Raw genomic sequence first — 56706 nt, forward strand, 5'->3', positions numbered from 1 at the left:
GACACCCTGCAGGACATGCTCCGGTGCTGGACCGGCACCTGCACCACCTGCGGCCAACCACTCACCAGAACCAGAACCTAACGAAGCACTACTAGTCCCGGGAGGCCGTCCACCCCTTCGCCTCGATGCGGGACGCGTCCGCCGGGCGCGCCTCGTCGAAGGCCACCTCGTCCCCGTCGAGGACGCGGATGCCGTCGACGTAGGCGCCCCGGCCGACGTACAGCTGGTCCGTCGCGTAGCGCCAGCGCAGCCGGAGCGGCGCCGCGGTGAAGGGGCCCAGGTCGGCGGTGAGGCGGTGCCAGGTGCGATCGGCCCAGCCGTCCACCGAGCCCGCCGGGTGGGTGTCGGCGCGGCCCGTCGTGAACGGCAGCGGTTTCCAGTTCGTGCCGCCGTCCGTCGACGTCTCCAGGAACAGGAAGTCGGAGTGCGGCTCCGTGTCCCACCACAGCTCGCAGGAGAGCCGCGCCTCGCCCGAGGCGAGCCGCAGGTCCGGCAGCGTGAGCGTCGCCGACGTGGCGCTCGCCATCCCCGAGAACCAGGCGGTGCGCCCGTGCTTGGGCCGCACGGCGACCGCGCGCGCCATGTTGTTGCCCGCGGCGACCCGGGGAGCGGAACCGGATCGCCAACTGCGCACCGGGTGCACCGAGTTGCCGAGGACAATGAGGAACGAGTCGGTCGTCGGGTCGAGCACCAGCGAGGTGCCGGTGAACCCGGTGTGTCCCGCCGTGCTCGGTGTCGCCATCGCGCCCATGTACCAGTGCTGGTAGAGCTCGAAGCCGAGGCCGTGCTCGTCGCCGGGGAAGTCCGTGTTGAAGTTGGTGAACATCAGGTCCACCGACTCCTGCGTCAGGATCCGGGCCTTGCCGTAGAGCCCGCCGTTCAGCAGTGTGCGGCCGAGCACGGCCATGTCCCAGGCGCAGGAGAACACGCCCGCGTGCCCGGCGACCCCGCCGAACGCGTACGCGTTCTCGTCGTGCACCTCGCCCCACACCAGACCCCGGTCGAGGCCCGACCACGGCGCGCGGGCGTCCTCGGTCGCCGCGACCTTGGGCCTCCAGGAGGCGGGCGGGTTGTAGCGGGTGCGGGTCATGCCGAGTGGCCCCGTGATCCGCTCGTGCAGCAGCACGTCCAGACGCTTGCCGGTGAGCTCCTCGACGACGAGCTGGAGCGTGATGAGGTTCAGGTCCGAGTACAGGTACGTGCTGCCCGCCGGATTGAGCAGCGCCTCCTTCCACAGGAGGGCGAGCTGCGCCTCGTGCCCGGACTCCTTGTAGAAGGCGAGGAAGGGCCTGAACCCCGAGGTGTGGGTGAGGAGCTGGCGGACCGTCACGTCCTGCTTGCCGCCGCCCGTGAACCGCGGGAGGTACGAGACGACCTTCGCCTCGAGGTCCAGCGTGCCGCGCTCCACCTCCTGCACGGCCAGGATCGACGTGAACAGCTTGGAAATTGAGGCGAGGTCGAAGACGGTGTCGTCGGCCATGTCGATCTGCTGGTCCGCCGGGAACTCGATGCCCGTGTCCGTCTTGTCGTCGTAGTGGGAGTAGCGCACCGCCTTGCCGATCGGCTGGTGCAGCGCGACCGTGCCGCCGCGGCCCGCGAGCAGCACCGCTCCCGCGTACCAGGGGTGCTTCGGCGAGGGGCCGAGGAACTTCTCGGCGTCGGCGACCAGTTGGCGCAGATGGCCCGCGAGCAGGCCCGCGCGCTCGGGGGAGCCGCGCCGCAGGACGGGCCGGGCCGCCGCGGCCCCGGTGGCGGCCGCGGCGGGGCCCGCGGGGAAGGGGGCGAGGGCCAGGGCGCCGCCCAGCGCGAGGCCGGCCGCGCCGAACTGCCGCCGGGTCGGGCCGGAGCCCTTGGCGCCTCTGTATGGTCTGTCCGCTGCTTCGGGTGCTCCGCTCATGGACCAGGCCCTTCTGAAAAATTCTTTCGGGATCTACCGAGTCGGGTGAAACTTCTCTGTCAGCGATGCCCCGTGTCAACACCCCCGCACCATGGCCGCCCCGTGAAGAATCTGACGCTGCATCAGAAAACCTCTTCCGTCGTCAGGCGCGCTGCGGCATCCTGCGCGCATGCAGACGGAGCTGAGCAAGAAACTGGGGATCGAGCACGCCGTCTTCGGCTTCACGCCGTTCCCTGCGGTGGCCGCGGCCATCAGCAGGGCCGGGGGCTTCGGCGTGCTCGGTGCGGTCCGCTACGCGGCACCCGACGAACTCAAACGCGACCTCGACTGGCTCGACGGCCATGTGGACGGCAGGCCCTACGGCCTCGACGTCGTCATGCCCGCCAAGAAGGTCGACGGCGTCACCGAGGCCGACATCGAGGCGATGATCCCGCCGGAGCACCGGAAGTTCGTCCAGGAGACCCTCGCCAAGTACGGCGTACCGGAACTCGCCGAGGGCGAGGCGTCCGGCTGGCGCATCACCGGCTGGATGGAACAGGTCGCCCGGAGCCAACTCGACGTCGCCTTCGACTACCCGATCAAACTCCTCGCCAACGCGCTCGGTTCACCGCCCGCCGACGTCATCGACCGCGCCCACCAGCACGACATCCTCGTCGCCGCCCTCGCGGGCAGCGCCCGGCACGCCCGCAAGCACGCCGACGCGGGCATCGACGTCGTCGTCGCGCAGGGCTACGAGGCCGGCGGCCACACCGGCGAGATCGCCTCCATGGTGCTCACCCCGGAGGCCGTGGAGGCCGTCGACCCGCTGCCGGTCCTGGCCGCGGGCGGCATCGGCAGCGGCCAGCAGGTCGCGGCGGCGCTCGCGCTCGGCGCGCAGGGTGTCTGGCTGGGCTCGGTATGGCTGACGACGACCGAGGCCGACATGCACTCGCCCGCCGTCACCCGCAAGCTGCTCGCCGCGGGCTCCGGCGACACCGTGCGCTCGCGCGCGCTGACCGGCAAGCCCGCGCGCCAGCTCCGTACGGAGTGGACGGACGCCTGGGACGACCCGGCCGGCCCCGGCCCGCTGCCGATGCCGCTGCAGGGCCTGCTCGTCGCCGAGGCCGTGTCCCGGATCCAGAAGTACGAGGTGGAGCCCCTGCTCGGGACGCCCGTCGGGCAGATCGTGGGGCGGATGAACGAGGAGCGCAGCGTCCAGGCCGTCTTCGACGATCTGACGCGCGGCTTCGAGAAGGCGATCGACCGCATCAACAAGATCGCAGGACGGTGAGTACGAGTATGAGCACACCCCCCAACAGCACACCCCCCAACGGCTTCTGGGCCCAGGCCGCCGCCGACCCCGACCGCACCGTCCTGATCGCCCCGGACGGCGAACCGTGGACGGCCGGCCGCCTGCACGCCGCCGCCAACCGGATGGTCCACGGCCTGCGTGCCGCAGGCCTGGAGCGCGGCGACGCCTTCGCCGTCGTGCTCCCCAACAGCGTCGAGTTCTTCACCGCCTACCTCGCCGCCTCCCAGGCCGGCTTCTACCTCGTGCCGGTCAACCACCACCTCGTAGGGCCGGAGATCGCGTGGATCGTCTCCGACTCCGGCGCCAAGGTGCTGATCGCGCACGAGCGGTTCGCCGACGCGGCCAGGTCCGCCGCCGACGAGGCGGGCCTGCCCGACAGCCACCGCTACGCGGTCGGGGACGTCGCGAGCTTCCGCCCGTACGCCGAACTCCTCGACGGGCAGAGCGAGTCGGCGCCCGAGGGCCGCACCCTCGGCTGGGTCATGAACTACACGTCCGGCACGACGGGCCGCCCCCGCGGCATCCGCCGACCGCTGTCCGGAAAGCTCCCCGAGGAGTCGTACCTCGGCGGGTTCCTCGGCATCTTCGGCGTCAAGCCGTACGACGACAACGTCCACCTGGTGTGCTCGCCGCTCTACCACACGGCCGTCCTCCAGTTCGCGGGTGCGTCCCTGCACATCGGGCATCCGCTCGTCCTGATGGACAAGTGGACGCCCGAGGAGATGCTCCGCCTCATCGACACCCACAAGTGCACGCACACCCACATGGTGCCGACCCAGTTCCACCGCCTGCTCGCGCTGCCGCAGGAGGTCAGGGACCGCTACGACGTGACGTCCATGCGGCACGCGATCCACGGCGCCGCGCCCTGCCCCGACCACGTCAAGCGGGCCATGATCGACTGGTGGGGGATGTGCGTCGAGGAGTACTACGCGGCCAGCGAGGGCGGCGGCGCGTTCGCGACGGCCGAGGACTGGCTGAAGAAGCCCGGGACGGTCGGAAAGCCGTGGCCCATCAGTGAGTTGGCGATCTACGACGACGACGGCAACAGGCTGCCCGCCGGTGAACTCGGCACCGTCTACCTCAAGATGAACACCGGCGGCTTCTCGTACCACAAGGACGAGGGCAAGACGAAGAAGAACCGCATCGGCGACTTCTTCACCGTCGGCGACCTCGGCGTGCTCGACGAGGACGGCTATCTCTTCCTGCGCGACCGCAAGATCGACATGATCATCTCGGGTGGTGTCAACATCTACCCCGCCGAGATCGAGTCCGCGCTCCTCACCCACCCCGCCGTCGCCGACGCCGCCGCGTTCGGCATCCCGCACGACGACTGGGGCGAGGAGGTCAAGGCGGTCGTCGAGGTCGCCGATGGCCGGGCGGCCGGTGACGCGCTCGCGGCCGAGATACTCGCCCACTGCGAGACCCAACTCGCGGGCTACAAGCGGCCCAAGAGCGTCGACTTCATCGAGACGATGCCCCGCGACCCCAACGGCAAGCTCTACAAGCGCCGCCTGCGCGACCCGTACTGGGAGGGGCGGACCCGGGCGGTCTGAGACCGCCCCGGCCCGCGTCCGTCAGTCGCGCACCCGCACCACCTTCAGGGCGGGCGACTTACGGATGTCCTTCTCGCAGAAGCGCTCCGTGACCCACTTCTTTTTCGCGAAGAGGTGGGTCTGGTCGCTGTAGTGCGGCGAGTTCGGGTTCGACGACTGGGAGTACGTGAGCAGGGTGCGCGCCACCGGGCACTGCCCGCCGTCCCAGCCGACGGCCTGGATGTAGCTCGACCCGGTCGTGACGTCGGTGTAGCCGCCGCCCGCGGCGTTCCACACCGGCTCGACCTTGTTCCACACACCGAGCGACTCCGTGCCTCCGTGCACCGGGACGCGCTCGCCGCCCCGCGTCACGAACTGGTGGTCGCCGAGCTTCGCGTCCAAGGGGATGTTCGCGGCCTTCAGCTCGGCCACCGCGTCGGCGAGCGCCGTCGCGAAACCGGGCGCCGCCGTGTTCAGTGTGTTCGGCGTGCGCACCGGGTCCGCGGCGGAGAACGGCACCTCCCACAGCTGGGCCGCCGGTACGGTCGCCGTCAGCTTCCGCCAGAACCGGTCGAAGAGCAGGGCGCCCCGGCTGTCGGTGTTCATGGCGCGGTCCCAGGCGCCGATCACGTCACAGGCCCGCGAGACGTCAACTAGCTTGCCGTCGCTGCCCGTTGCCGATCCGCCGGGCAGCGCCGCGCACGCCTTCGCGGTGTCGGCGGCCGTCAGATCGGCGGCGGGCACCCGGTCGGCGAACTGCTGCCGTTGCAGGTCCGCGACCGTCAGGCCGCCCTTGTCCGCCATCCCCGCGACGTCCTCGACGGCGCCGCGCGTCCGCATCGAGCGCTGCGTGCCGATGTTCCCGAAGACCCGCTCGTAGCCGGTGATCGGCTTGTCCGCGTTGGCGAGCCAGGCGCTGTCGTTGGAGTTCTCCGCGTACGGGGCGTCCTTCAGCGCCGGCATCTTCGACGGGCCGAAGATCCCCGCCTGCACGGCGTCCTTGTCCTTCCCGAGCCCACAGTCGCTCCTCGAACCGTCGAGGACGGCAACGCCCGAGGCCGGGTACGTCGCCTTGCCGAGCGGCGTCGAACAGCGTGCCGCCAGCTCGTCGGTGATCCTCGGCAGCACCTGCGACTGCGTGAACAGCGAATGACGGGAGGAGTCCGCCGCGATCGTGTTCACCCACGGCAGGCCCTGCGTGCGGCGCAGCGACGCGAGGACGCCGGCGGTCGAACGGGCCTTGCTGAAGCCGAGCGCGGTGTCGGAGGCGCGCAGATTGACCGCGTTGGGGTCGCCGAGGGCGTAGGCCGTCGTCGCGGTCCAGGGGAGCGGGAGCTGGGCGCCGAGGTTCGTGACGACCGGCCCGTAGCGGGTCCACCACTGGCTGCGGGTCACGTCGCCGCCGCCCTTCACGGGCACGGTCACGGACCGCTTCGTCATCCGCTCCTTCTTGCCGTCGACCACGTACGTCGTCGGGTCCGACGGGTCGAGGGTGAGCTGGTGGAGGTTGAGCGTGACGCCCGTCGCGACCGTGTGGCTCCACGCGACGTGCGCGTTGTGGCCGATGGAGATGCCGGTGGTGCCGAGCAACGAGCCGCCCATGACGTTGAGTTCGCCGGGGATCGTCTGCTGCGACTGCCAGAAGCGGCGTCCGCCCTGCCACGGGTAGTGCGGGTTGCCGAGCAGCAGGCCGCGCTTGTTGGCCGTGGTCGCGCCGCTGAACGCCACCGCGTTCGACCCCATGTCGGAGTCGTCCTGGGCGAACAGTTCGCGGGCCGCTTCGGCAGCATCGGCCGTGTCGGGCCGCGCCTGCGCGGCCCCGGCGGCGGGCGGCTGCGCGGCCGTGATGCCCTCGATGCCGCGCCCCTGCCCGCCGAGCACCGCGATCGCGAAACCGCGCGTGGCCACGTCGAGCGAGGTCACCGGCTGCACCCAGTCCGCGCCCTTGCACGCTGGGTCGGTGATCCGGTTCTGCTTCAGCCACGCGTTGTACCCGGCGGCCCAGCCGCGCATCGCGTCCTTGACGTCGCGGCTCGGACCCTCGGGCGCGGGGACGCCGAGCAGCTTCTCCACGGTGCGCGCCTCGCGAACACCCTTGAAATACAAGTCACTTGAGAGGTTCTTCGTCGCCGACGACAACGAGCCGTCGGGCGCCGCGTCGGGTCCGAAGACCCGCGAACGCTCGCCGCGCAGCGTCACGAACCCGTCGGCGAGCGTGCACACCTGATCCTGGGCCTGCGCCCACCCCGTACCGAAACCGAGGTTCGCGTAGTCCTTGGCGACGATGTGCGGGATCCCGTACTCGGTGTAGCGGATGGTGGCGGACAGGCCCCCGCCGTGCGGGCGGCTGTCACGGTCGGCCGCGGCGGACGGCACCGAGGCGGTGCCGCTGAGCGCGGTCAACAGGGCGACCCCGAGGGCCGCGAGGCGTCTGTGTCCCGGGCGTGTGCGCATCGTGCTCCCAACTGCGGTACCGGCAGAGGTGGTTGAGCTGGATGGGGCGCCGTTGAGCGTACCAATCGCCCTGGTGCGACCCTGCCGGAGCGCCATGGCGCACCGATGCCGGGCCGAGGCCCGCGCGGTGCAGACGGAGCCGCCCCGCCATGCGATGCTGACCTTCACAAAACATCCATAATGACTCCCTACGGTGAGGGTGTTTCGAGTGCGTCTGATGCGTCTGACAGGCCGGGCCCGAGAGCACGCACAACTCGATCGCCTTCTCGCCGAACTGCGCCGGGGACTGAGCGGCGTGGTGGTGCTGCGGGGCGACGCCGGTATCGGCAAGACCGCGCTGCTCGACCATGTGACCGGTGAGGCCGCCGATCTGCGAGTGCTGCGGGTGGCAGGCGTCGAGGCGGAGGCGGGCTTCGCGTTCGCGGCGCTGCACCGCCTGCTCGTGCCGTTCCTGGACGACCTCAAACAACCCGGCGTACTGCCGCAGGCCCAGCACCAGGCGCTGCGGGTGGCCTGCGGCCTGGCCGACGGGCCGCCCGCGGACCGGTTCCTCGTCGGGCTCGCGGTCCTCACCGTGCTCGCCGAGGCCGCGAAGCAACGCCCCCTGCTGGCCTGCGTCGACGACCTCCAATGGCTGGACCGGGACTCCTTCGACGTCCTCGCCTTCGTCGGGCGCCGACTGCACGCCGAGAGCGTCGGTCTCGTCCTCGCCGCCCGCACCGGGGCCGACACCCCCGCGGGCCTGCCGGTCACCGAGGTGACCGGCCTGGCGGAGCCCGAGGCACTGGAACTGCTGCGTTCGGTGGCCGTCGGCCCGCTGGACACCAGGGTCGGCCTGCGGATCGTGGCGGCGACCGGCGGCAACCCGCTGGCCCTGACCGATCTCGGCCGTGAACTGTCCGAAGGGCAGCTCTCCGGGGTGTGCGCGCTGCCCGAGCCGCTCCCCGCGGGCAGCGCCCTGGAGGAGCACTACCTGCGCCAGGTACGCGGACTGCCGGAGGCGACCCGCACCTGGCTGCTGCTCGCGGCGGCCGAACCGGCCGGCACCACGGAGTACATAGCGGCCGCCGCAGCGACGCTCGGGATCGGCCCGGACGCCTGCGGGCCGGCCGAGTCCGCGCGGCTCGTGGTGCTGCGCGCCGGCGTCGAGTTCCGGCACCCGCTGGTGCGTTCGGCGGTGTACGCGGGCGCCACCAGCGTCGACCGGCGCAGGGCGCACCATGCGCTCGCCGAGGCCACCGACCGCCCGGACGACAGCGACCGGCGTGCCTGGCACCGCGCCGCGGCCGCACCCGGACCCGACGCGGCCGTCGCCGACCAGGTGGAGCGGGCGGCCGACCTGGCCGGGGCGCGCGGCGGCCACGCGGCCCGGGCCACCTTCCTGACCCGGGCGGCCGAGCTGACCCCGCAGGACGCCGGACGCGCCGCGAGGCTGCTCGCGGCGGCCGAGGCCGCGTTCACGGCCGGTGCGCCGCTCCAGGCAAAGGTGCTGCTGGACACCGTCGACATCGGCCTGCTGGACGGTGTGGCGCAGGGCCGCGCCCTTCTGGTGCGCGCCGGAGCGCTCAACGGACTGGGCGAGCCCGATTCGCACGCCAGGGCGGCGGCCCTGTGCCTGTCCGCGTCGGCCGCTGTCGGAACCCGGGCCCCCGAGCTGACCCGCGAGGCGCTACTGCGCGCCGCCCAGTGGACGCTGACCGCGCGGCACAGGGCGCCGGCGACGACGGCCGCCGAGATCGCGAAGGCGGTACTGACACGGGCCCCTGCCCTCGGCCCCGCGGCGCCCCTGGACCACCTCCTGAACGGATTCGCCGTCCTGGCCACCGACGGCTACGTGCGGGCGGTTCCCCGTCTGCGCAAGGCCCTCGACGCGCTGTTGGCACCCGACACCCCGGACGAGGTGATCCTGCGCGGCTACCAGTTGGGCGTCTGGTACTCCACCCTCGTCTGGGACCACGAGGCCCGCGGCCGATTACTCCGGCGCGCCGATGCCGTCGCCCGCCGCAGCGGAGCCCTCTGGCACCTCGACGGCATCCTGTTGTGCGCCGCCATGGCCGAGACCACGCTCGGCCACCTCGCCGCGGCCGAGAGCCTGGTGGCCGAGAACCAGCAGATCCGTACGGCGATGGGCCTGAGCGCGGCGCAGGGCCAGATCTGCCGGAATCCGGAGCTGCTCGCCTGGCACGCGGTGGGCGACACGGTCGAGGACGAGCTCCGCCGCTCACTGACGACGGCGGGCGACCTCGGCAACGGTGCGATGGAGTCCCTCGCGCAGAGCGGAACGGTGGTCCTGGCGCTCGGCGGCGGCGACTACGCCAAGGCCCGGCCCGTCGCACGCGAACTGGTCCGTCACGATGTGCTCGGGCTGCACTCCCGGCTCCTGCCGTCCGTCATCGAAGTGGGTGTCCGCAGCGGTGACCGGGCCCTGGCCAGCAGCACCTTGAGCACGCTCACGGACCGCGCCACGGCGGCCGGCACCCCCTGGGCGCTGGGCGTGCTGGCGCGCTCCCGCGCCCTGCTCGCTCCGGCGGACGGCGCCGAGCCGTCCTACCGCCGCGCCGTCGAGCTGCTGTCCGGCGCGGACACGCACGCGGACCTGGCCGTCGCGCACCTGCTCTACGGCGAGTGGCTGCGCAGGTGCAAGCGCCGCAAGGACGCCCGGGTACAACTGCGGGCCGCCCTGGCCCTGTTCCGCGACATGCGGGCCGCGGCCTACGTGGACCGCGCCGCCCGCGAACTGGAGGCCACCGGAGAGCGCCCCGGCCCGGCCCGGACCGGCACCACGAACCCGCTGACCCCGCAGGAACGGGCCATCGCCAAGCTCGCCGGAGACGGTGCGACCAACGCCGAGATCGCCGCCCAGCTGTTCATCAGCGCCAACACGGTCGACTACCACCTGCGCAAGGTGTTCCGAAAGCTGGACGTGACATCACGGCGCCAGCTCGGCCGGACACGCCCCTGAGGGACCCCCTCAGGACTACGTGTCGCTCGTGGTTCGCGCGCCCCCGCCGCCGGTGAACGATCGGGCTCCCGCACATCCCCCGCGACCGGGAGGCCTCGCATGCCCTTCGTCACCGCAGCCGACGGAACCCGGATCCACTACAAGGACTGGGGCACCGGCCGCCCGGTCGTCCTCAGCCACGGCTGGCCGCTGCACGCCGACAGCTGGGAGGCCCAGCAACTCTTCCTGGCCACCCACGGATTCCGGGCCATCGCCCACGACCGGCGTGGCCACGGCCGCTCAGACCAGCCGTGGCACGGCAACGAAATGAACACGTACGCCGACGACCTCGCCACCCTCGTCGACACCCTCGACCTGCGGGACGTCACCCTCGTCGGCTTCTCCACCGGTGGCGGCGAGGTCGCACGCTACATCGCCCGGCACGGCACCGCCCGCCTCGCCCAACTCGTCCTGGTCTCCGCGGTGCCGCCCTTCATGCTCAAGACGGCCGACAACCCGGGCGGCGTCCCGGTCGAGGCGTTCGACGCGATCCGCGCCGGTTCCCTCGCCGACCGCTCGCAGCTGTACCGCGATCTGGCCGACGGCCCGTTCTTCGGCAACAACCGGCCCGGAGCGGACGTCTCCGCGGGCATCCGCGACGCGTTCTGGCGCCAGGGCCTGCAGGCCGGTCACCGGGGTGCCTACGAGTGCGTCGCCGCCTTCTCCGCCACCGACTTCCGCCCCGACCTGGACGCCGTCGACGTGCCGACACTCGTCATCCACGGCGACGACGACCAGGTCGTGCCGTTCGACGTCGGCGGCAAGGCATCCGCGGCCCGGATCAAGAACGCGACGCTGAAGGTCTACCCGGGCGCTCCGCACGGCATCACGGACACGCACAAGGAGCAACTGAACGCCGACCTCCTGGACTTCCTCAACTCCTGACCGTCACCGGTCCCGAAACCGAGAGGAACACCCATGAATCCCGGACACCACCCCCGCCGCCGCGTCCTCGGCGGGCTGCTCGCGACGGGCGGCGCGCTCACCCTCGGCGCCGCCGCCACCGCGCCGGCCACGGCCGGCACCGGCAAGGGAAACGGCGGCAGACCGACCGTCGTCCTCGTCCACGGAGTGTTCGCCGACGCCTCCGGCTGGAACGCCGTCACCTCCCGACTGCTGCGGGCCGGCTTCCCGGTCATCGCCCCCGCCAACCCGCTGCGGGACCTCGCGAGCGACGCGGCGTACGTCCGCAGCGTGATCGACACGATCCCCGGCCCGATGATCCTCGTCGGGCACTCCTACGGCGGCGAGGTCATCACCAACGCCGGACGCGGACACGACAGGGTCAAGGCACTCGTCTACGTCGCCGCCTTCGCGCCCGACGAGGGCGAGAACGCGCTGGGCCTGGCGAGCAAGTTCCCCGGCAGCCGCCTGGAGCCCGCACTCGTGCCCCGCCCCTACCCGATCCCGGGCGCGACGGAGCCCGGCCTGGACGGCTACATCGACCCCGCGAAGTTCCACGACGTCTTCGCCCAGGACCTGCCGCGCGCGCAGACCGACGTCATGGCGACGGCCCAACGCCCGGGCAGCATCGGCGGGTTGAGCGGCCTCAGCGGCGTACCGGCCTGGAAGTCCCTGCCGTCCTGGTACGTCGTCGCGACCGCCGACCGGGTCATCCCGGCCGCCGCGCAGCGCTTCATGGCCGAGCGGGCCAAGAGCACGGTCGTCGTGGCGGAGAAGGCCTCGCACGTCGTGATGATGTCCCGCCCCGACACCGTCGTCCGCCACATCGAGGCCGCATACCGCGCCACCCGCTGACCTGAGCAAGGAGGAGTCATGAGCGCCCCCGACACCATCGTCCTGATCCACGGCTTCTGGGTGACCCCGAGGAGCTGGGAGCACTGGATCACCCACTACGAGAAGCGCGGATTCCGCGTCCTCGCGCCCGCCTACCCGGGGTTCGAGGCCGAGGTCGAATCGCTCAACGCCGACACCGGGCCGATCGAGAAGGTCACCGTCCCGCAGATCGTCGAGAGCCTGGAGACCCTGGTCAGCGGCCTCGACAAGCCCCCCGTCCTCATCGGTCACTCCGCCGGCGGTGTGTTCGTGCAGCTGCTGCTCGACCGGGGCCACGGCGCCGCGGGCGTGGCCATCTGCTCCGCACCGACGGAGGGCGTCGCCGTGCTGCCGCTCAGCCAGCTCAAGTCCGCCTTCCCGGTGCTGAAGAACCCCGCCAACCGGCACCGCGCGGTCGGCCTGACCTTCGAGCAGTGGCACTACGCCTTCACCAACACGTTCCCGCAGGAGGAGTCCAGGGCGCTGTACGAGCGGTACGCGGTCCCCGCATCCGGCGGCATCTTCTGGGACAGCGCCCTGGCCACGCTGCGCCCCGGCCACCAGAGCACACACGTCGACTACCACAACGACACCCGCGCCCCGCTGCTGTTCATGTCCGCGGAGCACGACCACCTGATGCCGCCCAAGGTGCAGCAGTCCAACGCCCGCCACTACAAGTCGAGCGCGCTCACCGAGATCAGGGAGTACCCCGGCATGCCGCACCTGCTGCCCGCCGCACCCGGCTGGGAGGCCGTCGCCGACGACGCCCTCGACTGGGCCGTCTCGCACGCCCGGTAGCCCGTACGCCGGGGATCCCGCGGATCCCCGGCGAACACCTCCTTGACCCGGCCCCCGCCACCCCGCAGGATCACGCCATGACGAGGTCACCCGCAGCCCAGGCCGCCAGCAGCAGCGTCGACGGAGTCCTGCGCCGCAGCGCTCGCCGCACCCCGGCGCGCGTCGCCCTGCGCTACGGGCCGCGCGCATGGACGTACGAGCAACTGGACGACGCCGTGTCCCGCGCGGCCGGGGCCCTGCGCGCCGAAGGCCTCGCGGCGGGCGACCGGGTCGGCGCCTACGGGCACAACTCGGACGCGTACCTGATCGGGTTCCTGGCCTGCGCCCGCGCCGGGCTCGTGCACGTCCCCGTCAACCAGAACCTGACCGGCGACGACCTCGCGTACATCGTGGGCCAGTCCGGCGCCTCGCTCGTCCTCGCCGATCCCGACATCGCCGACCGGCTCCCCGGCGACGTACCGGTGCTGCCGCTGCGCGACGCCGACGACACGCTGCTCACGCGGCTCGCGGCGAGCGCGCCGTGGGACGGGGAGTCGCCGGGCGCCGACGACCTGGCGCAGCTGCTCTACACGTCGGGGACCACCGCACTCCCCAAGGGCGCCCGCATGACGCACCGCGCGCTCGTGCACGAGTACGTGAGCGCCATCCACGCGCTCGACCTCAAGGAGACGGACCGGCCGGTGCACGCGCTGCCGCTGTACCACTCGGCGCAGATGCACGTGTTCCTGCTGCCGTACCTGGCGGTGGGCGCCACGAACACGATCCTCGACGCGCCGGCCGCCGGTCCGGTCTTCGACCTGGTAGAGGCGGGGGAGGCGGACAGCCTGTTCGCGCCGCCGACGGTGTGGATCGGCCTCTCCCAGCACCCGGAGTTCGCCGACCGCGACCTGAGCGGCCTGCGCAAGGCGTACTACGGCGCCTCGATCATGCCGGTCCCGGTGCTGGAGCGGCTGCGGGCCCGGCTTCCCGGGCTCGCCTTCTACAACTGCTTCGGGCAGAGCGAGATCGGGCCGCTCGCCACCGTCCTCGGGCCCGACGAGCACGAGGGGCGGATGGACTCGTGCGGGCGGCCGGTGCTGTTCGTCGAGGCGAAGATCGTCGACGACGAGGGCAAGGACGTGCCCGACGGCACACCCGGCGAGGTCGTCTACCGCTCCCCGCAGCTGTGCGACGGCTACTGGGACAAGCCGGAGGAGACCGAACAGGCCTTCCGGGACGGCTGGTTCAGGTCCGGCGACCTCGCGGTGCGCGACAGCGAGGGCTACTTCACCGTCGTCGACCGGGTGAAGGACGTCATCAACTCCGGCGGCGTGCTCGTCGCCTCGCGCCAGGTCGAGGACGCCCTCTACACCCACCCGGCGGTCGCCGAGACGGCCGTCGTCGGGCTGCCCGACGAGCGGTGGATCGAGGCGGTCACGGCGGTCGTGGTGCGCGGCGACGCGGGCGTCACCGAGGAGGAGCTGATCGCCCACGCGCGCGACCAGCTCGCCCATTTCAAGGCACCCAAGAGGGTCGTCTTCGTGGACGAACTGCCGCGCAACGCCTCCGGCAAGATCCTCAAGCGGGAGCTGCGGGACCGGTTCACGGAAACTCCCTAGGCCGCCCGTGCAAGCGACCCCGTCGACTTTCGGGCAGGGGCGAAACAACTTCCTCCGCATGGGCACCACGCCGTTTTCTGGACCCACCTCAAGCAGGACACGAAACGAGGAGGGTTCGTATGAGCAGGATTCGTATGGGGCTTGTCGGCGCCGTCGCGCTCGGGACGGCGGCGTTCGCCCTTCCGGCAGGGGGCGCGCAGGCCGTGTCCGACGGTTCCCCGCAGAGCTCGACGACGGCGCCGGCGCGGTCGGCCGACGCGCAGCAGACCTGCTGGGACGATGTCATCAGGGTCGACGGCGGAGTCATGAAGTACGAGGAGTGCGACAAGGGCTCCCTGCGCAGGGTGACCGGTTCCGTGAACGACACCAAGAACAACAACAAGTGCGTGCGGGGCAAGATCCGCTTCGTGCCGTCCGGTCCCACGCACATCCACAAGGACTGCGGCGGCAAGGTGAAGAAGTTCAACACCAGGTGGCAGGAGGCGAGTAACGCGAAGGTGACGCTCGCCTGAGGGCCGCCAGGCTCCTGAGCCGTGGCGATGTGCCCCGGCCGGACGTCCGGCCGGGGCACACGCCTACGCCTGCCGCAGATCCACGATCCGCTTGATCTTCCCCACCGACCGCTCCAGGGACTCCGGCTCGACGATCTCCACGGACACCGTCACTCCCACCCCGTCCTTCATCCCGGCGGCGATGGCCCGCGCCGCCGCCTCCCGGTCCCCGGGTGTCGCGTCGGGGCGGGCCTCGGCGCGCACCGTGAGCGCGTCCATGCGGCCCTCGCGGGTGAGGCGAAGCTGGAAGTGCGGCGCGACGCCGGGCGTGCGCAGCACGATCTCCTCGACCTGCGTGGGGAACAGGTTCACGCCCCGCAGGATCACCATGTCGTCGCTGCGCCCGGTGATCTTCTCCATGCGCCGGAACGCGGGACGGGCCGTCCCCGGCAGCAGCCGGGTCAAATCCCGCGTCCGGTACCGGATCACCGGCATCGCCTGCTTGGTCAGCGAGGTGAAGACCAGCTCGCCGTGCTCGCCCTCCGGCAGCACCTCACCCGTGATCGGGTCGACGATCTCCGGATAGAACTGGTCCTCCCAGATGTGCAGCCCGTCCTTGGTCTCCACGGCTTCCTGAGCCACGCCGGGCCCCATGACCTCCGACAATCCGTAGATGTCGACCGCGTCGATCCCGGCCCGCTCCTCGATCTCGCGCCGCATCTCCTCGGTCCACGGCTCCGCGCCGAAGATGCCGACCTTCAGGGAGCTGGTGCGCGCGTCCACGCCCTGGCGCTCGAACTCGTCGAGGAGCGTGAGCATGTACGAGGGCGTCACCATGATGATCTCGGGCTTCAGGTCCTGGATCAGCCGCACCTGCCGCGACGTCATGCCACCGGACGCCGGGATCACCGTGCACCCGAGCCGCTCCGCCCCGTAGTGCGCGCCGAGCCCGCCGGTGAACAGGCCGTACCCGTACGCCACATGGACCTTGTGCCCCGGCCGGCCGCCCGCCGCGCGGATCGCCCGCGCCACCATGTCCGACCACATCGACAGGTCGGCCTCGGTGTACCCGACGACCGTGGGCAGCCCGGTCGTACCGCTCGACGCGTGCAGCCGCCGCACCTCGGACTGCTCCACCGCGAACATCCCGAAGGGATAGTTGTCCCGCAGATCCGCCTTCGTCGTGAACGGGAAGCGTCCCAGGTCCGCCAAGGTGCGGCAGTCCTCGGGCCGCACACCCGCCTTGTCGAACGCCTCGCGGTAGAACGGCACCCGCTCGTACACCCGCCGCAGCGTCCCGCGCAGCCGCTCCAGCTGCAGCGCGCGCAGCTCGTCCGCGCCGAGCAGCTCGCCCTCGTCCCGCCAGTCCGTCGCCATCGACGCCATCGCACGCTCTCCCGAAACTCCCGACCGATCATTCGGTTGCCCTGCTGTCGATCAGTAATTCAAGGAGTGACCGCGGTCGTCAAGAGATGCGACGCCCCGGTTCCGGTGTCAGCGACTGACAGGGGGCGCCCAGACGTACGGCGTAGTGGTCCCGAGCACCACGAACCCCAGGCGCTCCAGGATCGGCCGGCTGTACGAGGAGGCGTCCACCTGGACGTACGGGAATCCGCGCTCGGCGGCGACGCGGGCCCGGAAGGCGACGAGCGAGCGGTAGATCCCGCGGCCCCGCCACCCGGGGACCGTCCCGCCGCCCCACAGGCTCGCGAAGGCCGTCCCCGGGTGCAGCTCCAGACGGGCGGCGCTCACCGGCTCGTCGCCGTGCAGCGCCACGACCGCGGGCACGGTGGCCGGGTCCTGGGCGAGCTGGGCCCGCAGCTGGTGGCCGATGGCCGAGCGGCCGGAGTCAAAGGCAAGACCGTGCACCCGCCCCACCAGCTCGATCCCCGCCTCGTCGGTGACGGGGAGCAGCCGGATGCCCGCCGGGGGCGCGGCGCCGTGGGGGAGCGCGGCCGTCTCCGCCGCGAGCAGGGTCTCCGGCTCCTCCGGCACGAACCCGGCGGCCGTGAGCCGGTAGGGGAGGTCGGCCGGGCGGTCGTGCGCGTACGTCTTCCACTCGAAGGCCCGGCCGAGCCCGGCGAAGAAGCGCACCTGCCCGGCGATCGCCGCGTCGGCGGTCCGCTCGTCGAGGTCCGACCAGAGCACCCCGTTCCAGCCCGCCGCCGGGCCCACGTGGCGCACCACGTCCCCGGCCCGCTCGACCCGGGCCCCGGCCTCCTCGGGCCGCGCCCCGCGCCGCAGCTGCTCGTCGAACAGGTCCCGTACCGCCGCATGATCCATGCGGGAACTCCAGCACCGGGGGAGGGCGGCGGCAACCGAAAATTCCCGCCGCGCGGCAGAACACCCTTGCTATGGTGCGCCGATGACCACGATCAAGAAGGTCCAGATCACCTTCGACTGCGCCGAGCCCGTTCGCGTCGCCCGCTTCTGGTGCGAGGTGCTCGGCTACGTCATGCCGCCCGGGGCCGACGAGGACGAGGCCTGGTCCGCCGCCGCCGATCCCGAGGGGGAGGGACCGCGCCTGTTCTTCCAGCGCGTCCCCGAGGGGAAGGCCGTCAAGAACCGGGTGCACATCGACGTACGGGCCGGGACCGGGCTCGTCGGCGACGAGCGCCTCGCGGTGCTCGAAGCCGAGGCCGAGCGCCTCTACAAGCTCGGTGCCACGCACGTACTGACGCAGCGCGCCGACGACGAGAACGAGTCCTGCATCACGCTCCAGGACATCGAGGGAAACGAGTTCTGCCTCGACTGAGCCCGCCCGCGGAAGGCGGCCTACGCGTCCCCCTCCGCCGCCACCTGCCGCGCCCACCGGTAGTCCGCCTTCCCGCTCGGCGAGCGCTGGATGGTGTCCGTCACCACCAGCTGCCGGGGGATCTTGTATCCGGCGAGGTGGCTGCGGCAGTGTGTCTGGACGGTGTCCAGGGTCAGCTCGTCGGCGCCGTCCATGAGCTGGACGACGGCCGCCACATGGTTGCCCCACTTCTCGTCCGGCACACCGGCCACCAGCGCGTCGTAGATGTCGGGGTGGGACTTGAGGGCCTGCTCGACCTCCTCCGGGTACACCTTCTCGCCGCCCGTGTTGATGCACTGCGAGCCGCGTCCGAGGACCGTGACGATGCCCTGCTCGTCGACCGTCGCCATGTCACCGAGCAGCACCCAGCGCTCGTCGCCCTTCTGGAAGAACGTCTCGGCGGTCTTCACGGGGTCGTTGTAGTAGCCGAGCGGGACGTGTCCGCGCTGCGCGATCCGGCCCACCTCGCCGACCGCGACCGGCTCGTACGTCGCCGGATCCACCACCTGTGTACGGGAGTTGACCTGGACGTGGAAGCCGGAGCCCGCGCCCGAGTCGGCCGTCGCCGTGCCGTTGAAGCCGGACTCGGACGAGCCGAAGTTGTTGAGCAGCATGGTGTTCGGCACCAGCTCCTGGAACTGGGCGCGCACCGTGTCCGACATGATCGCGCCCGAGGACGAGACACTGAACATCGACGAGCAGTCCGTGCCCTTGAGCGGGCCCTTGAGCGCGTCGATGAGCGGTCGCAGCATCGCGTCGCCCACCAGGGACATGCTCGTCACCTTCTCCTTCTCGATGGTGCGCAGCACCTCCTCCGGCGCGAACTTGCGGTGGATGACCACGCGCTGGCCGAAGTTGAAGCCGATGAACGCGGTGAGCGTCGAGGTGCCGTGCATCAGCGGGGGAGTCGGGAAGAACGTGATGCCGTCGCCGCCCGCCGCCACCCGCTCGGCCAGCTCCTCGGGCCGTGACACGGGTTCGCCCGTGGGCGCGCCGCCGCCCAACCCCGCGAAGAACAGGTCCTCCTGACGCCACATCACGCCCTTCGGCATGCCCGTCGTGCCGCCGGTGTAGATGATGAACTGGTCGTCGGGGGAGCGCGGCGCGAAGCCCCGCTCTGCGGAGGACTGCCCGGTCGCCTCCTCGAACTCCACCGCCTTCAGCGGTGGCGCGTCCACCTCCGGAGCGCCCACCCGCACCAGATGCCGCAGCTTCTCGGCGCGCGGCAGCGCCGCCGCCACGCGCGGCGTGAACTCCGCGTCGAACACGAGAGCCGCGAGATCGGCGTCCTGGTAGAGGTAGGCCAACTCCTCCTCCACGTACCGGTAGTTCACGTTCACCGGGACGATCCGCGCCTTGAGGCAGCCGAGCGCCGTCTGCAGGTACTCGACGCTGTTGTAGAGGTGCAGGCCCAGGTGCTCGCCGGGGCGGATCCCCGCCGCGATCAGGTGGTGCGCGACCCGGTTGGCCGCCGCGTCCAGCTGGGCGTACGTGAGCCGGCGCTCCGCGCCCGTACCGGGATGATCCACGTAGACGAGCGCCTCGCGGTCCGGGACCACGTCGACGACCGACTCGAACAGGTCGGCAAGGTTGTACTCCACCGCGCTCCTCCTGATCCAGATGATCCAGGGCCGGATGTCTCCCGGGCGCCTCCTGGCCGTCATCAGAACAGAACGGGGAGTAAGGGGGAAGGGTCCCCGCACAAGAAAACTGACTGAGTGTCAGAAAACTCTTGAACTGGCACGTGCGCTACTGCAACCTGTTCCAGGTCCGAGGCTGCGGCTGACTGGAGGACCCCTCATGGGTGGGACCGAACATCTCGACGTCCGGCGCGAGGGCGCCACGCTCGTACTCACGCTCAACAGGCCCGAGGCCAAGAACGCGCTGTCCCTGCCGATGCTCGTCGGCCTCTACGACGGGTGGCTGGAGGCGGACGCGGACGACTCGATCCGCTCCGTCGTGCTCACCGGGGCGGGTGGTGTGTTCTGCGCCGGCATGGACCTCAAGGCACTCGCGGGCAAGGGGATGGAGGGCGAGCAGTACCGGGACCGGCTCCAGGCCGACCCCGATCTGCACTGGAAGGCGATGCTGCGCCACCACCGGCCGCGCAAACCCGTCATCGCCGCCGTCGAGGGGCACTGCGTCGCGGGCGGCACCGAGATCCTCCAGGGCACGGACATCCGGGTGGCGGGGGAGTCGGCGACGTTCGGCCTCTTCGAGGTCAAGCGCGGCCTGTTCCCCATCGGCGGCTCGACGGTCCGGCTGCCGCGCCAGGTCCCCCGCACCCACGCCCTGGAGATGCTGCTCACCGGGCGCCCCTACCCGGCGCCCGAGGCGGCGGCGATCGGGCTCGTCGGACGCGTGGTGCCCGACGGTACGGCGCTCGACACCGCCCTGGAGATCGCCGAACAGATCAACGCCTGCGGCCCGTTGGCCGTCGAGGCGGTCAAGGCCTCCGTCTACGAGACCGCCGAGATGACCGAAACGGACGGTCTGGCCTCGGAGTTGAAGCGCGGCTGGCCCATCTTCGACACCGCCGACGCGAAGGAGGGCGCCCGCGCGTTCGCGGAGAAGCGGCCCGCCGAGTTCCGGCGCGCATGAGGTCCGCGACCGTGCCGTTCCGTCCCGTACGCCCATACGTCAAGGAGGCCTCATGACATCCACCGCCCAACCCGAGGTGCTGCGCGCGCCGTTGGTCGTGGAGTTCCCGTTCACCCGCTCCCTCGGCCCCGTCCAGTCGGCCTTCCTCAGTGGTCTGCGCGACCGCACCGTCCTCGGCGTGCGGACCGGCGACGGGAGGGTCATGGTGCCGCCCGTCGAGTACGACCCCGTGACCGCCGAGGAGATCCGCGACCTCGTCGAGGTCGGCGCCACCGGCACCGTCACCACCTGGGCCTGGAACCCCGAGGCGCGGCGCGGCCAGCCCCTCGACACACCGTTCGCCTGGGTCCTGGTCAAGCTCGACGGCGCCGACACCGCCCTGCTGCACGCACTCGACGTCGCAGGCCCCGAAGCCGTGCACACGGGCATGCGCGTCCGCGTCCGCTGGGCCGAGGAGCGCGAGGGCGCCATCACGGACATCGCGTGCTTCGAACCCTACGAAGGCGATGACGCGCCCTCCCAACTCGTGGCGCACAGCGGCGAGTTCGAGGACGCCGTCACCGGCATCGTCGCCCCCGCACGCCTCGACTACACGTACAGCCCAGGCGGCGCCCAGACCCGGTACATCAACGCCCTCGCCGAGAACCGCACCGTCGGTGAACGCTGCCCCTCCTGCCACAAGGTCTACGTCCCGCCCCGCGGCGCCTGCCCCACCTGCGGCGTCGCCACCACGGACCAGGTCGAGGTCGGCCCCGGCGGCACCGTCACCACGTACTGCATCGTGAACATCAAGGCCAAGAACCTCGATATCAAAGTCCCTTACGTCTACGCGCACATCGCCCTCGACGGCGCCGACCTCGCCCTGCACGGCCGCATCGGCGGCATCCCGTACGACCAGGTGCGGATGGGCCTGCGCGTCGAGCCCGTGTGGACGGAGGGCGGGCGCTATCCGGACCACTACCGGCCCACCGGTGAACCCGACGCCGATTACGAGACCTACAGGGAGATGATCTGATGCGGCCGCCGATCCGGGACATCGCCGTCGTCGCCTTCGGGCAGACCGACCACACACGTACCTCCGACGAACAGTCGGAGGTCGAGATGCTGATGCCCGTCCTGCACCAGGTCCTCGCCAGTACCGGCCTGAAGACCAGTGACATCGGGTTCACCTGCTCGGGATCGAGCGACTACCTCGCCGGGCGCGCCTTCTCGTTCACCATGGCGCTCGACGGCGTCGGCGCCTGGCCGCCGATCTCCGAGTCGCACGTCGAGATGGACGGCGCGTGGGCCCTGTACGAGGCGTGGACCAAGCTCCTGACCGGCGAGGCCGACACCGCGCTCGTCTACTCCTACGGCAAGTCCTCACCGGGCTCCGTACGCGACGTCCTGACGCGGCAGCTCGACCCGTACTACGTCGCCCCGCTGTGGCCCGACTCCGTCGCGCTAGCCGCCCTCCAGGCACAGGCGCTGATCGACGAGGGACACACCGACGAGCCCGCGCTCGCCGGGGTCGCCGCCCGCAGCCGTGAGTCCGCCACCGGCAATCCGCACGCCCAGCTGCGCGGCAGCGTGCCGCACGGCGATTACGTCGTAAATCCGCTGCGGACCGGGGACTGCCCGCCGATCGGCGACGGCGCCGCCGCCGTCATCCTCGCCGCGGGCGACCGTGCCAGGGAACTGTGCGAGCGGCCCGCCTGGATCCGCGGCATCGACCACCGCATCGAGGCCCACAGCCTCGGCGTCCGTGATCTCACCGACTCGCCCTCCGCGCGCCTCGCCGCCGAGAACGCCGGGGCCTTCGAACGGCCCGTGGACACCGCCGAGTTGCACGCCCCGTTCACCTCGCAGGAGGTCGTGCTGCGCCGCGCCCTGCGGCTCGGCGACGACGTCGACATCAACCCCTCCGGGGGCGCGCTCGCCGCCAACCCGGTGATGGCCGCCGGACTCATCCGCATCGGCGAGGCCGCCGCCCGCATCCACGCGGGGGGCTCCGACCGGGCGCTCGCCCACGCTACCTCCGGGCCCTGCCTCCAGCAGAACCTGGTCGCCGTACTCGAAGGGGAGGACCAGCGATGAGCAAGGCCGTGAACAAGGAGCCGGTGGCGGTCGTCGGGATCGGCCAGACCAAGCACGTCGCCGCACGCCGGGACGTCTCCATCGCCGGACTCGTCCGCGAGGCGGCCCAACGCGCCCTCGAAGACGCCGAGTTGACCTGGGCCGACATCGACGCCGTCGTCATCGGCAAGGCGCCCGACTTCTTCGAGGGCGTCATGATGCCGGAGCTGTACCTCGCCGACGCGCTCGGCGCCGTCGGCAAGCCGATGCTCCGCGTGCACACCGCCGGATCCGTCGGCGGCTCCACGGCGCTCGTCGCCGCCAACCTCGTCGCGGCCCGCGTCCACGGCACCGTACTGACCCTCGCCTTCGAGAAGCAGTCGGAGTCGAACGCGATGTGGGGCCTGTCCCTCCCCATCCCGTTCCAGCAGCCCCTGCTCGCGGGTGCGGGCGGCTTCTTCGCCCCGCACGTGCGCGCCTACATGCGCCGCACCGGCGCCCCCGACACCGTGGGCTCCGTCGTCGCCTACAAGGACCGCCGCAACGCGCTGAAGAACCCCTACGCCCACCTCCACGAGCACGACATCACCCTGGAGAAGGTGCAGGCGGCGCCCATGCTCTGGGACCCCATCCGCTACTCCGAGACCTGCCCGTCCTCCGACGGCGCCTGCGCCATGATCCTCACCGACCGCGCGGGCGCGGAGCGCTCGACGAAGCCGCCCGCCTGGATGCACGGCGGCGCCATGCGCAGCGAACCGACCCTCTTCGCGGGCAAGGACTTCGTCTCCCCGCAGGCCGGCAAGGACTGCGCCGCCGACGTCTACCGGCAGGCCGGGATCGCCGACCCGCGCCGCGAGATCGACGCCGTCGAGATGTACGTGCCGTTCTCCTGGTACGAGCCGATGTGGCTGGAGAACCTCGGCTTCGCGGACGAGGGCGAGGGCTGGAAGCTCACCGAGTCCGGCGTCACGGAGCTCGACGGGGACCTCCCCGTCAACATGTCGGGCGGCGTCCTGTCCACCAACCCCATCGGCGCCTCCGGCATGATCCGCTTCGCCGAGGCGGCACTCCAGGTGCGCAGGCAGGCCGGGGAACACCAGGTCGACGGCGCGCGGAAGGTCCTCGGACACGCCTACGGGGGCGGCTCGCAGTTCTTCTCCATGTGGCTCGTCGGCGCCGAACCACCGACCCGATGAACGCGCGTTGACCTTCATCTCCTTCGCGGCCTGTGCGGGGCACGGACCGATCGCTAGGCTGGCGCACGGACGACGAACCGGGAGGAGCACGGACGTGGCCGAGAGCACCATCGACCAGCACCCGCTCATGGGGTGGGAGAAGCCGGACCTGGACCTGACCAAGGCGGACTGGCGGTCCAGCAGCGGGGGTCGGGGCGATGTCCAGATCGCCTTCGTCGAAGGCTTCATCGCGATGCGCAACGGCGGACACCCAGGGAGCCCGTCCCTGATCTTCACGCCGGCCGAGTGGGGAGCGTTCGTGAGCGGTGCCCGAGAGGGCGAGTTCGACCTCACGTAGTCGTTTCGCGGCTCTTTGTTCACGCAGTTCCGACACAGGACCAACGGCCCTGTCCTGTGGCCTCCGCATTTGCGAGCCTGGTCACAGGAACAGCCGGTCTATGAGGGCGCGGCGACGCGCCCTGTGTCGGAGGCGAAGAGATCATGCCCACCCCGCACCACCAGCCCGTCCTCGCCGCGGTCGACGGCTCCGAAGACAGCCTCCGCGCCCTGGAGTGGGCGCTCGCCGAGGCAGGGCGGCGCGGCGCCGAGCTGCGCGTCGTACATGTGCAGCAGTACGCGCCGTTCCTCCAGGCCGAGGTGCTCGTCGCGGACTTCGACGAGGAGCCCGAGAACGACACCGTGCTCGCGGAGCTGCGCAAGAGCCTGGAGGACCGCGAGGGGCTGCCGCCGCTGGAGTTCATCAGCCGGGTCGGGCTGCCGGCCGTGGTGCTGTCCGAGATGAGTACGGAGGCCCAGCTGCTGGTCGTCGGCTCGCGCGGGCGCGGCGGCTTCGCGGGCCTGGTCCTCGGCTCGAACAGCGTGTCGGCGGCGCGTGACGCCGTGTGCCCGGTCGTCGTGGTGCCGAGGCCGGGCCGCGAGGTGCCGGGCGACGCGGCGGCGGCGCCGGGGCCCCGCGTCGTGGTCGGTCTCAAGGCGGACGCGCCGGACCACGCGACCCTGGCCTTCGCGTTCGAGCACGCGGCCCGCACCGGTGCCCGGCTGCAGGTCGTCGTCGCGTACCCGTGGCCGGTCCTGGCCTGGACGGCGTACGGCGACTTCACGCCCACGACCGTGGACCAGGAGGCGACCGAGCACGACACGCTTCGAGTGGCCGATGAGACTCTCACGGAACTGCGCGAGTCTCACCCTAAAGTTGAGGTTGAGGTTGTGGTGGTGCCGGGGGACGCGGCGGGCCACCTCGTCGAGCACTCGCGGGACGCCGAGCTCGTCGTCGTCGGCCGCCACCGCCGCCGTCTGACCCGCCCCGCCCCGATGCTCGGCTCGGTCACGCACGCCGCCCTGCTGCACGCGGCGAGCCCCGTCGCGGTGGTCCCGCCGGAGCCGGACGCGGGCTGAGCCGCTCAGCGCAGCACGACACACCCCCGCCCGGCCAGCCCGTCGAGCAGGCCGGGCGCGAGGCACACGTCGTTCCAGCGCAGATCGAGCTTCTCCAGGCAGGGCAGCTTCACCACCCACTCCGGCACCTCGCGCAACTGATTGCCGCGCAGGTCGATCCGGCGCAGCCGCGGCAGACCGCGCAGCGCCTCGGGCACGGCGGTGAACGCGTTGTCCCGCAGCTCCACCTCCCGCAGCTCCGCCAGCGCGCCGACGGACTCGGGCAGCGCGGACAGCCGATTGCCCCGCAGCCACAGCTCCCGGAGCGCGGTCAGCCCGCCGATGCCGTCCGGCAGCGCGTCGAGCCGGTTGTGCTGGGCGCGCAGCTCGACCAGGCCGGTCATCGCGCCGAGCGTGGCGTGCAGCGCGGTGAGCCGGTTCTCGCCGACATTCAGATACGCGAGCCGGTGGAGGGAGCCGAGCGCGTCCGGCAGCGCGTCGAGCCGGTTGTCGTGCAGATACAGGAAACGGTCCAGACCGGTGAGGTCGCCCAGCTCCGCCGGGACCGAGGTGAGCCGGTTGTGCCCGAGGTCCAGGGTGTGCAGACGGGTCAGCGTGCCGATGCGTCCGGAAAGATGTGCGAGCCGATTGTCGGCGAGCAGCAGCACCCGCAGCTCCGGATGGCGCCACACCTCATCGGGTACGGCGTCCAGATCGCCCCGCCAGTAGTCGAGCACCGTCACGGTCATGGACGCGTACCTTAGCGGCACCCGGATCGCCCCCGATTTCGTACCGAGAATGGCGCATCACGCTCCGGCGGGGGCGCCCCGGCGTACGCTGAGGTCCCTGGAAACCGTGGTGCGCGACCGTGCCGCGGGTGGGGGTGCGCCATGGTGCGGAGCGATGGCAGGGGCCGGCGGAAGCTGTTCGAGCGGGACAGCGAACTCGCCGTCGTGGACACGGTGCTGGACGAGCTGGCCGGGATCCCGCGGGACGGCGGAGAACCCCCGGACCGGCCGCACGGCGCGCTGCTCGCCGTCGCCGCGACCGCGGGCCTCGGCAAGACCACCCTCCTCGCCGAAGTGCGCCGCAGGGCCGCCGCCAAAGGCTGCACCGTCCTGTACGCACGCGGCGGCGACCAGGAGCAGGGCGTCGCCTTCCACGTCGCCCGCCAGCTCCTCCAGCCCCGCCTCGCCGGTGCCTCCGCCGCAGACCTGCACGCCACACTCGGCAGCTGGTACGCGATCGTGGGCCCCGCCCTCGGCCTGTGCGCCCCCACCGAAGGCGCGCCACCCGACCCACAGGGCCTGCGTGACGGCCTCGACTGGGTGCTCACCCACCTCGCCGTGCAACAGGCCCCCATGGTCCTCGTCCTCGACGACGCCCACTGGGCCGACCCGGAATCGCTCAGCTGGCTCGCGGCGTTCGCCCCGCGCGCCGAGGAACTGCCGCTCCTGCTCGTCGTCGCCTACCGGCCCGAGGAACTCCCGGACCACGCGGAGGCCCTGCGCGGACTGCCCGGCCGCTCGGGCCGGCGCGCCCTCGGCCTCGAACCGCTCAGCGCCCCCGCCATCGCCGGACTGGTCCGCGAATCGCTCGGCGGCCACGCCGACGACGCGTTCTGCCGCGAATGCTGGGCCGTCACCGCCGGCAACCCCTTCGAGGCGGTCGAACTGACCGCGAAGGTCCGCGACCGCGGGCTCGTCCCCACCGAGAACGGCGCACACCTGCTGCGCGACCTCGCCGCCGCGGCGAAGGGCAGCGGCCTCGTCGCCCGCATCGAACGCCTCGGCACCGCCACCGTCCGCTTCGCCTGGGCCTGCGCCGTCCTCGGCACCGAGATCGCACCCGAACTCGCCGCGAACGTCGCGGGGTTGGGCTCGGAGGAGGCCGCCGACGCCACCGACCGGCTCAGGTCGGCGCGCGTGCTCCAGGGCGCGGACTCGCTCGAATTCGTCCACCCGCTGATCGCCACCGCCGTCTACCGCGCCATCCCCGGCGGCATCCGCGTCGCCCTGCACGGACAGGCCGCCTGGACCGTCCTCGACGCCGGCCTCGGCCCCATCGCCGCCGCCCGGCACCTCCTGGAGACCCACCCCGAAGGCGACCCCTGGGTGGTGCGGCAACTGCGCGCCGCCGCGGCCGAGACCATCCGCGCGGGCGCCCCCGACGCCGCCCGCCGCTACCTCGCCCGCGCCCTGCGCGAACCCCCGGCCTTCGACGACCGCGCCGCCGTCCTCTACGAACTCGGCAGCGCCTCCCTGCTCACCGAGCCCGCCACCACCGTCAACCACCTGCGCGCCGCCCTGGAAGAACCCATCACCGACCCGGCCCTGCGGCACGGCATCGTCTACCGCCTCTCCCAAGTCCTCGCCCACAGCGACCGCCTTGCCGAGGCCTCCGAACTCCTCGCCCGCGAGACCCGGGTCACCGACGACCACCGCGTCCGCCTGCGGATGCAGGCCGAACAGTTCATGTGGGACGCCTTCCGCGCCGACGAACCCGACTCCCCGGCCCGCTCCCGGCGCCTCGCGAAACTCGCCGACCGGCTCACCGGACGCGACCTCACCGAGCGCTACCTCATCGGCCTGCGCACCTGGGACGCCACCCTGCGCGGCGAGCCCGCCGACACGGTCATCCAGCACGCCGAGCGCGCCCTCGCCGGCGGTCTGCGCTGGGCCGCCGACGAGGACCGCGGCTTCGAGGTCCCCGTCCTCGTCGCCATGGCCTTCCTCTACGCCGACCGGCCCGGACGCACCGAGGAACTCTTCGTCGAGGGCATCGCCGACTTCGAGCAGGCCGGCTGGCGCGGTGCCCACCTCTCCTTCGCGTACACGCTCCTCGGCTACATCCGCTACCGGCGCGGGCGGCTCGCCGAGGCCGAGGACTTCGTCCGCGCGGGCCTGCGCCTCGCCCGCCGCGTAGGACCCGGCACGCCCGCCCACTGGTACGCCGTCGGCACCCTCGTCGAGGTGCTGCTCGCCCGCGGCCGGGCCCCGGAGGCCAAGGAGGTGGCGGACGAGCACGCCTTCGGACAGCCGTTCCCCGCCGCCGTCGTCTTCCCCGACGCACAGACGGTGTACGGCGAACTGCTCCTCGCGCTCGGCCGCACCGAGGAGGCCGCCGAGGAACTCGCCGCGGCGGGCCGCCGCCTCGACCCGCGCGGCATGCGCAACCCCGCCTGGTGCCCCTGGCAGCTGCACCTCGCCCGCGCCGAGGCCTCCGCCGCGCCCGAGCGGGCCCGGGCCCTCGCCGAGGACGCCGTCGAGCGGGCCCGGCACTACGGGGCGCCGTCCGCCGTCGGCCAGGCCCTGCGCGTACTCGCCGAGGTCTCCTCCGGCACCGACCGCGCCAAGCTCCTGGAGGAATCCGTCGCCCACCTGGAGCGCTCGCCCGCGGGCTACGAGCTGGCCTGCTCGCTCGTCGCCCTCGGCGCGGAACTGCGCCGCAAGGGCCGCGCCAAGGAGGCGGCCGACCACCTCTACCGGGGGCTCGACGCGGCGGTCGGCTGCGGAGCCGACGGCCTGGTACAGCAGGCCCGCGACGAGCTGGCCGCGGCCGGCCTGCGCCCGCGGCCCCTGCACGGCGCGGTCACGGACACGCTCACCGCGCGGGAGCGGGCGGCGGCCCGGTGCGCCGCCCGCGGCCTGGGCCCGGAGGAGGTCGCGCGGGACCTGCGGGTGGACGAGCCCACGGTCGTACGCCTCCTCTCGTCCGCCTACCGCAAACTGGGCACGGACGTGAAGGGGCTCGCGGCGGCGCTGGGGGAGTGACAGCCGCCCGCAGCTGCGCAAACCCCGGCGCCGGGCGACGCCGCGCGCGACGTACTATGGAGCGCATGTCCTTCCTCCGCCGCCGCGCAGCGACCCCCGCGGGTCCCGACTTCGACGTCCTGGCCATGGATCCGGGCGACTGGCCGGGCAACCTGGGTGCCGGTCTGCTGCCCGCCCCCGACGGAACCTGCCAGGGCGTGTTCCTGCGCTACGACCTGTTCGGCGGCCGCGGCCCCGCGATGGTCATCGGCAATCTGCCCGAGGGCTCCCCGGCGCGCGAGGTCGGCGAGGGCGAGATCCCCTTCGAGGTGGCCCAGCTCCTGGTGGCGCTCGAGAACGACGAGGAGGTCACCGTCACCGACGTGGAGGACGTCCCGGTGATGCAGGGCGACAACCTCCTCGTGGTGCGCCGCCTCAAGCTCTCCGAGACGCGGATCTCCTGCGTGCAGTTCGACCGCAGTGACAACGTCCTGGTGACCATCGCGTCCTGGGACCGCCCGATCACGGACGACCTGTACGCGCTGCTCAAGCCGCTGCCGGCGGAGCTCTTCCAGCAGGGCTGAGCAGCCCGTACGTCAGGCACTCAGGACACGGTCGACGGCAGCACCTGGACATCCGCCGCCCGCACCCACGCGACGCGGTGCCCGAACTGGATCTCGTAGTACACGTCCTTGCCCTTGACCACCTTGTGCGACGACGTGTCGAACGTGGGGGAGTAGAAGTACTCGCCCCTGGTCGTCCCGCCCGACGCATAGCGCTGGCCCGCGAGCAGCTTGTACGGCAGCGGTGAGACCGCCTGCGGCGTGATGCCCGACGGGTACGCCTCCTTCTCCGGATACGCCCGCCCGTACACCGGCACGTCGCTCGCGCCCGGCTTCGGCGTCACCACAAGTCCCTTGGCCGGTACGGCGGTCGGCTGCCCGGACGGGTTCTTGAACCAGGCCTTCTGGCCCAGGTACCAGATGGCCGTCCAGTCGCCCTCGCGGCCCGCGACCGCGTACTGCTGGCCCGCGGAGATCCGCGACGCCATGTCGTTGACGTCGATCGTCGACGGCTCGCCGCCCGGGCGCAGCCCGATGTCCTTGATCAGCGGGGCGTCCTCGCGGGGCTCCGAGTAGAGCCGCACCGCACTCGAACCGTGCGGGGCGCAGGCCACGTCCGCCTTCTCGCAGCCCGTGAACTCCGGCCGGTTCTCCTCGAATTCGGGGGCGACCGTCACCAGGCCGCCGTTCGGCCCCGCCGTCTGGTGGAACGGCTTGCCCATCAGCGCGAAGTAGTGCGACCAGTCCCAGTACGGGCCCGGGTCCGTGTGCATCTGCTTGATGTTCGCCGTCGTCGGGCCCGGCACCGTGTCGTGCCCGAGGATGTGCTGCCGGTCCAGCGGGATGTCGTACTTCTTGGACAGGTACTTCACCAGGCGCGCCGACGAGCGGTACATCTGCTCCGTGTACCAGGAGTCCGGCTGTGCGAGGAAGCCCTCGTGCTCCAGGCCGATCGACTTCGCGTTGACGTACCAGTTGCCCGCGTGCCAGCCGACGTCCTTGTTCTTGATGGACTGCGCGATGTGGCCGTCCGTCGAGCGCAGCGAATAGTGCCACGCCAGATACGTCTTGTCCTGGACCAGCTTGAGCGTCTGCTCCCACGTCGCCTCCGTGTCATGGATGACGATGTAGTCGATGCTCTGGTCCTTCGGGCGGTCCGCCAGGTCGTGATTGCCGTAGTCCCCGTCGCCGAACTCCTCGTACGGCGCCGGGATCCACTCGCACGACACCGTCTTCGGGCATTCGGCCCCGCCCGCGTCCGCCTGGCGCAGGCCCATTCGCTCGATCTGCGCGGCCTGCGGCTCGGCGTCGGGCCGGGCGCGCAGCGTGACCTGCTGGCCGGCGTCCGTGGTGCGCCGCTCGCCGTCGCGGATCACCGCGAAGACATCGTTCGCATACGTGCCCGCCGTCGCCGCGTCGTCCGCGCCGGAGAACGCCGCGACCGCCCCGTACCAGTCGGCGGGCCGGTCGCTGAGCGGCTTGCCGAGCTTCTTCTGGGCGGCCGCGAGGAGGGCGGCGCCGCCCCGCACGTTCGCCGCCGGGTCGGTGCGCAACTGCTTCGCCGACAGACCGGCGAGCTTCGCGGCGCGGGGCAACGTCCGCAGCCGCGCCGGGAGTTGACCGGCCTCCGGCCCAGCCTCCGAAGCCTTGAGCGGGGCCCGCGAATCGTCGCCGCGCGGATCGCCCGCCGCCTCACTGTGCCGCGGCGCGTTCGCGAGCGCCGCGCGCGCGTCGGTGAGGTGCATGGGGCCGTAGCCGCCCGTGACGCTGGGCGCCCCGTCGTGCGCGTCCCACCGCGACTGCAGATACGAGACACCGAGGAGCACGCTCTGTGGCACCCGGTACTCGGCAGCCGCCGAGGCGAACGCGTCCTGCAGCCGGGACGAAGAGCTCCCGGACGAGGACTCCGGCGGGGCCGCGCCGAGCAGCGGCACGAGCAGCGCCGCCACCGCGACCGTGCCGCCGGCCGCCCGCACGCCGAGCGCACGCCTGTTACGTCTGCCGATGAGGGAACGGGTCGACCAGTGCAAAGGTGCCTCCAGGGGAACGCTGAGGACGGATGGGAGCGCGGTACCTGCGGGCCGATGGTGGGTCAGTGCTATCGGCTCGCCGACGATCCGTCAATCATGCGTCGCGCAGGGTTGATTCCCCTGGATTTCCCAAGTCAACAGGCGTGTGCGGAGCTTTCGCCGCCGGTGGTGCGACCGCCTGCGGTGCGTCAGTGGTGTGAACCAATGAGAGCCCGTTGAGTGCCCGCACACGAAGATCCGCGGCGCGCCCCGCTTCTTGCGGGCGCCCCGCGGATCGTCGTCCCCGTCAGCGAGTGCCGACTGCCGCTCGCACCGCCTTGCGGGCCATATTGCAGTCGTCGTGCAGGCGGCGCAGCAACAGCCGCTGCTCCTCACCGGACGGCGCAGCACCGGGATGGGCCTGAACCGACGGTGCCGCCGGGGTCTGTTCGTGCAGGGAACGCTGCACGGCCGTCTCGTACGTGCGGATCTCCCGCGTCAGTACGAGCATCAGGTTGACCAGGAACGCGTCCCGGGAGGCCGGGCCGCCGGACTGCGCGAGCTGACTGATCTGACGCCGCGCCACCGGGGCGTCACCGAGCACGGACCAGAGCGTCGCCAGGTCGTAGCCCGGCAGGTACCAGCCCGCGTGCTCCCAGTCCACGAGCACCGGCCCGGTGGGAGCGAGCAGCACGTTCGACAACAGGGCGTCGCCGTGGCAGAACTGGCCCATCCCGCCGCGTCCCGCGGTGGCCGCGATCCCGTGCAGCAGCTTCTGCAGGTCGCCCATGTCCCGGTCGGTGAGCAGACCCAGGTCGTGGAAGCGGTTGATCCGCGCCGCGTAGTCCAGCGGCGCGTCGAAGGTGCCCGCCGGTGGCCGCCACTGGTTGATCCGGCAGATCGCGCCGAGCGCCGCGCGCACATCCGCCCTCGGCGGAGCCTCGGCCGGGTGGCGCTGCAGGGCCGCCACCCGGCCGGGCATCCGCTCGATCACCAGCGTGCCGTTGTCGGGGTCCGCGGCGATGAGCCGGGGCACCCGCACCGGGGGCCGGTGTCGGACGAACGAGCGGTATGCGGCTATCTCGTGCCGCATCCGCGCGGTGTAGGCGGGCGCGTGATCCAGTAAACACTTCGCGACGGCGGTGCTGCGCCCTGTCGTACCGACGAGGAGCACGGAGCGCGGGGAGCGGCGCAGCACCTGCACCGGATGGAACTCCGGGCAGATCCGGTGCACCGACGCGATCGCCGTGCGCAGCTGGGCGCCCTGAGGGCCGGACAAGTCGAGTCTCCCGCTGAGCGGTTGCGTGCCGATCCCCGGGGCGCGACGCGGCCGGGCGATGCCGTTCAGCGTCGGAGCCGCGGGCCGCGCGGGGTCGAGATACGGGCCGCTCCCGCCGACCGCCGGACGGGCGGGGCGCAGCGGCCGGGGCGGGGCGGACACGGAGGACGATGCTGCGTACATGGGCGAAACAGATCCCTTCGTGTGCCAGTGAGTTGCCGCGCCGTCCCGGCCCGGCCGATTCGGTACACCCTGGGGAATGCCCTGCGGCGACCGGGTCGGGGTGGCGCACTCCTACCTGACACCAGGCGTCCAAGAGCACAACAGCTGGCGCACCCTGGCGAACCCTGGCGAATAGTCGCCCTGCAACTGACAGGGGGCTACTGTCGATTTCAGCCGAGAACCTGGGGGCTTACGTGAACGGACAACCCAACACCCGCCTGAACGACCTGTTCGGCCTGGCCGGCTGGTCCAAGGGCGAACTCGCGAGAATGGTCAACCGGCAGGCCGCGGCCATGGGCCACGCGCAGCTGGCGACCGACACCTCGCGGGTGCGGCGGTGGATCGACATGGGAGAGATCCCGCGCGATCCGGTGCCCAGGGTGCTGGCGGCGCTGTTCACCGAGCGACTCGGCCGTGTCGTGACCATCGAGGACCTCGGTCTCGTCCGACACGGGCGCGTAGGGAAACGGCAAGGCGGCGGCCCGGAGCAACAGGGCCCCGACGGCGTGCCGTGGGCGCCCGAGCGGACAGCGGCGGTCCTCACCGAATTCACGGGAATGGACCTCATGCTCAACCGACGCGGCTTGGTGGGCGCGGGTGCCGCGCTCGCCGCAGGCTCCGCACTCAGCAGCGCCATGCACGACTGGCTGCACACCGATCCGGCCCTCGTGGCCGATGCCCCCAGGACCGACGATCCGCTGTCCTCTCCGGCCCACGCCGACGCGGCCGGGTTCGACCGATACGAGGCGGCCCCCATCGGGTCGCAGGAGATCGAGGAACTCGAGCGCTCCGTCGAGGTGTTCCGGGCCTGGGACGCCTCCCGCGGCGGCGGGTTGCAGCGCAAGGCGGTCGTGGGCCAGCTCAACGAGGTCGGCGGAATGCTCTCCTACCGCCACCCCGACCATCTGCAGCGGCGCCTGTGGGGCGTCGCCGCCAATCTCGCCGTCCTCGCGGGCTGGATGTCGCACGACGTCGGCCTGGAGCCCACGGCCCAGAAGTACTTCGTCATCGCCGCGCACGCCGCGCGCGAGGGCGGCGACCGGCCGCGGGCCGGCGAGGCCCTGTCACGGGCCGCCCGCCAGAAGATCCACTTGGGCGCGGCCGACGAGGCGCTCGACCTGATGAAGCTCGCCAAGTCCGGCTCCGGTGAACAGGTGTTGCCGCGTACGAAGGCGATGCTCTACACCATCGAGGCCTGGGCGCAGGCGTCCCTGGGCAAGGGCCAGGCGATGCGCCGCACGCTCGGCCAGGCGGAGGAGCTCTTCGTCTCCGACAAGGGCGACGTGCCGCCGCCGACCTGGATGCAGATGTTCGACGAGGCGGATCTGCACGGCATGCAGGCCCTGGCCTACCGGACGCTGGCCGAGCACGATCCGTCCGCGGCGGTCATCGCGCAGCGGCACGCCCAGGAGGCTCTCGCGCTGCGCGCGGGCGGCCGTGACCGCTCGAAGATCTTCGACCATCTGTCGATGGCCTCGGCCTGCTTCATCGCCGACGACCCCGAACAGGCGGACAGGTACGCGCGGTTGGCGCTCAACTCGATGGGTTCCAACTCCTCGCACCGCACCTGGGACCGGCTCCGCGAGATGTACCGGCTCACCGGTCACTACGCGGACTACCCGAAGATCGACGACCTGCGCCAGGAGATCAAGCTGGCACTGCCGAGGTCGTCGGGGAAGCGGATCCAGGCGTAACGGCCGGAGGCTCCGGCCGCACAGCGCACGCGTACGCCGTCAGGAACCGATCCTGGCGACGAGAACACAGGCGTCGTCCTCGCGCTCGCCCTGACCGAACTCCTCCTGAAGCACGCGCACGCACTCCTGCGCATCCCGGGCGGCGGTCAACGGCTCAGCCAGCGCGAGCAGCCGGCCCACGGACGCCGTCGAGCCACGCCGTGGCACGAGCCCGTCCGTGTGCAGGAGCAGCAGGTCGCCGGAGCGCAAGGGCTCTTCGGCCTGCCCGTAGACGGCGCCGGACGTGGCACCGAGGAGGACGCCGTCGGGTGGCGTGAGCGCACGCCCCGTCCCGTCGCGGAACAGCAGCGGAGCGGGGTGTCCCGCCTGCGCCCACGCCAGCGTGTGGGCCGCCGGGTCGTAGCGGCAGCACAGGGCGCTGCCGAGGGCGGGCTGTACGGATGAGTCGAGGAGGTGGTTCAGGGAGCCGAGCAGCTCGCCGGGCGGGGTGTCGCACATCGCCATGCCGCGCACCGCGCCGAGCAGCATCGCCATGCCGGAGGTGACGGCTACGCCGTGCCCGGTGAGGTCGCCGACCGTCAACAGGGTGCGGCCGCCAGGCAGTTCGAGCGCGTCGTACCAGTCGCCGCCGACGAGGTTGCCGACGGAGGCGGGGAAGTAGCGGGCGGCCAGATCGAGGCCGCCGGGACCGCTGTGCGGGAGCCGCAGGGAGCCACGCCACGGCGGTAGCACGGCTTCCTGCAGCTCGACCGCGAGCCGGTGCTCGGTCTGCGCGATGTGCCGCTGGCGCTGGAGCGAGTCACGGGTCTCGCTCACCGCGCGTTGGCTGCGGCGCAGTTCACTGACGTCGCGTACGACCGCCCACATCGAGGCGGTCGCACCATCGGCGTCGAGCACGGGCTCGCCCATCATGTGCACCGTGCGCGCGGAGCCGTCCGGGCGCACGACGCGGAACTCCCCGTCGATCGGCTTGCCGTCGATCAGGCAGTCGGTGACCATCGCGGTGAGCTTGGGCTGGTCGTCGGCGTGCACCAGGGCGGGCAGCTCGTCGAGTGTCAGCGGGGGTGCGGCGGGGTCCCTGCCGAGGATCTGGTAGAGCTCGCCGGACCAGGTGGCCTCGTCGGTCAGCAGATTCCATTCGGCGCTGCCCACCCGGCTCAGCAGCGAGCCGGGCGGCGGCGTCGCGGTGACGCGCTGGGACGGCAGGGCGGCCAGGGGGTCGGGGCCCTCCCGCAGCTGTGCCAAGTGCCGGTCGAGATCGCTGAGTTGGTGCACCGCCAGCTCGTACAGGGCGCGCTGCCAGCGGGACTCGGGGTCGGTCTCGTCCGTCATCACCGATTCGCGGCGCACCGCGTCGACATCGCCCAGGAGGCGACGCGTCTGCGAGATCAGCGCGTCGACGGCGCCACGCTCCGGCGGTTGGCCGGCGGGGCGGTCCGCGAAGGCATGGGGCGGCATGAGGAAACTCCGATGCGGGCACAGGTGGCGCCAGGGCTGACGGAAGGACCGCTAAAGACTTTGGCACAGGCCGCGTTGCCCCGTAAGGGATTTGGCCATACACGATGCGGTGGTGCCTACAGCATATGCCCATGTCCTCCAGGTGGCCTCTTTGGCGGACCTCGTTCGAACGTCAGCGCGGGAGTGGCGTATGCCGCGTTCATACGTCCGGTCGTTCCTGCCCGGTCGATCGGCGTAGTCAAACCTACGTACGGAGCCAGGCCGCCGTGTCCCGCGGCAGCCGCCCGTCGCCGTCCAGCGGGTCGCTGGTCAGCAGCACCTGATGGTGGGGCGGCAGGCGGGCCGGTTCCGCGTCGAGGTTGACCACGCACACGAGGCCCTGGCCGCGGGCGAACGCGAGTACCCCTCGCGGCGCGCTCAACCAGGTCAACTCACGGCCGGGAAAGCCTGGTTGGCATGCCCGCAGGTGCAGTGCGCTCCGGTACAGGGAGAGCATGGAGCGCGGGTCGTCGTTCTGGCTCTCGGCGGCGTACGTCCCCCAGTCGGGCGGCTGCGGCAGCCAGGTTTCGCGCGCGTCCGGGTCCCCGAAACCGTATGTCGCTCCGTGGGCCGTCCACGGCAGCGGTACGCGGCAGCCGTCGCGGCCGGGGTCGACGCCGCCCGAGCGGGCGTGCATCGGGTCCTGGATGTGCGCCCGGTCCACCTCCACCTCCGGCAGCCCCAACTCCTCGCCCTGGTACAGGTACACGGAGCCGGGCAGGGCGAGCGAGAGCAGCGCCGCCGCGCGGGCCCGGCGCAGGCCGAGGCCGGGATCGGTCGGGGTGCCGAACCGTTTGGCGGCGAAGTCGAAGCGGGTGTCGGCGCGGCCGTAGCGGGTGACCGTGCGCGTCACGTCGTGGTTGCACAGCACCCAGGTCGCGGGCGCGCCCACCGGGGCGTGGTGGGCGAGGGTGCGGTCGATGGACGCGCGCAGCTCAGAGGCGTCCCAGGGGCAGGTCAGGAAGTCGAAGTTGAACGCGGTGTGCAGCTCGTCGGGGCGCAGATAGCGAGCGAAGCGCTCCGGGTCGGGGACCCACAGCTCGCCGATGAGGACACCGTCGTACTCGTCCGCGACGGCGCGCCAGGAGCGGTAGACGGCGTGCAGTTCGTCGCGGTCGACGTAGCCGCTCGTGTCGTCGGCGCCGCTCGCGTCGGCGAGGGCGGGGTCCTTGGCGAGCAGCGCCGCCGAGTCCACGCGGACGCCGGCCGCGCCCCGCTCGAACCAGAAGCGCAGCACGTCCTCGTGCTCCTGGCGGACCGCCGGATGCGCCCAGTTGAGGTCGGGCTGCTCGGGCGTGAAGAGGTGGAGGTACCACTCGCCGTCCGGGACCCGGGTCCAGGTGCCGCCCGCGAACTGGGAGGGCCAGTTGTTCGGTGGCAGCTCGCCGTGGGCGCCGCGGCCCGGCCTGAAGTGGAACAGCTCGCGCTCGGGGCTGCCCGGGCCTGCCGCCAACGCGGCCCGAAACCACGGGTGTTGGTCGGACACATGGTTCGGCACGATGTCCACGATCACGCGGATGCCGAGGTCCCGGGCCTCCGCGATCAGCTTCTCGGCCTCGGCCAGGGTGCCGAACGCGGGGTCGATCGCCCGGTAGTCCGCCACGTCGTAGCCGCCGTCCGCGAGCGGCGAGCGGTACCAGGGCGTGAACCAGATGGCGTCCACGCCGAGCCGGGCCAGATACGGCAGGCGGGCCCGGACGCCGGTGAGGTCGCCGGTGCCGTCGCCGTCGCCGTCGGCGAAGCTGCGGACGTACACCTGGTAGATGGCAGCGCTGTGCCACCAGTGGTCGGCCACCACGAGGGGATCCTTTCGCGCAAGGGTCACATAAAGAAGAGGGGGCGGGACGGGCTCAGCCCTTGAGGCCGCCGGCGGTCAGACCGCTCATGATGTTCCGCTGGAAGAGCAGGAAGATGATCAGCGTCGGCACGGACGCGATGGTGAGCGCGGCGATCAGCTGATTCTGCGGGACGCCGTTGGACAGCGAGTAGATCCCGACGTTCAGCGTCTGTTTCGCCGGGTCGGGCAGCGTCAGCATCGGCCAGAGGAAGTCCTTCCACACGCCGACCACCGCGAAGATGGAGACGACGCCGAGGATCGGCCGGGAGATCGGCAGCACGATCGAGCGCAGGGTGCGCAGGGACGAGGCGCCGTCGATGGACGCCGCGTCGAGCAGCTCCTGCGGGATCGAGTCGAAGAACCGCTTGAGCAGGAAGATGTTGAAGGCGTTGGTGACGGACGGCAGCCAGATCGCCCACGGGCTGTTCAGCAGGTTCCGCTCGAAGATCGGCACGTCGAGGACCGTCAGATACTGCGGCACGACGAGCACGGTCGCCGGGATCATCAGCGTCGCCAGCATCATGCCGAGGATGACGTTGCCGAACAGCGGGCGGAGCTTGGACAGCGAGTAGGCGGCGGCGACGTCGAGGACGAGCTGGAAGGCGAGCGCGCCGAACGCGTAGTACAGGGTGTTGAACAGGAGTCGCGCCAGGTCCATGACCTGCCAGGCGGACCGATGGTTCTCCGGGTGCACGCTGCTGGGAACCAGGGTGGGCGGGGACTGGACGATCTCAGCGGTGGTCTTGAGGCCGCCGGTCACCATCCAGTACAGCGGGCCGAGGAAGACCAGGGTGAACAGGGCCATGGTGACGCCGAAGACCGTCCAGTAGACGATCCTGCCGCGGCGCCGGCCGAGCTGGGCGGGGGAGATCAGGGTGCGCGGGCGCATCGTGTCGGTTGCCATGGGTGCCGTCTCCTCAGTCGTCCGATGCGCGGCTCAGCCGTACGTACACAGCGGAGAACGCCGCGAGCAGGACGAGCAGGACGAGGCCCAGGGCCGCCGCGCCGCCGTAGTTGTTGAAGTTGAAGGCGTACTGGTAGATCAGATAGACGACGGTCGTCGTGGAGCCCTCCGGGCCCGCGCCGTTCGTCAGCAGGAACGGCTCCGTGAAGACCTGCATCGTCGCGATGATCTGCATCAGGAACATCAGCGAGAGGATCAGCCGGGTCTGCGGGATCGTCACGTGCCAGATCTTGCGCCACAGGCCCGCGCCGTCCAGCTCCGCGGCCTCGTACAGCTCGCCCGGGATGCCCTGGAGCGAGGCCAGGTAGATGAGTGTCGCGCCGCCCATGTTCATCCACGTCGCCGCGATGACGACCGACAGCATCGCGGTGTCGGTGGACTGGAGCCACTGCTGTTCAGGTATCCCGAAGACGCCGAGGACCCTGTTGAAGAGGCCGTACCCGGGGTCGTAGAAGTACTTGAAGAGGAGTACGGAGGCGACCGGCGGCAGCATCACCGGGAGGTAGACGAGCATCCGCAAGTAGCCCTGGCCGTGCCGGAACTCATTGAGCAGGACCGCCACCAGGAACGGGACGGCGAAGCCCAGGAGCAGGGCCAGGGCCGTGAACAGGAGCGTGTTGCGCCACGCCTGCCAGAAGGCCGGGTCGTTGAGGACGTAGGTGAGATTGGACCAGCCGGCCCAGGTGGTGCGCCCGTCCTTCGTCTTCTGGAAGGCCAGCAGGAACTCCCTGACCATCGGATACCAGGAGAAGAAGGAGAAGCAGAGCACCGCGCCGATCAGGAAGCCGTGGGCGGAGAGGTTGCGCTTCACGGAGCGCGCCAACGAGCCGTCAGGCTTGCCGAGTTGGTGCTTTCGTGCGGGCGGTGCGGACTGCCGGGGCTTCGCGGGCAGCGTCGGGGCCGACATGGTCACTCCTCGGGTCACAGGTGGCGGCTGGGCGGCTCACTGATTGGCCAGCACCTGGTTGACCTGCTGTTCGGCGGTGGAAAGGAGCTTGTCGACGTCGGCGTTCTTGTTGGTCAGGACGCCCGACATGACGTTGTCGAGGACCTTGTAGACCTCCTGCGCCTTCGGCGGCTCCGCCTTGCCGCGCACCGGGTTCGCCATGAACGGCTCGAAGTTGCGCACCGGCATGGTGGCGTTGTTCGTGCGGGACTGGAGGTCCTCCGCCTTCGTGGCGCCGGTGAAGAAGTTGGGCTGGGGCAGGCCGACCGGGAGCTTGTCCTTCTTGGTCCTGGCCCAGTCGAACTGGCCCTTGCCGGGGGTGAGTGTCTTGAAGTTCAGCCAGGCGATCGCGGCCTTGATCTTGTCCGGCGAGGAGCCCTTCTTGATCATGTAGTCGTTGCCGCCGAAGAGCGTGGCCTTGCCGCCGGGGATCGGGCCCATCCCGAAGTTGTCGTAGTCGGCGCCCAGTTGCTGCACCATGTACGTCACGTCGTCCGGCGCGGCCAGGAACATGCCGAGCTTGTCCGACGCGATCTGCTTCTGCAGGTCGCCCCACTTCAGCAGCTGCGTCCTGCCCATGCTGTCGTCCTTCCAGCGCATGTCGTGGAGCTGCTTGGCGACCTGCTTTCCGGTCGCGTCGTTGAACGCGGCCTTCGTGCCGTCGGAGGAGATGACGTCGCCGCCGAGCCCGTACATCGTCGCCGTGAAGTGCCAGCCGCCGGTGTTCTCCGCGCTGTACTCGCCGTATCCGGAGATGCCGTTCCCGAGCCCGGCGATCTTCTTCGCGGCCGACCGCACGGCGGCCCACGTCGTCGGCGGCCGGTCCGGGTCGAGCCCGGCCTTCTCGAACAGCTTGCGGTTGATGAGCAGGCCCATGGTGTAGTTGCTGGTGGGCAGGCCGTAGAGCTTGTCGTCCTTTTTCAGCGCGCCCAGCACGCTCGGGTCGATGGAGTCGAGCGCCGGGACGGTCTTCTTCGTGACGTACGGGGTGATGTCCTCGGCGCCGTCGTGGTCGAGCACCTGCTGGAGGTCGGTGAAGTACGTGTAGAAGACGTCCGGCTGGGACTTCGCCTTCAGCGCGGCGGTGAACCGGGCGGGCTCCTCGCACTGGCCCGGGGTCGACTTCCCGTTGATCGTCACGTTCGGATACTTCGCGTTGAACGTCTTTACGTCCTCGACCCACTGCCGCCGCTCGGCCGCCTTCGTCTTCGGGGGCATGCAGTCGATGGTCAGCGAGACCTTGGTCTTCGGGTCGAGCGGGGCGCTCATGGCGCCCTTCGGGCCGGCGCCGCCCGCCCCTTCGCCGTCGTCCGAGCTGCTGGTGCCACAGGCCGCGAGCGAGGCCAGTGCGAACGCGGTGACGACAACCTTCACGGAAGTGCTTCTCATCGGTGGTCCCCTCGGGGCCTGAGCCTGTGCAGGCAGGAACGTGGAGGCCCGCGGCGCCGCGGCGGGTGAAGCCGGGGTGCCGGAGCGAGCCACACTCAAGCACCGCCAACCGATGGGCGCAAGATGTCGCGCATATTCCGCAAAAAATGAACAGGCGGGTTTGTCGGGGGAGTTGGAGCCGGAGTCGGAGCGCCTCCTACGGGGCCGGGGGCGGCGGCGCCGTGGAGCCGCGCACCACCAGCTCGGGCTCGAACAGCAGCTCACCGGGCGGCACCGTGCCGCCCTGGATCTGCGCGACGAGCAGCTCGACCGCGGCCCGCCCCATCGCCTCGATCGGCTGGCGCACCGTGGTCAGCGGCGGCTCGGTGCAGTTCATGAACGCCGAGTCGTCGTAGCCGACCACCGACACCTCGCCCGGCACGCTCAGCCCCGTACGGCGGGCGGCCCGCACCGCGCCGAGCGCCAGGGGGTCGCTCGCGCAGATGATGCCGGTGATGCCGCGGGCGATGAGCCGGGCGGCCGCGGCGTGCCCGCCCTCCAGGGAGAACATCGCCCGCTCGACCGCCGAACCCGGGAGCTTCCCCTCCATGGCGCGGGCCGCGGTGAGTTTGCGCTGCGAAGGCATGTGGTCGTCCGGGCCGAGCACCAGGCCGATGCGCTCGTGGCCGAGCGAGGACAGGTGCCGCCAGGCCTGCTCGACCGCGACCGCGTCGTCGCACGCCACGCACGGGAAACCGAGCCGTTCGATGGCGGCGTTGACGAGCACCACGGGCACCTGGCGCTCGGCGAGCCGCTGGTAGTGGCCGTGCTCGGCGTCCCCCTGCGCGAACAGGCCGCCCGCGAACACCACGCCGGAGACCTGCTGTTGCAGCAGCAGCTCCACGTAGTCGGCCTCCGAGACGCCGCCCTTGGTCTGGGTGCACAGCACCGGCGTGAGGCCCTGCTGGGCGAGCGCGCCGCCGATCACTTCCGCGAAGGCGGGAAAGATCGGGTTCTGCAGCTCGGGCAGGACCAGGCCGACGAGCCGGGCCCGCTCGCCGCGCAGTTGCGTCGGCCGCTCGTAGCCGAGGACGTCGAGCGCGGTGAGGACCGACTGGCGCGTCGCCTCCGAGACGCCGGGCTTGTTGTTGAGAACCCGGCTGACCGTGGCCTCGCTGACCCCGACCTTTTTCGCCACCTGAGCAAGTCTGCGCGTCATGGGGCGCAAGATTAGCGCAAGAACTTGCGCACCGTTTGCGTGTTGGAGACATTCGTCGAGGTCACGGTCAGCGCGGCGGCAGGAGGGGCGCGGTCGGCTTCGGCCGCGCTGTCAGCTGTGCGGGACGACCGCGACCGGGCTGGTCACGTGGTGCACCACCGAGTGCGCGGTGCAGCCCAGATGGGAGACGTCGGTGCGGCGGCCCACCACCGTCAGGCTCGCCGTCGTGGCCGCCTTGAGGAGATGGTGGCCCGGCTGCCCGTAAAGGAGCCGCTCCTCGACCCGCACCTCCGGGTACTTCGTGCGCCAGGCCCGCACGGCGTCCGTGAGGGACCTGCGCAGCCGCTCCTCCTGGCGCGCGGCGTCGCCCGGCATCGCCCCGTCCGGCCGGTTGCCGCGCAGCGGCGGCAGCGTCCAGGCGTGCAGCGCGTGCAGCGGGGCGCCGCGCAGGGCCGCGGCCTCGAAGGCGTAGGAGAGGAGTTCGTCGGCGGGCGCCGTCACGTCGAGGCCCACCACCACGGGGTGGAAGTCGGGCCCCTCCTGTTCGTCCTGCGGCAGACCGCCGGCCCGCACCAGGACCACCGGACGCGTCGCGCGCGCCGTGACCGCGAGGGCGACCGAGCCGACCAGGAACCCCGAGTAGCCGGTGAAGCCCCGCGAGCCGAGCACCAGGGTCTCCGACTCCGCGGCCGCCTCCAGGAGCGCGGCCACCGGCTGGTCGTCGCGGCGCCTGGCGATGATCTCCAGGGCCGGGTGGGCGTACGAGAGCCGGAGCGCCACGACGTCGAGGACGCCACGGTCCGGCAGATCGACGTCCGGTAGCCGGGGCGCGGGACGCTCCCTGCCCGCCGCCTGCACGAGCCGCAGCGGCAGTCGGCGGCGCAGCGCCTCGCGGGCCGCCCAGTCCGCGGCGTGCACGCTCTCACGCGAAGCGTCCGTCCCGACGCTGAGTACGCGACAACTGGTCATGACGGGAACCTCTCCGTGGCGATGACGCGGATGGTGTGCCTCCGGTGCGGGTTCCACGCCAGGCGGTGCTCACTCGTGTGGAGCACGACCGGATCGGGTGCTCGCGGGCCCCGGTGGCAGGGACCCTCCCACCGGTCCGACCTGCGCGGGGAGAGGCGAACCGGCCCTTGGCGAGGGGCCGTTCGGCCCCTGTGCCGGGGCGGCCGGGAGCGCGAGCGTGGTTCTACCCTGGCAGGGAGGTGACGATGACGACCTGCAAGAAGTTCAGGCAAGCCAAGGGCAACCCCCTGCGGCGCAGGTCGGACGCGGTCGAGGGGTGGGCGGCGCTGCTGCTCGGACTCCTCGCCCTCCTGGTGGCGCCCCTCGCGGGACTCGCTGCCGGCTGGGGAGCCCACGCCGACGCCGCCGGGCACGCCCGGTCACAGGTGGCGCAGCGCCAGCAGGTGCGGGCCACCCTCGTCGAGAACGCCCCGGACTACGTGCCGTCCCAGAGCGGCGTGCAGAACGCGGTCACCTACCCGGTCAAGGTCCGCTGGACCGAGGACGGCCGGGGCGTCGTGGCGAAGGCACCCGTCTCCGCGGGCCTCGAGCGGGGCGATCGCGCCACCGTCTGGCTCGACCGGCACGGCCGGGTCACCACCGAGCCCTGGGGCTCCGAGGCCATCTGGGCCCGCGCGCTCACCGCCGCCTTCCTGGTCTGTGCCACCACCGCGACGCTCGCTCTCCTGGCCCGCTGCGTCCTGCGCCGCGTCCTCGACCGCGGCAGGATCGCGGCATGGGAGCGCGACTGGCGCCGGGTGGGACCCGAGTGGAGCCGGCGGCACGCGTAGGTCCAGGCCCCTGCTGCGCCGGACGGGAAGCCGGGCGCAGCGCCTCAGCGCCTGCTCAGGGACCCGACAGGCCCACCGGCAGAGCCGACAGGGCCCGGCGCCGGAGCCGTTCGGCCCCTGCCCCCACGGGCGCGGACCCGGCATCGTCGAAGTATCGCAAGGACGCCGTCCGGGAGACGCGATGACGCCGCCGGGCCCCTGCTCCGCCGACAGCAGGGCCCCGGCGGCGCCCCGCAAGGAAGCGCTCCCGGCCGTCGCCCGAGCCCCGGAAGGAGGCCGCCCATGACCACCACGGCACCGCGGATGAGTCAGACCCTGCCCGAGGAGTACCGCGGCCGGCTGATGCGCTTCGCCCGTGACGTGAGCTTCCCGGAAGGCACCCGGATCTTCGACGAGGGCTCCCGCGCGGACCGCTTCTGGCTCCTGCGCAGCGGCACCGTCGCCCTCGACATGCGAGTGCCGGGCCGGCACGCCCCCGTCGTCGAATACCTCGGCCACGGCGAACTGATCGGCTGGTCATGGCTGTTCCCGCCGTACGTGTGGCAGCTCGGCGCCCGCGCCGAGACCCGGGTCAGGGCCCACGAGTTCGACGCCTTCACGGTGCGCCTCCTGTGCGCCTCCGACCCCGGCCTCGGCTCGTTCGTGGCCCAGTGGGTGGGCGGGGTGCTCGCCCACCGGCTCAGCGTGACCCGCACCCGCCTGCTCGACCTGTACGCCCCCTACGGATCGGGGGCCGCGTAGCACCGACGACGGGCCGCCAGGGCCGGGCGAACGGTACCGTTCGGCCCTGGCGGATCAGTCGGTACGGCCTCAGGATCTAGACGGGTTCGCACCCACCCGTCTGGGCAACACCACATCCGAGGGGGCCGTATGTCACAGCCACGTACTTTCTCAGCGGACCGGCCCATACGCATCCTGCTGCTCGACGACCACGAAGTGGTGCGGCGCGGCCTGCGCGACCTCCTCGGAGCGGAACCCGACATGTCCGTCGTCGGTGAGGCCGCCACCGCCGCGCAGGCGATCGCCCGCGGACCCGCGCTCCGCCCCGACGTGGCCGTGCTCGACGTGCGCCTCCCGGACGGCGACGGCATCACGATCTGCCGCGAACTGCGCGTCCTCATCCCGGACGTGAGCTGTCTGATGCTGACGTCGTTCGACGACGACGACGCGCTGCTCGACGCCATCATGGCCGGCGCGGGCGGCTACGTACTGAAACAGATCAAGGGCTCCGACCTGGTCTCCGCGGTGCGCACCGTCGCCGCGGGCGAGTCCATGCTCGACCCGGCGACGACGGCCCGGCTGATGCGCAGCCTGCGCGGCCCGGGGCAGGGCGGCGCCGCCGAGCCCGACCCCGCGGGGGCGCCGGTGGCCGAGGGCGTCGAACTGACCGAACGGGAGCGGGACATCCTCGCGCTGGTGGGGGAGGGGCTCACCAACCGGCAGATCGGGGCGCGGCTCTTCCTGTCGGAGAAGACGGTGAAGAACAACATCTCCCGGCTGCTCGCCAAATTGGGCGTGGAACGCAGGATCCAGGCCGCCGTGATCGCGACGAAGCTGCCGCAGGACAAGTACCGGCCGTGACCGTCAGCGGCTCACGCGCCCTGCGGCGGTGAGGCGAGCGGCACCGTCCACTCCAGGAGGGTGCCGCCGCTGTCCCGCGCCGTCGCCGTCAGCACTCCGCCGCGCCGGGCGGCGCGGGCCGCGAGGTTGGCGAGCCCGCTGCGGTGCCCGTCCGACTCCGTGGCGATCCCCACACCGTTGTCCGCCACGGTCAGCGTCAGCGCGCCGCCGCGCACCACGAGGGCCACGTCGGCGGACGACGCGCGCGCGTGCCGGGCCACGTTCGTGAGCGCCTCGCCGAGCACCGCCACCGCATCGTCGGCGCAGGGCGCCGGCACGTCCGCGTCGATCAGGCCCTCCATGCGCAACGACGGGGTGAAGCCCAGGACTTGAGCCGCGTCCTCCACGGTCCGTACGACCCGCACCCGCAGTCCGGAGCCGGTCGGCGGGCCGCCGCGCTCGCGCAGGCCGAAGATCGTCGAGCGGATGATCTTGATGGTGGTGTCCAGGTCGTCCACGGCCCGCAGCAGCCGCTCCGCCGCCTCCGGATGCTGTACGAACCGCTGCGCGCTCTGCAGCGTCATCCCGGTCGCGAACAGCCGCTGGATCGCCAGGTCGTGGAGGTCACGGGCGATCCGGTCCCGGTCCTCGAGCAGGCTCATCTGCTCCGCGTCCCGCCGCCGGTCCGCGAGTTCCAGCGCGAGGGCCGCCTGCCCCGCGAACCCGCTCAGCGGTATCAACTCGGCCGCGGAGAACGGGGCGTGCTCAGCCCGGCGGGCCAGCATCAGCACCCCGCGCACCCCCTCCGACGTACCGATCGGCACCGCCACGGCAGGCCCGAGCCCCTCCCAGCGGTCCGGCTGATAGGTGATCCGCGGGTCCTTGCGGATGTCGTCCGACGTGACCAGGTCACCGACGGCGAGCGCCGCCCCGGCGAAGGTCCCCTCGCGCGGCAGCGTCACATCGCTGTGCGCGTGGGCGCGTTCGCCGAGCGCCAGCATCTCGTGAAGCCGGTGGTCGCCGGGGACGAGGAGCGCCACCACCCCGAGGTCCGCCGCGGTGATCTCCCGCGCCCGGTCCACCATGAGGCGCAGCACCTCGGCCTCGTCGGCGCCCGACAGCAGGCTCCCGGTGAACTCGGCGCTCAGCTGGAGCCAGCGCTCCCGCAGCCGGACCTCCTCGTACAGCCGCGCGTTCTCGATCGCCACGCCCGCCGCCGCGCCGAGCGTCTGCAGCACCGACACGTCCTCGTCGTCGAAGTCGCCGCCGCCGCGCTTCTGCGTCAGGTACAGGTTCCCGAACACGCCGTCGCGGACCCGGATCGGTACCCCGACGAACGTGTGCATCGGCGGATGGTGCGGCGGGAACCCCGCGGACGCGGGATGGTCGGCGAGCTCCGGGAGCCGCAGCGGCTCCGGGTGCCGGATCAGCTCGCCCAGCAGCCCGTGCCCCGACGGCAGGTCGCCGATCTCCGCGCGCAGCTCGTCGCTGATCCCGACCGGCAGGAACTGCGACAGCTTGCGCCGGTCCTCGCCGATCACCCCGAGCGCGCCGTACTCGGCGTCCACCAGGACCACGGCCACCTCGACGATCCGCCGCAGCACTTGGGACAGGTCCAGCTCCTGGCCCACCGACAGGACCGCCTCGAGCAGCCCTTGCAGCCGGTCCCGGGTACGGCGGACCGTGCCGATGCGCACCTGTAGTTCCTCGAGCAGTTCGTCGAGCCGCAGCCTCGGCAGTGGGCCCGACCCCCGTGCACCGTCCTCGGCCATCCGGCCTCCGTGGGGCCTTGGTGAGGTGTCGTTTCGTACTCAAGGTAGCGGCTGTTCGCGCCCCTATGACCTGCTTCGTCAGACCTCGGACGGTGGAACGGCGGAGTCCGCCGAGGGCGAGGCGTGCAGCGCGGCGATCTGGGAACGGGAGGTGAAGCCGAGCTTGGTGAGGATGTGCTCCACATGGGAGTCGATCGTCCGCTTCGACACCACGAGCTTCGCCGCGATCTCCCGGTTGGTGCACCCGTCGCCGACCAGCGCGGCCACCTGCCGCTCACGGGGCGTCAGACCGTCGGTGGGGCCCGAGCGCTGCGGCGGCACATCGGGGGACGCCGCCGACTCGTCGTCGAGCGCCAGGTCCACCACGACGTCGAACGGGAGCGCCGTGCCCTCCTCGAACGAATGGTGGTACCCGTCGGCGCCGAGCACCTCGCGGGCCAGGTCCGCGGCGTGCGCGTGCAGTTCGTGCAGCACGGGCAGGCCGAACCTGGCCTCCTTCGCGGCCCGCCGCCACAGCGCGTCGGCCGCGCCCTGCAGCGCGGCGACCCGCTCGAAGCGCCGCAGCTCCGCCGCGTGCCAGGCCAGGCCCTCCATGAAGTGGGCGAGCCCCATCAGATCGTGCAGCGCGGCCTTGGCGCGGATGCCCTCGCGGGCGCACTCCACGGACGCCTCGTGATCACCCTTCAGCCACAGGCCCACGCTCTTGACCCACAGGGCCCAGCTGCGCGCCCACTGCTCGCCCGGATGCGCGGCGCCGCGCGCCAGCGAGTCGTCGCACCAGGCGATGCCCTTCTCGTGGTCACCGGAGACGATCAGCATGAACCCGGCGTAGAAGCCCAGCATGAGCAGGCCGGTCTCGTCGCCGAGCGTCGTCATCCGGGCCCGGGCCTCGTCGAAGTCGTCGGCGCAGCCCTCCATCTGACCGAGGAAGTAGCGCCGGTGCGCCTGGAAGGCGAGCGTCCACGTGGCACCCACCCGGTCGTCGATCCGCGCGGCGACCTGCTCGGCCTCCTTCAACAGCGCCTCGTTCTTGCCCCGTTCCCCCTGGATGTCCATGTACCAGCTGATCAGATACAGCGCCTTGACGCGCTGCGGCGTCTCGTCGCGGCAGCCGTCCAGGGTGCGGCGCAGCCAGTAACGGCCCTCGGTGAGCAGCCCGGTCGCATGCCAGTAGCCCCACAGGGACGTCGCCATGTCCAGGCCGTCGCAGTGCAGCCGGGGTGTGGCCAGGCAGTGCTCCAGGGCGACCCGGACATTGGCCTGGTCCCGCACGAGCGCCCGCAGCAACGGGATCTGGGCGTCGCCCGTCCACTCCTGGTCGAAGGCGCGCGCCGCGTCGAGGAAGTACTCGAGATGGCGGCGCCGCGCCCGCTCCTCGCCGCCGAGCACGGCGAGCTGCTCCAGGCCGTACTCGCGGATGGTGTCGAGCATCCGGTAGCGCGTGCCCTCGGGCGTCTCGACCCGCACCACGACCGACTTCTCGACGAGGCCGATCAGCGAGGTCAGCACGTCCTCGACCGGCAGCACGTCCTCGTCGGCGCACACCACCTCGGCGGCCTGGAGGCTCAACTCGCCCGCGAACACGGACAGCCGGGCCCACAGCAGCCGCTCCGCCGCCGTCGACAGATCGTGGCTCCAGCCGATCGCCGTACGCAGTGTCTGATGGCGCGGCACCGAGGTGCGGCGCCCCCCGGTGAGCAGCCGGAACCGGTCGTCGAGCCGCGTCAGCATCTCGTCGAGCGAGAGCACGCGCAGCCGGGAGACCGCGAGTTCGATGGCGAGCGGGATTCCGTCGAGCCGACGGCACAGCGCCAGCACGTCCGCCCTGTTGTCGTCGCTCACCGTGAACCCCGGCACCGCCGCGGACGCCCGGTCGGCGAACAGGGCCAGCGCGTCGCACTCCCGCTCCGCGCCGCCCGCCGGCTGCGGCATGCTCAGCGGGCCGATCGCCAGGACGTGCTCCCCGGGCACGTCGAGCGGCTGCCTGCTGGTGGCGACGATCCGCAACCGGGGCGCAGAGCGCAGCAGTTCGTCGCAGAGCACCGCGCACGCGTCGACCAGGTGCTCGCAGGTGTCGAGCAGCAACAGCAGCTCGCGGTCCTCCAGATGGTCGGCGATCACCTCGATGGCGGGCCGCGCCGCCTGCTCCGGCAGGTCGAGCGCCGCCGCGACCGCGTTCGCGAGCAGCGCCGGGTCGTGCAGCGCCGACAGCTCCACGAGCCGCACGCCGTCGGGATACCTGCCCCGAAGGTCGCGCGCCGCGCGCACCGCGGTCCGGGTCTTGCCGACGCCGCCCGGCCCCGTCAGCGTGACGAGGCGGGCCCGGGTCAGCACGTCCGCGACCTGGTCCAGCTCCCGGCGCCGCCCGACGAAACTCGTCGTCTCGGCGGGCAGTTCGCCCGGCGTGCGCCGGGTGGGACTGGGGTTCATAGGGGGCTCACCTCGTGCGGTACGGAGGGGTGGCGACTGCCGTCGCCAGGCTAGGCCGAAGCGGCCCCCGGCGTACCCCCTTCACAGGACGACCACCCGAACGGGAAGGGGCAGACGGGTAGTTGTGCCAAGTCCCGCGAATTCCTCGCGCACTTCGGGGAAACCGTCACACGGAGCGTCCGGCTGACTACACTTCCGGGGAACTTGCGGCTGTCGCGCCGGCCGAGCAGCGCCCCACCGGCACCACCGGAGCCGAGACCTCCGGACCCTCCCGAAAGGCCCTTATGACCACCCGTCCGTCGTCGACCACCTCCCTGCCCGAGACGTTCGGCACGCTCGGCGTCAGCGCCCGGCGACTGGCGGCGGGCACCGGGACGGACGGCGGCGCGGGCGGCGATCTGCACGGCATCGTGGACACGCCGTACGGGACACGGCTGCTCATCGGCGACGTGATGGGCAAGGGCGCCGAACTGTCCCGCACGGCCGACACGGTCCTGCGCACGTGGCAGCGGCTCGCCCGCGTCCAGCGGACGTTGGAGGTGCTCGCCGTGCGGCTGCACTCGCTGGTCGCGCACTCCGAGGAGCCCGACCGGTTCGTCACCGCCACGCTGGTGACGGTCGCCCCCGACGGGTCCGCCGAGGTGGTCTGCTGCGGGCACCCGCCGCCCCTCCTGATGCGCGCCGGGGCAGCGGTTCCGGCTGCCGTGCCCGCCCCCGCGCCGCCTCTCGGCCTGCTCGACCTCGCGCACGGCTGGTGCGGCGCGGAACACATATCCGCGACCGCCTGGGACCGCATGCTGCTGCACACCGACGGCGCCACCGAGGCCCGCGACGCGGAGGGTGAGTTCTACCCCCTCGCGGAGCGCGCCACAGAGCTGAGCGAACTGCCGCTCGCCCCGTTCACCGCCGCCCTCTCGGCCGACCTGCTGCACCACGCCGGAGGCCGCCTCCAGGACGATGCCACGTTGCTGGCGCTGGAGCCTGCGAGCAGGCAGTGAAATCCGTTGCTCCGAAGCTGTTTTCGTCCCGCGTGACAGGGGAGACGGAGGGCGGACCGTGTGACAGCAGACGACGACGGAAGGGAGTTGCAGAACATGCTCCTCGCCCATCCCGCCCTGTTGACCGATCTCATCCGCGAGTACGAGATGCTCAGCGCGCTCGACGCCGACGACGGCGGACCCGCCGCGCGGCGCCGGCTCGACGACGTCGGATACAGCCTCTGCGTGGCCACCGGCACGAGTGACGTGGACGCGGCGCTCGTCGCGGCCCGGCACCGGCTGCCCGGGGCGCGCGTGCACGACGACTCGATGCTCACCGCCCGGCGGCGCAGGACGCCGCACATGTGCCGACACCGGTGAGGGTGGGCGTCAGCGCGCCTCGGGCCGTTCGACGGCGCCGATGTCGACCGTGCCGCTCCTGTCGGCATGCGGCGCGGGCCGTTGGCTCGTGCCGCCGGTGCCACCGGACGCCGTGATCACACCGATGGCGATGGCGGTCGCGGCGACACCGCCCCCGAGCGCGATTCGGGAACGCGGGCGCCGCTTGCCCCGCGCGGGACGGGGATCGCTCGGGTAGGGGAGATGGGCCATCGTCGTGCCTCGGTCTCGTGCGGAGGTACGGGGGTACGGGGGTACGGGGAGCAGCCCAAGGCTAGGAGCGAGTGCCGGGCCGCGGGGCGGGCCAAGGTCCCGGATGACAAGGGCAATGGTCCCGACCCGTGGGCCGGCGGGCCGGCGGGCGTCAGACCGCCAGTGTGCCGCGGCCCGTGGTCTCCTCCATCAGTACCTGCCGGGCCTGCGAGGCCGACGACTGCCACAGCGTCGTCACCGGCTCCCACACCCGTACGCCGGTCGGCGAGCCGAGGGTCAGCGCCTGGAAGCTGCGGCCCTCGTGATCGGGCACCGCCGCGACCGTCACGTACATGACGGCAGGGGCCTCGTCCTTGGCGTCCTCCGCGTCGGACACCGACAGGACCGCCGCGTACGCCGTGTCGTGCGCGGCCAGGGTTCGGCCGGCATGCGGCACCAGCGGCAGCGGAAGCGCCGCCCCGTCCAGCTCTCCGTACGTGACGGTGGGGACGCGGTCGACGAGGCAGGCCTTCGACGAGTCGTTGCGCACGCTCAGCCGCAGGATGTCGGCGTTGTCCTCGGAGGGCTGGGCGCGCACGGTCACATCGTTCTCGCCGCAGCGAGCGAGCGCGGCGGGCGAGGCGGCCGAGGGGGAGCCGGCTGCTCCGGCCGCTCCCGCGGTCGGCGCGGCGAGCGCGGTCAGGGCGGTCAGGGCGAGCGCGGCGGCGGTGGCCGCCGCGGCATGACGCGTGACGTGACGAGCGCGCATCGGAAGTCCCCAGTCCGTGGTCGGTCCGTCGTGGTCGTTCACTGCCGCCAAAATGCGGCAATTACAGGCATACGACCCTAACCCGAAAGTGTGAGCGGGGGCACGCCGCCGGGGCGGGGGTGCACTGCGCGCAAGGTTTGCACGGTGTGCAAGAATCACGCCCGTGACCGTCTCCGACCAGCAGCCGAGCGCCCCCGCCGAGGGGCTGCGCGCGCGCAGGCGCCGCCAGACGCGCACCGAGCTGCACGCGGCCACGGTCCGCCTTGCCCGCGAGCACGGCTTCGCGCAGGTCACGGTCGAGATGATCAGCAAGGAGGTCGGCGTCTCCCCGCGGACCTTCTTCAACTACTTCCCCAGCAAGGAAGCCGCCCTCTTCGCCCTCCCCGGCACCGTGCCGCCCGCACTCGCGGACCGGTTCACCGAGGGGGAGGGGAGCGGGACCGACGCCGTGCTGCGCGACCTCGGCGACATTCTCGCCGACCACCTCCAGGAAGCGGTCCCCGAGCCGCAGGAACTGGAGGACCTGCTGCGCATCGCGGACGGCGTGCCCTCGGTCCTGGCCACCTTCCTCGCCCAGTGCGAGGCGGTCGAACGGGACCTCGCAGGCCTCATCGCCCGGCGCACCGGCACCCCGCCCGACGGCGCGGCGGCCGAACTGCTCGCGGGAGTCGCCATGGCGACCGTGCGCAGCGGGATCAAACGGTGGCAGCAGTCGAGCGACCACCACGACGGACCCGCCGGGCGCGTACGCGAAGCCTTCGACTCGCTGCGCACGCTGCTGGGACCGGCCGCCGTGAAATAGGCGCGCCACCCGTGTGACCACCTCCCCCTCGCGGTCACCCCCGAACTCCCCCTTCTCCCCGCATCAGCACCACCGAAGCACCCCGTACGCGGCAACCGCTCTCCCCGCCGCAGGGGCAGCCATGTACCACTCCACTCGCACACCACATCGGAGAACACCGCAATGACGCACGCCCCCGCTTCCGAGGGCATCGACTCCGGCCCCGACCCGGCGGCCGCCGGGCCCGAAGGGACCGAGGAGAGCACGGTCAAGCCGCACAACTTCGGCCTGATCTTCGCCGCGCTGATGCTGACCATGCTGCTCGGCGCGCTCGACCAGACCATCGTCTCGACCGCCCTGCCGACCATCGTCGGCGAGCTCAACGGCATCGAGCACATGGCCTGGATCACCACCGCGTACATCCTCGCTGCCACCATCGGCATGCCGGTCTACGGCAAGCTCGGCGACCTCATGGGCCGCAAGAACATCTTTCTCGCGGGCATAGCCCTGTTCCTGGTGGGCTCGGTGGTCTGCGGACTCGCCCCGAACATGGGCACGTTGATCGCGGGCCGTGCCCTCCAGGGCCTCGGCGGCGGTGGCCTCATGATCACCTCGCAGGCGATCATCGCCGACCTGGTGCCGCCGCGCGAGCGCGCCAAGTACATGGCCCCGATGGGCGCCGTGTTCGGCCTCTCCTCCGTCGTCGGACCGCTGCTCGGCGGCTGGTTCACCGACGAGCACTCCTGGCGCTGGGCGTTCTGGATCAACCTGCCGCTCGGCATCCTGGCCTTCTTCGTCGCGGTCGTCGCGATCAAGCTGCCGCGCAAGGCCGTCCAGGTCACGCTCGACTACCTCGGCACGATCCTGATGGCCGCCGCCGTGACGTGCACGGTCCTGTTCGCCTCGTGGGGCGGCACGCAGTACGAGTGGTCCGACCCGCTGGTCATCGGCCTCGGCATCGGCGCCGTCGTCGCCTGGGTGCTGTTCTTCTTCGCGGAGAAGCGCGCCGAGGAGCCGGTGATCCCGCTGCACCTGTTCCGGTCGCCGATCTTCAACGTCGCCACCCTGCTCGGCATGATCGTCATCGGTCTCGGCATGTTCGCGATCGTCGGCTACATGCCCACCTACCTGCAGATGGTCTACGGCAAGTCGGCCACCGAGTCCGGGCTGCTGCTGATCCCGATGGTCGTCGGCATCATGGGCACCGCCCTGCCGTCCGGCGCGATCATGTCCAAGACCGGCAAGTACAAGGTCTACCCGATCGCCGGTACCGCGATCATCATGCTCACGGCGTTCCTGATGTCGACGCTCGACGTGTCCGACCCGGTCTGGCTGGTGTGCGTGTACGTCGGTCTCGCCGGCGCGGGCGTCGGCCTGATGATGCAGACCCTCGTGCTCGCCGTGCAGAACGACTTCCCGGGCTCGGAGGTCGGCACCGCCACCTCCGCGAACAACTTCTTCCGGGAGATCGGCGCGACGCTCGGCACGGCCGTCGTGGGCGCCGTGTTCGCGAGCCGCCTCACCGACCAGCTGGCCTCGCGCATCCCCGCCGAGGCCGCCGCCAAGGTCGGCGACAGCGACTCGCTGACCCCGGCGCTGGTCCGCGCCCTGCCGGCCGACCTGCGCGACACGGTCATCAACTCCTACCAGGAGGCGCTCGTCCCGATCTTCCTGTACCTGCTGCCCGTCTTCGCCGTCGGCCTGGTCCTCGCCTTCGTCCTGAAGGAGAAGCCGCTCGCCGACAACGCCGACTGGCACGCGGAGAACGCGGGTCCGACGGCCGACAAGGAGCCGGAGCCGGTCGGCTGACCCGTCCGTACGGCACGGTGCCCCCGCTACGCTCCCGGAGCGCGGCGGGGGCACCGTCGCGTCAGTCGACCTCCAGCCACACCCCGTCCCGCATCAGGTCACGGCCCGCGAGCTCGTTCGCCTCGCGCCAGGCCTGGATGCGCAGGGGGCGGATACGGAAGTACAGATACGCTCCGCCGTCCCTCCGCGGATCGAACCCGGCCTGCGCCGCGAACGCGTCGCCGAACTCCTCGGTGACCTCGTCGGCGGGCAGCGCCTCGCAGCGCCCGGTGATGTGCACGACGTCCCGCGTCGGCCCGATCCCGAGGTGCACCTGTCCGCTCGCCACGAGATTGCGGGCCACGGGATTCGTCGCCCTTGTCGATACGTAGACACACTCGTCCCGCCACATGAAGGACAACGGCATCATGTACGGCGCACCGCCCTCGGGCCCGGCCGTCGCGACCCACGCGTCGACGTCCCGCTCCAGGCGGTCGATGGTGTCCTGCCTGCGTTGCTTCGCCGAACGGGCGGGCGCGGCCTGCGACATGGAATTCTCCTTCACAAGAACGACTGGCTTCTACGGCGATAGTGGATGGTGCACTGCCATGACACGCCGCTACGGAGGAATGTGACAGATGGCCGACGCCGACGTCCTGGCCGCCCGCTTCGAGGAGCACCGACCGCGGCTGCGTGCCGTCGCCCACCGCATGCTCGGCTCGTCCGCCGAGGCCGACGACGTGGTGCAGGAGGCGTGGCTGCGGCTCAGTCGCACGGCCGGGGCCGAGGAGATCGACAACCTCGCCGCGTGGCTGACCACGGTCGTCTCCCGCATCTGCCTCAACTTGCTGCGCGCCCGGGACACCCGCCGCGAGGACCCGCTCGAGGTCCAGGAGCACGAGGGCGGCGAAGGCCCCGTCGACCCGGCGGACGAGGCGGTCGCGGCCGACTCCGTGGGGCTCGCGCTCATGGTCGTCCTCGACCGGCTCGCCCCGGCGGAGCGCCTGGCCTTCGTGCTGCACGACCTGTTCACCGTGCCGTTCGAGGAGATCGCGCCCATCGTCGAGCGCACCCCTGCCGCCACCCGCCAGCTCGCCAGCCGCGCGCGGCGCCGGGTGCGCGACGCCGATCCGCGCGCCACGGAGGAGGCGGACCGCGAGCGGCGCCGCGAGGTCGTCGAGGCATTCCTGGCCGCGACCCAGGGCGGTGACTTCGAGGCGCTGCTCACCGTGCTCGACCCGGATGTCGTGGTCCGCTCGGACGCCGCGGCGATCGCCATGGGCTCGGAGCCGGAGGTGGTCGGCGCGCGTGCCGTGGCCTCCCTGTACGCGGGCCGCGCCAAGGCCGCACGCCTCGCGCTGCTCGACGGTTCGGCCGGCGTGGTGTGGACGCACGCGGGCACCCTCAAGGTCGCCTTCGCCGTCGAGGTCGACCTCACGGCCGACCCGCCCCGCATCACCGGCATCGAACTCGTGGCGGACGAGAAACGGCTGGCGTCAATGGAGATGGTGCCCCTGCCCCGCCGCAGGAGCCGGGCCCCGGAGGCTTAGGGCCCTTCTGACGGATCAGGCTGGGCTCGGGAGACCGCTTCGTTCGGCTCCGGTGAGCGGGGTCTGGTGCGTGCAGTTGCAAGGCGGAGGAGGGCGTCAACGCGGAGCGTTGGCAACCGACGACAACGCCGCAGATGTGCGTGCCAGACCCCGCGACTCCAGCAAGATCCGTCAGAAGGGCCCTAGCCCCCGGAGGGCTCCGCATAGCACCGCACGGTCACCGGCTCGCCCGGCCCCCACACCTGTTGCCCCTGCCCGAGGAACCGCCATCCGAGCCGTTCGTACAGCGTGATCGCGGCGCGGTCGGTGGTCACGACGTCGAGCACGGGCAGGGCGCCGCGCAGGCGTGCCTCGCGCGCGGCACGCTCCAGGAGCGCCGTGCCGACCCGCTGCCCGCGCGCGGACGGCGCGACGAACAGCCGCCCCACGACGGCGACGGAGGTGCCCGCGGGTACGAGGGTGGGGGCCATGTCCCCCGGGG

47 protein-coding genes (1 of these 47 only partly in view) are annotated in these 56706 nt (G+C 71.9%); 26 read left to right on the forward strand and 21 right to left on the reverse strand.

All coding sequences use genetic code 11. From position 1 onward, the window contains the following. Positions 1-91: 91 nt before the first annotated feature. A complete protein-coding gene (locus tag ACFV9W_RS10235; RefSeq protein WP_385757546.1) occupies positions 92-1897 on the reverse strand; it encodes a serine hydrolase in 1806 nt (601 codons plus the stop codon). A gap of 169 nt (positions 1898-2066) precedes the next feature. Here ACFV9W_RS10235 and ACFV9W_RS10240 point away from each other — a divergent pair, with 169 nt between their 5' ends. Next, positions 2067-3167, forward strand: coding sequence for an NAD(P)H-dependent flavin oxidoreductase (locus ACFV9W_RS10240; protein WP_385757548.1), 1101 nt, complete (start codon positions 2067-2069; stop codon positions 3165-3167). Positions 3168-3175: 8 nt separating this feature from the next. Then, complete coding sequence (locus ACFV9W_RS10245; protein ID WP_385757551.1) at positions 3176-4741, forward strand: acyl-CoA synthetase; 1566 nt, start codon at positions 3176-3178, stop codon at positions 4739-4741. Positions 4742-4762: 21 nt separating this feature from the next. Here the strand turns inward: ACFV9W_RS10245 and ACFV9W_RS10250 are convergent, their stop codons facing one another. After that, a complete protein-coding gene (locus ACFV9W_RS10250; protein WP_385757554.1) occupies positions 4763-7174 on the reverse strand; it encodes a penicillin acylase family protein in 2412 nt (803 codons plus the stop codon). 217 nt (positions 7175-7391) lie between these two features. On the opposite strand from ACFV9W_RS10250, the gene ACFV9W_RS10255 reads away from it, so the two are divergent. From ACFV9W_RS10255 to ACFV9W_RS10280, 6 genes are all read left to right on the forward strand, one after another. Further along, entirely contained in the window at positions 7392-10136 is a 2745-nt protein-coding gene (locus ACFV9W_RS10255) for an AAA family ATPase (RefSeq protein WP_385757556.1), read from the forward strand. 99 nt (positions 10137-10235) lie between these two features. Beyond that, positions 10236-11060, forward strand: a complete 825-nt coding sequence (locus tag ACFV9W_RS10260) for an alpha/beta fold hydrolase (protein ID WP_385757559.1) — start codon at positions 10236-10238, stop codon at positions 11058-11060. Between the two features lie 33 nt (positions 11061-11093). Then, a complete protein-coding gene (locus ACFV9W_RS10265; protein ID WP_385757562.1) occupies positions 11094-11933 on the forward strand; it encodes an alpha/beta fold hydrolase in 840 nt (279 codons plus the stop codon). Positions 11934-11951: 18 nt separating this feature from the next. After that, entirely contained in the window at positions 11952-12749 is a 798-nt protein-coding gene (locus ACFV9W_RS10270) for an alpha/beta hydrolase (RefSeq protein WP_385757564.1), read from the forward strand. Between the two features lie 77 nt (positions 12750-12826). Beyond that, positions 12827-14347: an acyl-CoA synthetase gene (locus ACFV9W_RS10275; protein WP_385757567.1), complete on the forward strand. Its 1521-nt coding sequence runs from the start codon at positions 12827-12829 to the stop codon at positions 14345-14347. A 119-nt stretch (positions 14348-14466) separates the two neighbouring features. After that, positions 14467-14859 (forward strand): hypothetical protein, encoded by a 393-nt coding sequence (locus ACFV9W_RS10280; RefSeq protein ID WP_385757570.1) that lies wholly within the window; start codon positions 14467-14469, stop codon positions 14857-14859. 63 nt (positions 14860-14922) lie between these two features. On the opposite strand, the gene paaK is transcribed toward ACFV9W_RS10280, so the two are convergent. Continuing rightward, a complete protein-coding gene (paaK, locus tag ACFV9W_RS10285; protein WP_385757572.1) occupies positions 14923-16224 on the reverse strand; it encodes a phenylacetate--CoA ligase PaaK in 1302 nt (433 codons plus the stop codon). Positions 16225-16332: 108 nt separating this feature from the next. Further along, entirely contained in the window at positions 16333-17121 is a 789-nt protein-coding gene (locus ACFV9W_RS10290) for a GNAT family N-acetyltransferase (RefSeq protein ID WP_385757574.1), read from the reverse strand. An 82-nt stretch (positions 17122-17203) separates the two neighbouring features. Here ACFV9W_RS10290 and ACFV9W_RS10295 point away from each other — a divergent pair, with 82 nt between their 5' ends. After that, entirely contained in the window at positions 17204-17593 is a 390-nt protein-coding gene (locus ACFV9W_RS10295) for a VOC family protein (RefSeq protein WP_385757577.1), read from the forward strand. Between the two features lie 20 nt (positions 17594-17613). On the opposite strand, the gene ACFV9W_RS10300 is transcribed toward ACFV9W_RS10295, so the two are convergent. Continuing rightward, positions 17614-19233: an acyl-CoA synthetase gene (locus ACFV9W_RS10300; RefSeq protein ID WP_385757580.1), complete on the reverse strand. Its 1620-nt coding sequence runs from the start codon at positions 19231-19233 to the stop codon at positions 17614-17616. A 199-nt stretch (positions 19234-19432) separates the two neighbouring features. On the opposite strand from ACFV9W_RS10300, the gene ACFV9W_RS10305 reads away from it, so the two are divergent. The 6 genes from ACFV9W_RS10305 to ACFV9W_RS10330 all read left to right on the forward strand — a co-directional run bounded on the left by ACFV9W_RS10305 (position 19433) and on the right by ACFV9W_RS10330 (position 24879). After that, positions 19433-20233, forward strand: a complete 801-nt coding sequence (locus tag ACFV9W_RS10305; protein WP_385757583.1) for a crotonase/enoyl-CoA hydratase family protein — start codon at positions 19433-19435, stop codon at positions 20231-20233. A gap of 52 nt (positions 20234-20285) precedes the next feature. Beyond that, entirely contained in the window at positions 20286-21248 is a 963-nt protein-coding gene (locus ACFV9W_RS10310) for a Zn-ribbon domain-containing OB-fold protein (protein WP_385757585.1), read from the forward strand. After that, a complete protein-coding gene (locus tag ACFV9W_RS10315; RefSeq protein ID WP_385757588.1) occupies positions 21248-22309 on the forward strand; it encodes a thiolase domain-containing protein in 1062 nt (353 codons plus the stop codon). Before ACFV9W_RS10310 ends, ACFV9W_RS10315 begins: the two co-directional genes overlap by 1 nt. A gap of 8 nt (positions 22310-22317) precedes the next feature. After that, positions 22318-23484, forward strand: coding sequence for a thiolase domain-containing protein (locus tag ACFV9W_RS10320; RefSeq protein ID WP_385758136.1), 1167 nt, complete (start codon positions 22318-22320; stop codon positions 23482-23484). 94 nt (positions 23485-23578) lie between these two features. Continuing rightward, a complete protein-coding gene (locus ACFV9W_RS10325) occupies positions 23579-23821 on the forward strand; it encodes a DUF397 domain-containing protein (RefSeq protein ID WP_385757591.1) in 243 nt (80 codons plus the stop codon). 143 nt (positions 23822-23964) lie between these two features. Beyond that, positions 23965-24879 (forward strand): universal stress protein, encoded by a 915-nt coding sequence (locus tag ACFV9W_RS10330; protein ID WP_385757594.1) that lies wholly within the window; start codon positions 23965-23967, stop codon positions 24877-24879. 5 nt (positions 24880-24884) lie between these two features. On the opposite strand, the gene ACFV9W_RS10335 is transcribed toward ACFV9W_RS10330, so the two are convergent. Continuing rightward, positions 24885-25607: a leucine-rich repeat domain-containing protein gene (locus tag ACFV9W_RS10335; protein WP_385757597.1), complete on the reverse strand. Its 723-nt coding sequence runs from the start codon at positions 25605-25607 to the stop codon at positions 24885-24887. 141 nt (positions 25608-25748) lie between these two features. Between ACFV9W_RS10335 and ACFV9W_RS10340 the strand changes: the two genes are divergently transcribed. Next, on the forward strand, positions 25749-28631 hold the full coding sequence (locus ACFV9W_RS10340; RefSeq protein WP_385757600.1) for an ATP-binding protein: 2883 nt from the start codon (positions 25749-25751) through the stop codon (positions 28629-28631). A 65-nt stretch (positions 28632-28696) separates the two neighbouring features. Further along, entirely contained in the window at positions 28697-29194 is a 498-nt protein-coding gene (locus tag ACFV9W_RS10345) for a hypothetical protein (protein WP_306319468.1), read from the forward strand. 20 nt (positions 29195-29214) lie between these two features. On the opposite strand, the gene ACFV9W_RS10350 is transcribed toward ACFV9W_RS10345, so the two are convergent. Both ACFV9W_RS10350 and ACFV9W_RS10355 read right to left on the reverse strand, forming a co-directional pair. Continuing rightward, on the reverse strand, positions 29215-31179 hold the full coding sequence (locus ACFV9W_RS10350; RefSeq protein ID WP_385758139.1) for an N-acetylmuramoyl-L-alanine amidase: 1965 nt from the start codon (positions 31177-31179) through the stop codon (positions 29215-29217). Between the two features lie 310 nt (positions 31180-31489). Then, complete coding sequence (locus ACFV9W_RS10355) at positions 31490-32644, reverse strand: aminoglycoside phosphotransferase family protein (protein ID WP_385757603.1); 1155 nt, start codon at positions 32642-32644, stop codon at positions 31490-31492. A 233-nt stretch (positions 32645-32877) separates the two neighbouring features. Here ACFV9W_RS10355 and ACFV9W_RS10360 point away from each other — a divergent pair, with 233 nt between their 5' ends. After that, on the forward strand, positions 32878-34377 hold the full coding sequence (locus ACFV9W_RS10360) for a hypothetical protein (RefSeq protein ID WP_385757605.1): 1500 nt from the start codon (positions 32878-32880) through the stop codon (positions 34375-34377). Between the two features lie 39 nt (positions 34378-34416). On the opposite strand, the gene ACFV9W_RS10365 is transcribed toward ACFV9W_RS10360, so the two are convergent. From ACFV9W_RS10365 to ACFV9W_RS10395, 7 genes are all read right to left on the reverse strand, one after another. Further along, the gene (locus ACFV9W_RS10365) at positions 34417-35835 is read right to left on the reverse strand and encodes a PP2C family protein-serine/threonine phosphatase (protein WP_385757608.1); all 1419 of its coding nucleotides are present in this window, start codon (positions 35833-35835) and stop codon (positions 34417-34419) included. 244 nt (positions 35836-36079) lie between these two features. After that, positions 36080-37672: a glycoside hydrolase family 13 protein gene (locus ACFV9W_RS10370; RefSeq protein WP_385757611.1), complete on the reverse strand. Its 1593-nt coding sequence runs from the start codon at positions 37670-37672 to the stop codon at positions 36080-36082. 52 nt (positions 37673-37724) lie between these two features. After that, on the reverse strand, positions 37725-38600 hold the full coding sequence (locus ACFV9W_RS10375) for a carbohydrate ABC transporter permease (protein ID WP_385758143.1): 876 nt from the start codon (positions 38598-38600) through the stop codon (positions 37725-37727). A 28-nt stretch (positions 38601-38628) separates the two neighbouring features. After that, a complete protein-coding gene (locus ACFV9W_RS10380; RefSeq protein WP_385757614.1) occupies positions 38629-39582 on the reverse strand; it encodes a carbohydrate ABC transporter permease in 954 nt (317 codons plus the stop codon). Between the two features lie 36 nt (positions 39583-39618). Further along, entirely contained in the window at positions 39619-41010 is a 1392-nt protein-coding gene (locus tag ACFV9W_RS10385; RefSeq protein WP_385757617.1) for an extracellular solute-binding protein, read from the reverse strand. A gap of 196 nt (positions 41011-41206) precedes the next feature. After that, positions 41207-42208, reverse strand: a complete 1002-nt coding sequence (locus ACFV9W_RS10390; protein WP_385757620.1) for a LacI family DNA-binding transcriptional regulator — start codon at positions 42206-42208, stop codon at positions 41207-41209. A 111-nt stretch (positions 42209-42319) separates the two neighbouring features. Then, entirely contained in the window at positions 42320-43177 is an 858-nt protein-coding gene (locus tag ACFV9W_RS10395; RefSeq protein WP_385757624.1) for a universal stress protein, read from the reverse strand. Between the two features lie 245 nt (positions 43178-43422). On the opposite strand from ACFV9W_RS10395, the gene ACFV9W_RS10400 reads away from it, so the two are divergent. From ACFV9W_RS10400 to ACFV9W_RS10410, 3 genes are all read left to right on the forward strand, one after another. Next, complete coding sequence (locus ACFV9W_RS10400; RefSeq protein ID WP_385757627.1) at positions 43423-44007, forward strand: hypothetical protein; 585 nt, start codon at positions 43423-43425, stop codon at positions 44005-44007. 282 nt (positions 44008-44289) lie between these two features. Beyond that, positions 44290-44748, forward strand: a complete 459-nt coding sequence (locus ACFV9W_RS10405) for a Crp/Fnr family transcriptional regulator (protein WP_385757630.1) — start codon at positions 44290-44292, stop codon at positions 44746-44748. Positions 44749-44877: 129 nt separating this feature from the next. Further along, positions 44878-45588 (forward strand): response regulator, encoded by a 711-nt coding sequence (locus tag ACFV9W_RS10410; RefSeq protein ID WP_385757632.1) that lies wholly within the window; start codon positions 44878-44880, stop codon positions 45586-45588. A gap of 11 nt (positions 45589-45599) precedes the next feature. Here ACFV9W_RS10410 and ACFV9W_RS10415 read toward each other — a convergent pair whose 3' ends face one another. Then, complete coding sequence (locus ACFV9W_RS10415) at positions 45600-47339, reverse strand: GAF domain-containing protein (protein WP_385757635.1); 1740 nt, start codon at positions 47337-47339, stop codon at positions 45600-45602. A 78-nt stretch (positions 47340-47417) separates the two neighbouring features. After that, positions 47418-49769 (reverse strand): LuxR C-terminal-related transcriptional regulator, encoded by a 2352-nt coding sequence (locus tag ACFV9W_RS10420; RefSeq protein WP_385757638.1) that lies wholly within the window; start codon positions 49767-49769, stop codon positions 47418-47420. 284 nt (positions 49770-50053) lie between these two features. Between ACFV9W_RS10420 and ACFV9W_RS10425 the strand changes: the two genes are divergently transcribed. Further along, positions 50054-50767, forward strand: a complete 714-nt coding sequence (locus ACFV9W_RS10425; protein WP_385757641.1) for a PP2C family protein-serine/threonine phosphatase — start codon at positions 50054-50056, stop codon at positions 50765-50767. A gap of 96 nt (positions 50768-50863) precedes the next feature. Beyond that, positions 50864-51127 carry a DUF5133 domain-containing protein gene (locus ACFV9W_RS10430; RefSeq protein ID WP_385758146.1) on the forward strand — a complete coding sequence of 88 codons (264 nt, stop codon included), beginning with the start codon at positions 50864-50866 and terminating at the stop codon, positions 51125-51127. Positions 51128-51136: 9 nt separating this feature from the next. Here the strand turns inward: ACFV9W_RS10430 and ACFV9W_RS10435 are convergent, their stop codons facing one another. Together ACFV9W_RS10435 and ACFV9W_RS10440 are read right to left on the reverse strand one after the other, a co-directional pair. Further along, on the reverse strand, positions 51137-51358 hold the full coding sequence (locus ACFV9W_RS10435; RefSeq protein WP_385757644.1) for a hypothetical protein: 222 nt from the start codon (positions 51356-51358) through the stop codon (positions 51137-51139). A gap of 151 nt (positions 51359-51509) precedes the next feature. Continuing rightward, positions 51510-52106, reverse strand: a complete 597-nt coding sequence (locus ACFV9W_RS10440) for a DUF4232 domain-containing protein (protein WP_385757646.1) — start codon at positions 52104-52106, stop codon at positions 51510-51512. Between the two features lie 163 nt (positions 52107-52269). On the opposite strand from ACFV9W_RS10440, the gene ACFV9W_RS10445 reads away from it, so the two are divergent. Both ACFV9W_RS10445 and ACFV9W_RS10450 read left to right on the forward strand, forming a co-directional pair. After that, entirely contained in the window at positions 52270-52908 is a 639-nt protein-coding gene (locus ACFV9W_RS10445) for a TetR/AcrR family transcriptional regulator (RefSeq protein WP_385757649.1), read from the forward strand. Positions 52909-53070: 162 nt separating this feature from the next. Further along, positions 53071-54696, forward strand: a complete 1626-nt coding sequence (locus tag ACFV9W_RS10450) for an MDR family MFS transporter (RefSeq protein WP_385757652.1) — start codon at positions 53071-53073, stop codon at positions 54694-54696. Between the two features lie 61 nt (positions 54697-54757). On the opposite strand, the gene ACFV9W_RS10455 is transcribed toward ACFV9W_RS10450, so the two are convergent. Next, a complete protein-coding gene (locus ACFV9W_RS10455; protein WP_385757654.1) occupies positions 54758-55225 on the reverse strand; it encodes a pyridoxamine 5'-phosphate oxidase family protein in 468 nt (155 codons plus the stop codon). Between the two features lie 88 nt (positions 55226-55313). Between ACFV9W_RS10455 and ACFV9W_RS10460 the strand changes: the two genes are divergently transcribed. After that, the gene (locus ACFV9W_RS10460; RefSeq protein ID WP_385757657.1) at positions 55314-56225 is read left to right on the forward strand and encodes a sigma-70 family RNA polymerase sigma factor; all 912 of its coding nucleotides are present in this window, start codon (positions 55314-55316) and stop codon (positions 56223-56225) included. Between the two features lie 182 nt (positions 56226-56407). Here ACFV9W_RS10460 and ACFV9W_RS10465 read toward each other — a convergent pair whose 3' ends face one another. Continuing rightward, a protein-coding gene (locus tag ACFV9W_RS10465) for a GNAT family N-acetyltransferase (RefSeq protein WP_385757660.1) crosses the window boundary here: on the reverse strand, positions 56408-56706 show its 3' portion. 247 nt of this gene lie beyond the right edge of the window; only the last 299 of its 546 coding nucleotides appear in the window; the start codon falls outside the window, past its right edge — the gene reads right to left on this strand; its stop codon occupies positions 56408-56410.

This window comes from Streptomyces sp. NPDC059897 (assembly GCF_042730865.1).
Classification (GTDB): Bacteria; Actinomycetota; Actinomycetes; order Streptomycetales; family Streptomycetaceae; genus Streptomyces.

What these genes read in the sequence shown, in the direction of transcription:
- ACFV9W_RS10235 (WP_385757546.1), bottom strand. Translation starts at nt 1,897, where the DNA reads ATGAGCGGAGCACCCGAAGCAGCGGACAGACCATACAGAGGCGCCAAG.
- ACFV9W_RS10240 (WP_385757548.1), top strand. Translation starts at nt 2,067, where the DNA reads ATGCAGACGGAGCTGAGCAAGAAACTGGGGATCGAGCACGCCGTCTTC.
- ACFV9W_RS10245 (WP_385757551.1), top strand. Translation starts at nt 3,176, where the DNA reads ATGAGCACACCCCCCAACAGCACACCCCCCAACGGCTTCTGGGCCCAG.
- ACFV9W_RS10250 (WP_385757554.1), bottom strand. Translation starts at nt 7,174, where the DNA reads ATGCGCACACGCCCGGGACACAGACGCCTCGCGGCCCTCGGGGTCGCC.
- ACFV9W_RS10255 (WP_385757556.1), top strand. Translation starts at nt 7,392, where the DNA reads ATGCGTCTGACAGGCCGGGCCCGAGAGCACGCACAACTCGATCGCCTT.
- ACFV9W_RS10260 (WP_385757559.1), top strand. Translation starts at nt 10,236, where the DNA reads ATGCCCTTCGTCACCGCAGCCGACGGAACCCGGATCCACTACAAGGAC.
- ACFV9W_RS10265 (WP_385757562.1), top strand. Translation starts at nt 11,094, where the DNA reads ATGAATCCCGGACACCACCCCCGCCGCCGCGTCCTCGGCGGGCTGCTC.
- ACFV9W_RS10270 (WP_385757564.1), top strand. Translation starts at nt 11,952, where the DNA reads ATGAGCGCCCCCGACACCATCGTCCTGATCCACGGCTTCTGGGTGACC.
- ACFV9W_RS10275 (WP_385757567.1), top strand. Translation starts at nt 12,827, where the DNA reads ATGACGAGGTCACCCGCAGCCCAGGCCGCCAGCAGCAGCGTCGACGGA.
- ACFV9W_RS10280 (WP_385757570.1), top strand. Translation starts at nt 14,467, where the DNA reads ATGAGCAGGATTCGTATGGGGCTTGTCGGCGCCGTCGCGCTCGGGACG.
- paaK (WP_385757572.1), bottom strand. Translation starts at nt 16,224, where the DNA reads ATGGCGTCGATGGCGACGGACTGGCGGGACGAGGGCGAGCTGCTCGGC.
- ACFV9W_RS10290 (WP_385757574.1), bottom strand. Translation starts at nt 17,121, where the DNA reads ATGGATCATGCGGCGGTACGGGACCTGTTCGACGAGCAGCTGCGGCGC.
- ACFV9W_RS10295 (WP_385757577.1), top strand. Translation starts at nt 17,204, where the DNA reads ATGACCACGATCAAGAAGGTCCAGATCACCTTCGACTGCGCCGAGCCC.
- ACFV9W_RS10305 (WP_385757583.1), top strand. Translation starts at nt 19,433, where the DNA reads ATGGGTGGGACCGAACATCTCGACGTCCGGCGCGAGGGCGCCACGCTC.
- ACFV9W_RS10310 (WP_385757585.1), top strand. Translation starts at nt 20,286, where the DNA reads ATGACATCCACCGCCCAACCCGAGGTGCTGCGCGCGCCGTTGGTCGTG.
- ACFV9W_RS10315 (WP_385757588.1), top strand. Translation starts at nt 21,248, where the DNA reads ATGCGGCCGCCGATCCGGGACATCGCCGTCGTCGCCTTCGGGCAGACC.
- ACFV9W_RS10330 (WP_385757594.1), top strand. Translation starts at nt 23,965, where the DNA reads ATGCCCACCCCGCACCACCAGCCCGTCCTCGCCGCGGTCGACGGCTCC.
- ACFV9W_RS10335 (WP_385757597.1), bottom strand. Translation starts at nt 25,607, where the DNA reads ATGACCGTGACGGTGCTCGACTACTGGCGGGGCGATCTGGACGCCGTA.
- ACFV9W_RS10340 (WP_385757600.1), top strand. Translation starts at nt 25,749, where the DNA reads ATGGTGCGGAGCGATGGCAGGGGCCGGCGGAAGCTGTTCGAGCGGGAC.
- ACFV9W_RS10345 (WP_306319468.1), top strand. Translation starts at nt 28,697, where the DNA reads ATGTCCTTCCTCCGCCGCCGCGCAGCGACCCCCGCGGGTCCCGACTTC.
- ACFV9W_RS10355 (WP_385757603.1), bottom strand. Translation starts at nt 32,644, where the DNA reads ATGTACGCAGCATCGTCCTCCGTGTCCGCCCCGCCCCGGCCGCTGCGC.
- ACFV9W_RS10365 (WP_385757608.1), bottom strand. Translation starts at nt 35,835, where the DNA reads ATGCCGCCCCATGCCTTCGCGGACCGCCCCGCCGGCCAACCGCCGGAG.
- ACFV9W_RS10375 (WP_385758143.1), bottom strand. Translation starts at nt 38,600, where the DNA reads ATGCGCCCGCGCACCCTGATCTCCCCCGCCCAGCTCGGCCGGCGCCGC.
- ACFV9W_RS10380 (WP_385757614.1), bottom strand. Translation starts at nt 39,582, where the DNA reads ATGTCGGCCCCGACGCTGCCCGCGAAGCCCCGGCAGTCCGCACCGCCC.
- ACFV9W_RS10385 (WP_385757617.1), bottom strand. Translation starts at nt 41,010, where the DNA reads ATGAGAAGCACTTCCGTGAAGGTTGTCGTCACCGCGTTCGCACTGGCC.
- ACFV9W_RS10390 (WP_385757620.1), bottom strand. Translation starts at nt 42,208, where the DNA reads ATGACGCGCAGACTTGCTCAGGTGGCGAAAAAGGTCGGGGTCAGCGAG.
- ACFV9W_RS10395 (WP_385757624.1), bottom strand. Translation starts at nt 43,177, where the DNA reads ATGACCAGTTGTCGCGTACTCAGCGTCGGGACGGACGCTTCGCGTGAG.
- ACFV9W_RS10400 (WP_385757627.1), top strand. Translation starts at nt 43,423, where the DNA reads ATGACGACCTGCAAGAAGTTCAGGCAAGCCAAGGGCAACCCCCTGCGG.
- ACFV9W_RS10405 (WP_385757630.1), top strand. Translation starts at nt 44,290, where the DNA reads ATGACCACCACGGCACCGCGGATGAGTCAGACCCTGCCCGAGGAGTAC.
- ACFV9W_RS10410 (WP_385757632.1), top strand. Translation starts at nt 44,878, where the DNA reads ATGTCACAGCCACGTACTTTCTCAGCGGACCGGCCCATACGCATCCTG.
- ACFV9W_RS10415 (WP_385757635.1), bottom strand. Translation starts at nt 47,339, where the DNA reads ATGGCCGAGGACGGTGCACGGGGGTCGGGCCCACTGCCGAGGCTGCGG.
- ACFV9W_RS10420 (WP_385757638.1), bottom strand. Translation starts at nt 49,769, where the DNA reads ATGAACCCCAGTCCCACCCGGCGCACGCCGGGCGAACTGCCCGCCGAG.
- ACFV9W_RS10425 (WP_385757641.1), top strand. Translation starts at nt 50,054, where the DNA reads ATGACCACCCGTCCGTCGTCGACCACCTCCCTGCCCGAGACGTTCGGC.
- ACFV9W_RS10430 (WP_385758146.1), top strand. Translation starts at nt 50,864, where the DNA reads ATGCTCCTCGCCCATCCCGCCCTGTTGACCGATCTCATCCGCGAGTAC.
- ACFV9W_RS10435 (WP_385757644.1), bottom strand. Translation starts at nt 51,358, where the DNA reads ATGGCCCATCTCCCCTACCCGAGCGATCCCCGTCCCGCGCGGGGCAAG.
- ACFV9W_RS10440 (WP_385757646.1), bottom strand. Translation starts at nt 52,106, where the DNA reads ATGCGCGCTCGTCACGTCACGCGTCATGCCGCGGCGGCCACCGCCGCC.
- ACFV9W_RS10450 (WP_385757652.1), top strand. Translation starts at nt 53,071, where the DNA reads ATGACGCACGCCCCCGCTTCCGAGGGCATCGACTCCGGCCCCGACCCG.
- ACFV9W_RS10455 (WP_385757654.1), bottom strand. Translation starts at nt 55,225, where the DNA reads ATGTCGCAGGCCGCGCCCGCCCGTTCGGCGAAGCAACGCAGGCAGGAC.
- ACFV9W_RS10460 (WP_385757657.1), top strand. Translation starts at nt 55,314, where the DNA reads ATGGCCGACGCCGACGTCCTGGCCGCCCGCTTCGAGGAGCACCGACCG.